The 43,190-nt window shown below is 66.9% G+C and carries 40 protein-coding genes; 20 read left to right on the forward strand and 20 right to left on the reverse strand.

What is annotated here, in order from left to right; all coding sequences use genetic code 11:
* Positions 1 to 747: 747 nt before the first annotated feature.
* On the reverse strand, positions 748 to 1,839 hold the full coding sequence (ychF, locus tag AB4Z48_RS35220; protein ID WP_441622652.1) for a redox-regulated ATPase YchF: 1,092 nt from the start codon (positions 1,837 to 1,839) through the stop codon (positions 748 to 750).
* 161 nt (positions 1,840 to 2,000) lie between these two features.
* On the opposite strand from ychF, the gene AB4Z48_RS35225 reads away from it, so the two are divergent.
* The 5 genes from AB4Z48_RS35225 to AB4Z48_RS35245 all read left to right on the forward strand — a co-directional run bounded on the left by AB4Z48_RS35225 (position 2,001) and on the right by AB4Z48_RS35245 (position 9,489).
* On the forward strand, positions 2,001 to 3,257 hold the full coding sequence (locus AB4Z48_RS35225) for a UbiH/UbiF family hydroxylase (protein ID WP_441622654.1): 1,257 nt from the start codon (positions 2,001 to 2,003) through the stop codon (positions 3,255 to 3,257).
* A gap of 44 nt (positions 3,258 to 3,301) precedes the next feature.
* Positions 3,302 to 4,060, forward strand: a complete 759-nt coding sequence (locus AB4Z48_RS35230) for a DsbC family protein (protein WP_441622656.1) — start codon at positions 3,302 to 3,304, stop codon at positions 4,058 to 4,060.
* 97 nt (positions 4,061 to 4,157) lie between these two features.
* Complete coding sequence (gene acuI, locus AB4Z48_RS35235) at positions 4,158 to 5,147, forward strand: acrylyl-CoA reductase (NADPH) (RefSeq protein ID WP_441622658.1); 990 nt, start codon at positions 4,158 to 4,160, stop codon at positions 5,145 to 5,147.
* Between the two features lie 75 nt (positions 5,148 to 5,222).
* On the forward strand, positions 5,223 to 7,028 hold the full coding sequence (locus tag AB4Z48_RS35240) for a M61 family metallopeptidase (protein WP_441622660.1): 1,806 nt from the start codon (positions 5,223 to 5,225) through the stop codon (positions 7,026 to 7,028).
* A 49-nt stretch (positions 7,029 to 7,077) separates the two neighbouring features.
* Positions 7,078 to 9,489, forward strand: a complete 2,412-nt coding sequence (locus AB4Z48_RS35245) for an FUSC family protein (RefSeq protein WP_441622662.1) — start codon at positions 7,078 to 7,080, stop codon at positions 9,487 to 9,489.
* A gap of 16 nt (positions 9,490 to 9,505) precedes the next feature.
* Here AB4Z48_RS35245 and AB4Z48_RS35250 read toward each other — a convergent pair whose 3' ends face one another.
* Complete coding sequence (locus AB4Z48_RS35250) at positions 9,506 to 10,864, reverse strand: ABC transporter ATP-binding protein (RefSeq protein ID WP_441622664.1); 1,359 nt, start codon at positions 10,862 to 10,864, stop codon at positions 9,506 to 9,508.
* 28 nt (positions 10,865 to 10,892) lie between these two features.
* Entirely contained in the window at positions 10,893 to 12,647 is a 1,755-nt protein-coding gene (locus AB4Z48_RS35255; RefSeq protein WP_441622666.1) for an ABC transporter permease, read from the reverse strand.
* A gap of 276 nt (positions 12,648 to 12,923) precedes the next feature.
* On the opposite strand from AB4Z48_RS35255, the gene AB4Z48_RS35260 reads away from it, so the two are divergent.
* Positions 12,924 to 13,232, forward strand: a complete 309-nt coding sequence (locus AB4Z48_RS35260; RefSeq protein ID WP_441622722.1) for an acylphosphatase — start codon at positions 12,924 to 12,926, stop codon at positions 13,230 to 13,232.
* Positions 13,233 to 13,257: 25 nt separating this feature from the next.
* On the opposite strand, the gene AB4Z48_RS35265 is transcribed toward AB4Z48_RS35260, so the two are convergent.
* From AB4Z48_RS35265 to AB4Z48_RS35285, 5 genes are all read right to left on the reverse strand, one after another.
* Complete coding sequence (locus AB4Z48_RS35265; RefSeq protein ID WP_441622668.1) at positions 13,258 to 14,037, reverse strand: uracil-DNA glycosylase; 780 nt, start codon at positions 14,035 to 14,037, stop codon at positions 13,258 to 13,260.
* A 69-nt stretch (positions 14,038 to 14,106) separates the two neighbouring features.
* Complete coding sequence (locus tag AB4Z48_RS35270; protein ID WP_441622670.1) at positions 14,107 to 14,745, reverse strand: CYTH domain-containing protein; 639 nt, start codon at positions 14,743 to 14,745, stop codon at positions 14,107 to 14,109.
* Positions 14,746 to 14,822: 77 nt separating this feature from the next.
* Entirely contained in the window at positions 14,823 to 15,626 is an 804-nt protein-coding gene (gene trpC / locus AB4Z48_RS35275; protein ID WP_441622672.1) for an indole-3-glycerol phosphate synthase TrpC, read from the reverse strand.
* Positions 15,627 to 15,669: 43 nt separating this feature from the next.
* Positions 15,670 to 16,698, reverse strand: a complete 1,029-nt coding sequence (trpD, locus tag AB4Z48_RS35280) for an anthranilate phosphoribosyltransferase (RefSeq protein WP_441622724.1) — start codon at positions 16,696 to 16,698, stop codon at positions 15,670 to 15,672.
* Positions 16,699 to 16,790: 92 nt separating this feature from the next.
* Entirely contained in the window at positions 16,791 to 17,360 is a 570-nt protein-coding gene (locus AB4Z48_RS35285) for an aminodeoxychorismate/anthranilate synthase component II (protein ID WP_441622674.1), read from the reverse strand.
* A 970-nt stretch (positions 17,361 to 18,330) separates the two neighbouring features.
* On the opposite strand from AB4Z48_RS35285, the gene AB4Z48_RS35290 reads away from it, so the two are divergent.
* Positions 18,331 to 19,176 (forward strand): urea carboxylase-associated family protein, encoded by an 846-nt coding sequence (locus AB4Z48_RS35290; RefSeq protein WP_441622676.1) that lies wholly within the window; start codon positions 18,331 to 18,333, stop codon positions 19,174 to 19,176.
* A 19-nt stretch (positions 19,177 to 19,195) separates the two neighbouring features.
* Entirely contained in the window at positions 19,196 to 19,873 is a 678-nt protein-coding gene (locus AB4Z48_RS35295) for a GntR family transcriptional regulator (RefSeq protein ID WP_441622678.1), read from the forward strand.
* Between the two features lie 134 nt (positions 19,874 to 20,007).
* Here AB4Z48_RS35295 and AB4Z48_RS35300 read toward each other — a convergent pair whose 3' ends face one another.
* The 4 genes from AB4Z48_RS35300 to AB4Z48_RS35315 are packed head-to-tail and all read right to left on the reverse strand — an operon-like array spanning position 20,008 to position 24,159.
* Entirely contained in the window at positions 20,008 to 20,409 is a 402-nt protein-coding gene (locus AB4Z48_RS35300) for an ectoine synthase (protein WP_441622680.1), read from the reverse strand.
* A gap of 34 nt (positions 20,410 to 20,443) precedes the next feature.
* Complete coding sequence (locus tag AB4Z48_RS35305) at positions 20,444 to 21,787, reverse strand: amidase (RefSeq protein ID WP_441622682.1); 1,344 nt, start codon at positions 21,785 to 21,787, stop codon at positions 20,444 to 20,446.
* Positions 21,771 to 23,279, reverse strand: coding sequence for an amino acid ABC transporter permease/ATP-binding protein (locus AB4Z48_RS35310; RefSeq protein WP_441622725.1), 1,509 nt, complete (start codon positions 23,277 to 23,279; stop codon positions 21,771 to 21,773). The genes AB4Z48_RS35305 and AB4Z48_RS35310 overlap by 17 nt, the downstream gene beginning before the upstream one ends.
* 28 nt (positions 23,280 to 23,307) lie before the next feature.
* The gene (locus AB4Z48_RS35315) at positions 23,308 to 24,159 is read right to left on the reverse strand and encodes an ABC transporter substrate-binding protein (protein WP_441622684.1); all 852 of its coding nucleotides are present in this window, start codon (positions 24,157 to 24,159) and stop codon (positions 23,308 to 23,310) included.
* 620 nt (positions 24,160 to 24,779) lie between these two features.
* Here AB4Z48_RS35315 and AB4Z48_RS35320 point away from each other — a divergent pair.
* From AB4Z48_RS35320 to dhaK, 9 genes are all read left to right on the forward strand, one after another.
* Positions 24,780 to 25,799 (forward strand): LacI family DNA-binding transcriptional regulator, encoded by a 1,020-nt coding sequence (locus AB4Z48_RS35320; RefSeq protein ID WP_441622686.1) that lies wholly within the window; start codon positions 24,780 to 24,782, stop codon positions 25,797 to 25,799.
* 117 nt (positions 25,800 to 25,916) lie between these two features.
* A complete protein-coding gene (locus AB4Z48_RS35325; protein ID WP_441622688.1) occupies positions 25,917 to 27,239 on the forward strand; it encodes an ABC transporter substrate-binding protein in 1,323 nt (440 codons plus the stop codon).
* 76 nt (positions 27,240 to 27,315) lie between these two features.
* A complete protein-coding gene (locus AB4Z48_RS35330; RefSeq protein WP_441622690.1) occupies positions 27,316 to 28,272 on the forward strand; it encodes a carbohydrate ABC transporter permease in 957 nt (318 codons plus the stop codon).
* On the forward strand, positions 28,269 to 29,231 hold the full coding sequence (locus AB4Z48_RS35335; RefSeq protein WP_441622692.1) for a carbohydrate ABC transporter permease: 963 nt from the start codon (positions 28,269 to 28,271) through the stop codon (positions 29,229 to 29,231). Before AB4Z48_RS35330 ends, AB4Z48_RS35335 begins: the two co-directional genes overlap by 4 nt.
* Positions 29,228 to 29,422: a hypothetical protein gene (locus AB4Z48_RS35340; protein ID WP_441622694.1), complete on the forward strand. Its 195-nt coding sequence runs from the start codon at positions 29,228 to 29,230 to the stop codon at positions 29,420 to 29,422. The genes AB4Z48_RS35335 and AB4Z48_RS35340 overlap by 4 nt, the downstream gene beginning before the upstream one ends.
* Positions 29,423 to 29,425: 3 nt before the next feature.
* Positions 29,426 to 30,517 carry an ABC transporter ATP-binding protein gene (locus AB4Z48_RS35345; RefSeq protein WP_441622696.1) on the forward strand — a complete coding sequence of 364 codons (1,092 nt, stop codon included), beginning with the start codon at positions 29,426 to 29,428 and terminating at the stop codon, positions 30,515 to 30,517.
* The gene (locus tag AB4Z48_RS35350; protein WP_441622698.1) at positions 30,510 to 31,529 is read left to right on the forward strand and encodes an ABC transporter ATP-binding protein; all 1,020 of its coding nucleotides are present in this window, start codon (positions 30,510 to 30,512) and stop codon (positions 31,527 to 31,529) included. The genes AB4Z48_RS35345 and AB4Z48_RS35350 overlap by 8 nt, the downstream gene beginning before the upstream one ends.
* Entirely contained in the window at positions 31,526 to 32,167 is a 642-nt protein-coding gene (dhaL, locus tag AB4Z48_RS35355) for a dihydroxyacetone kinase subunit DhaL (protein WP_441622700.1), read from the forward strand. Before AB4Z48_RS35350 ends, dhaL begins: the two co-directional genes overlap by 4 nt.
* Positions 32,168 to 32,172: 5 nt before the next feature.
* Entirely contained in the window at positions 32,173 to 33,162 is a 990-nt protein-coding gene (dhaK, locus tag AB4Z48_RS35360) for a dihydroxyacetone kinase subunit DhaK (RefSeq protein ID WP_441622702.1), read from the forward strand.
* An 83-nt stretch (positions 33,163 to 33,245) separates the two neighbouring features.
* On the opposite strand, the gene trpE is transcribed toward dhaK, so the two are convergent.
* The 3 genes from trpE to rpe form a co-directional block, all read right to left on the reverse strand.
* The gene (gene trpE / locus AB4Z48_RS35365; RefSeq protein WP_441622704.1) at positions 33,246 to 34,763 is read right to left on the reverse strand and encodes an anthranilate synthase component I; all 1,518 of its coding nucleotides are present in this window, start codon (positions 34,761 to 34,763) and stop codon (positions 33,246 to 33,248) included.
* A 467-nt stretch (positions 34,764 to 35,230) separates the two neighbouring features.
* On the reverse strand, positions 35,231 to 35,962 hold the full coding sequence (gene gph / locus AB4Z48_RS35370) for a phosphoglycolate phosphatase (protein ID WP_441622706.1): 732 nt from the start codon (positions 35,960 to 35,962) through the stop codon (positions 35,231 to 35,233).
* Complete coding sequence (gene rpe / locus AB4Z48_RS35375) at positions 35,959 to 36,669, reverse strand: ribulose-phosphate 3-epimerase (protein WP_441622708.1); 711 nt, start codon at positions 36,667 to 36,669, stop codon at positions 35,959 to 35,961. Before rpe ends, gph begins: the two co-directional genes overlap by 4 nt.
* A gap of 186 nt (positions 36,670 to 36,855) precedes the next feature.
* Between rpe and apaG the strand changes: the two genes are divergently transcribed.
* Positions 36,856 to 37,230: a Co2+/Mg2+ efflux protein ApaG gene (apaG, locus tag AB4Z48_RS35380; RefSeq protein WP_020201965.1), complete on the forward strand. Its 375-nt coding sequence runs from the start codon at positions 36,856 to 36,858 to the stop codon at positions 37,228 to 37,230.
* 30 nt (positions 37,231 to 37,260) lie between these two features.
* On the opposite strand, the gene AB4Z48_RS35385 is transcribed toward apaG, so the two are convergent.
* Positions 37,261 to 37,482, reverse strand: coding sequence for a hypothetical protein (locus tag AB4Z48_RS35385; protein ID WP_441622710.1), 222 nt, complete (start codon positions 37,480 to 37,482; stop codon positions 37,261 to 37,263).
* Positions 37,483 to 37,570: 88 nt separating this feature from the next.
* On the opposite strand from AB4Z48_RS35385, the gene mltA reads away from it, so the two are divergent.
* The gene (mltA, locus tag AB4Z48_RS35390; RefSeq protein ID WP_441622712.1) at positions 37,571 to 38,728 is read left to right on the forward strand and encodes a murein transglycosylase A; all 1,158 of its coding nucleotides are present in this window, start codon (positions 37,571 to 37,573) and stop codon (positions 38,726 to 38,728) included.
* Positions 38,729 to 38,767: 39 nt separating this feature from the next.
* On the opposite strand, the gene paaK is transcribed toward mltA, so the two are convergent.
* The 3 genes from paaK to paaG form a co-directional block, all read right to left on the reverse strand.
* Positions 38,768 to 40,072, reverse strand: a complete 1,305-nt coding sequence (paaK, locus tag AB4Z48_RS35395) for a phenylacetate--CoA ligase PaaK (protein WP_441622714.1) — start codon at positions 40,070 to 40,072, stop codon at positions 38,768 to 38,770.
* Positions 40,073 to 40,153: 81 nt separating this feature from the next.
* Positions 40,154 to 40,555 (reverse strand): hydroxyphenylacetyl-CoA thioesterase PaaI, encoded by a 402-nt coding sequence (gene paaI, locus AB4Z48_RS35400; RefSeq protein ID WP_441622727.1) that lies wholly within the window; start codon positions 40,553 to 40,555, stop codon positions 40,154 to 40,156.
* Positions 40,556 to 40,648: 93 nt separating this feature from the next.
* Complete coding sequence (paaG, locus tag AB4Z48_RS35405; protein WP_441622716.1) at positions 40,649 to 41,461, reverse strand: 2-(1,2-epoxy-1,2-dihydrophenyl)acetyl-CoA isomerase PaaG; 813 nt, start codon at positions 41,459 to 41,461, stop codon at positions 40,649 to 40,651.
* Between the two features lie 539 nt (positions 41,462 to 42,000).
* Between paaG and AB4Z48_RS35410 the strand changes: the two genes are divergently transcribed.
* Complete coding sequence (locus AB4Z48_RS35410; RefSeq protein ID WP_441622718.1) at positions 42,001 to 42,777, forward strand: enoyl-CoA hydratase; 777 nt, start codon at positions 42,001 to 42,003, stop codon at positions 42,775 to 42,777.
* A 118-nt stretch (positions 42,778 to 42,895) separates the two neighbouring features.
* On the opposite strand, the gene AB4Z48_RS35415 is transcribed toward AB4Z48_RS35410, so the two are convergent.
* Positions 42,896 to 43,190, reverse strand: a 295-nt coding sequence (locus tag AB4Z48_RS35415; protein WP_441622720.1) for a hypothetical protein, incomplete at its 5' end; no start/stop codon positions are given.

Raw genomic sequence — 43,190 nt, forward strand, 5'->3', positions numbered from 1 at the left:
AGCGTGTTGGCCATCGCCTGGACGTAGTGAATGCCGCAATGCACGCCGGAGGGGCCCAGCGGATAGAAGCCGTTGTCGGCCAGGCTGAGCGCCGTGTAGTAGAGCGCGGCGTCGCGCACCTCCTTGCCGGCCTTGTCTTTGAAGGGGAATTTGAACGAGGGCATGGTCACTCCGTGCGCTTGCGAATCGCCCGAGACGGGAAGAAGAAGTCGCCGGCCGTGTGCTGCAAGGAGAATCTCAGGTCGGACTGACCTGGCATCGTTGACCCCCTTTTTTGGGGACGCCGGGCAATGCCGCTGCATCACGCCGCGTTCGACGGGTCGAAGCCAAGCAGCCTGCCCCATGGGATCGGAGCGCCCGCACGCGAACGCTCAGGCATGCCGACACAAAGAGCCGGACTTCCTTTGAACAAAGCTTATTTGGAATGTTGGTCCAGCCAACTCAGCCTGGATGTAGGAAAAGGCTGGTTTTTACGGTGAAACGTCTGCCATGCGACCGAATACTTCTGCCATGGCAGCACGCGCCAAACGCAGTCAGGAGCGCGCTGCTCGGCAGATGAGCCGATGTCATTTACACCGATTGCGCGTGGTCGCAGGCGTATGGTTTTACCCCTTGGCCCATGTATCGGCGTCGACCGCTGTTGAATAGGGTCGTCACATGGCAAAAACCCCCGTCGCCTCAACGGCCGACGGGGGTTTTCAGGTGGTCTGGAACGACGGGAGCGGGTCGATTCAGCTCAAACGTTGATCAGACGTTAAACAAGAAATTCATCACATCCCCATCCTTCACCACATACTCCTTCCCTTCCGCCCGCATCTTCCCGGCTTCCTTGGCGCCTTGCTCACCCTTGAAGGCAATGAAGTCCTCATAGGCGATGGTCTGCGCGCGGATGAAGCCGCGTTCGAAGTCGGTGTGGATCACGCCGGCGGCCTGCGGGGCGGTGTCGCCCACGTGGATGGTCCAGGCGCGCACTTCCTTCACGCCGGCGGTGAAGTAGGTCTGCAGGCCGAGCAGGGTGAAGCCGGCGCGGATCACGCGGTCCAGGCCCGGTTCTTCCATGCCGAGGTCGGCCAGGAACACGGCCTTGTCCTCGTCTTCCAGGTCGGCGATCTCGGCTTCGATGGCGGCGCACACGGCGACCACCGGCGACTTGGTCTTGGCGGCGTGGGCGCGCACGGCGTCCAGGTGCGGGTTGTTCTCGAAGCCGTCTTCGCGCACGTTGGCCACGTACATGGTCGGCTTGGCGGTGATCAGGCAGAGCGGCTTGATGGCGGCCCATTCCTCGTCGGAGAGGTCGAGCGTGCGCACGGCCTTGGCTTCGTTGAGCACGGCCTGGGCCTTCTCCAGCACGGCCACCAGGCGCAGCGCTTCCTTGTCGCCGGCGCGCGCGGGCTTGATGTAGCGGGCGTGGGCCTTTTCGACGGTGGAGAGGTCGGCCAGCGCAAGCTCGGTATTGATCACTTCGATGTCCGACAGCGGATCGACCTTGCCGGCCACATGGATCACGTTCTCGTCTTCGAAGCAGCGCACCACGTGGGTGATGGCGTCGGTTTCGCGGATATTGGCCAGGAACTGGTTGCCCAGGCCTTCGCCCTTGGAGGCGCCCGCCACCAGGCCGGCGATGTCGACGAATTCGACCACGGCCGGCAGGATGCGCTCGGGCTTGACGATCTCAGCCAGCTTGGCAAGCCTCGAATCCGGCACTTCCACCACGCCCACATTGGGCTCGATGGTGCAGAACGGATAGTTTTCGGCGGCGATGCCGGCCTTGGTCAGGGCATTGAACAGCGTGGACTTGCCGACGTTGGGCAGGCCGACGATGCCGCATTTGAGGCTCATGGTAGAAGGCTTGAAATAGCAAAACCCCTATTCTAGCGGATGGGCGTCGCCGGGCCGTGCCTGAGGCGCCGTCAACCGGGGTGCTACGCCGCTTGCCCCGCGGCGTTGGCCGCCGCACGTGGCGCTCAGAGCCAAAGTGCCGGGGTGGCTATAATCTCCCCATGACTCGTCCATCCCCCTCCCGTTTCCAGGTTGCCGTGGTCGGCGGCGGCATCGTCGGCAAGGCTTGTGCGTTGTTGCTGGCCCAGCAGGGCATGCAGGTGGCGCTGATCGCGCCGCGTCCGCAGGCCCCCGCGCCGGAGGCGGACCAGTGGGACAGCCGCATCTACGCATTCTCTTCGAGCTCGCAGGCCTTGCTGGCGCAGTTGCGCGTCTGGGAGGCGCTGAACCCGGCGCGCGTGCAGCCGGTCTGCGACATGCGGGTGTTCGGCGATGCCAGCGCGGCGCGCGAGGATGCTGCCGCTGCCGGAGACCTGCATTTCTCGGCCTACGCGGCCACGGTGCCGCAGCTGGCCTGGATCATCGAGTCGGGCCATGTGGAGCGGGTGCTCGATACTGCCTTGCGCTTCCAGCACCAGGTGCACTGGTTCGACGATACCGCCGCGGCCTTCCTGCGCGATCACGATGGCGCCACGCTGACGCTGGGCGGTGGCGACAAGGTGCGCGCGGCGCTGGTGGTGGGCGCGGACGGCGCGCGCTCGTGGTTGCGCGACCAGTGCCATATCCCGGTTTCCAAGCGTCGCTACCGCCAGCTTGGCGTGGTGGCCAATTTCGAATGCGAGCATCCGCACCAGGACACGGCCTGGCAGTGGTTCCTGGGCGTGCCGCCCAAGCTGATGGCCGACGAGGAGCCGGCCAACGGCGAGATCCTGGCGCTGCTGCCCTTGCCGGGGCGGCGCGTGTCGATGGTGTGGTCTGCCGACGAGGGCCATGCCGCCGAGTTGCTGGCCCTGTCGCCTGAGGCGCTGGCCGACACCGTAATGCAGGCAGCCAGCGGCGCCGTGGGCCGCCAGTTCGGCACGCTGCGCTGCGTGACGCCGGCGCAGGGTTTCCCGCTGGTGCTGCAGCGGGCCGAGCAGTTCGTGCAGCCGCACGTGGCGCTGGTGGGCGACGCCGCCCACGTGGTGCATCCGCTGGCCGGCCAGGGCATGAACCTGGGCTTGCGCGACGTGGCGGAACTTGGCCGCGTGATGGCTGCCAGGGAATCGTTCCGCGGCGAGGGCGACCTGCGCCTGCTGCGCCGCTACGAGCGCGCGCGCGCCACGGACCTGTTGTCGCTGACGGCTGCCACCGATGGCCTGCACCGGCTGTTTTCGCTGCCCGGCGGCATTGCGCACACGGTACGCAATGCCGGCATGCGGGCGGTGGGCGGGCAACCGCTGCTCAAACGCTTTCTTATCGGCCGTGCGCTGGGCTGAGCCCTGAACACTGCGCGCCGAATCACCGAATTTCTGGAGTCATCATGTTGCAATTCCTGCGCCGCCGCCCCGCACTGTCGGCCACCGTCGCCACCATCGCTGGCGGCCTGGCTGCGGCCGGCTTCGCGCTGCACGCCATGGCGGCGGGCGAGCCCGGCACCGATCGCATCAAGGAGTCGATCCAGAAGATGCTGGGCGGGCGCGCCGAGGTCAAGAGCGTGTCCAAGACGCCGGTGCCGGGCCTGTTCGAGGTCAATATCGGCGGGCAGGTGGTCTATACGGACGCCACCGGGCGCTATGTCATCAACGGCGAGATGGTCGACACCAAGACCGGCACCAACCTGACCGAAGAGCGCGTGGCCGACCTGAACCGCATCAAGTGGTCGGACCTGCCGCTGGCGCGCGCCATCAAGTGGAGCAAGGGCGACGGCAGCCGCCAGGTGGCGGTGTTCTCGGACCCGAACTGCGGCTATTGCAAGCGCATCGAGCAGACCTTCCAGCAGATGGACAACATCACGGTCTACACCTTCCTCTACCCGGTGCTGTCGCCGGATTCGGAGGTGAAGGCCAAGCAGGTCTGGTGCGCCACCGACCGCACCAAGGCCTGGCGCGACTGGATGCTCAACCGCGTCGCGCTGACCGGCAACGGCAGCTGCAAGACCCCCGTGGACGAGAACCTGAGCCTGGGCCAGAGCCTCAATATCACTGGCACCCCGGCCGTGTTCTTCATGGACGGCACCCGCATCCCCGGCGCCGCCGACGCCGCCACGCTCGAGCGCAAGCTCGCCAGCCTCAAGAAGTAAGCTCCGCGCCGGCGGCCTTTCCGGCGCCGTGCGTGCCGGACCGGCCGGCGCCTCGTTCATCAGACTTTCGACATCCGCATATCCGGAGGGAGACATCATGACGTTCCAGGCATTGCTGCTGACCCAGGCCGACGGCGCCACCCAGGCCGCCGTTACCGCGCTCGAAGAATCCGCACTGCCGGCCGACGGCGACGTGCTGGTCGCGGTCGACTATTCCACCATCAACTACAAGGATGGCCTGGCCATCACGGGCCGCGCGCCGGTGGTGCGCAAATGGCCGATGGTGGCGGGCATCGACGGGGCCGGCACGGTGCTGGAGTCCGCGCATCCGCGCTGGAAGGCCGGCGACCGCGTGGTGCTCAACGGCTTTGGCGTGGGCGAGACGCACTGGGGTTGCCTGGCGCAGCGCGCACGGCTCAAGGGCGACTGGCTGGTCAGGCTGCCCGACGCGTTCAACGCGCAGCAGGCCATGGCGATCGGCACGGCCGGCTACACCGCCATGCTGTCGGTGCTGGCGCTGGAGCGCGCCGGCGTGAAGCCGGGCGACGGCGAGGTGCTGGTGACCGGCGCCTCGGGCGGCGTGGGCACGGTGGCGATCGCGCTGCTGTCCAGGCTGGGCTACCGCGTGGCGGCGTCCACCGGCAAGACCGCCGAGGCCGATTTCCTCAAGGCGCTGGGTGCGTCGGAGGTGATCGACCGGACCGAACTGGGCAAGCCGAACAAGCCGATGCAGAAGGAACGCTGGGCCGCGGTGGTGGACTCGGTAGGTTCGCACACGCTGGTCAATGCCTGCGCGCAGGTGCGCTACGGCGGCGCGGTGACATGCTGCGGGCTGGCACAGGGGCTGGATTTCCCGGCCTCGGTGGCACCCTTCATCCTGCGCGGCATCACGCTGTACGGGATCGACAGCGTGATGGCGCCGATGGCCCGGCGCGAGGAGGCCTGGCAACGGCTGGCGACCGACCTGGCGCCGGACCGCCTGCGCGCCATCACGACCGAGATCGGCTTGTCCGGGGCCATCGAAGCCGGGCGCAAGATCGTCGAGGGCGGCATGCGCGGGCGCGTGGTGGTCAACGTGAACGCCTGAACATCAGCGTCCGGAGCCGCGCCGGGCACGGGCGGCTCCGGAGGATCGCGCGGGCATGGCGCTACAATCACGCTCATGAAGCCGATCCACTACGCCATCGCCCCGCTTCAACCCGAAGCGCACCTGTTCGCCGTCACCGTCACGGTGGACGCCCCCGATCCCGCCGGCCAGCAGTTCTACCTGCCTGCGTGGATTCCCGGCAGCTACATGATCCGCGACTTCGCCCGCAATATCGTGCGCATCCGCGCCGATGCCGCCGGCAAGCAGGTCGCGCTGACCAAGCTGGACAAGCAGAGCTGGCAGGCGGCGCCCGCAAGCGGGCCGCTGACGCTGAGCTACGAGGTCTATGCCTGGGACTTGTCGGTGCGCGCCGCGCACCTGGACGCCACGCACGGCTTCTTCAACGGCAGCTCGGTCTTCCTCTGCGCCGAAGGGCAGGAACATCAGCCCTGCACGGTGGACATCCTGCCGCCCGCGGGCGAGGCGTATGCCGGCTGGCGCGTTGCCACCGCCATGCGCGAGGCCCCGGGCCGCGGCGGCGCCAGGCGCTACGGCTTCGGCCGCTACCAGGTGGCCGACTACGACGAGCTGGTCGACCACCCGGTCGAGATGGGCACCTTCACGCTGGGCAGCTTCCGCGCCTGTGGCGCCCAGCACGACGTGGTCTTCACCGGCCGCGTGCCGCAGCTGGACCTGGAGCGCGTGTGCCGCGACCTCAAGCGGATCTGCGAAGCGCAGATCCGCCTGTTCGAGCCCAAGACCGAGCGCGCGCCGTTCCTCGACAGCAACCGCCGCTACGTCTTCATGACGATGGTCACCACGGATGGCTACGGTGGCCTGGAGCACCGCGCCAGCACCGCACTGATGTGCGCGCGCGCCGACCTGCCGGCAATCGGCAAGGCAGAGGCCACCGAGGGCTATCGCACCTTCCTCGGCCTGTGCAGCCACGAGTATTTCCATACCTGGAACGTCAAGCGCATCAAGCCGGCGGCCTTCGTGCCGTACCGGCTGCGCGAGGAAACGCACACGCCGCTGCTGTGGCTGTTCGAGGGCTTCACCAGCTACTACGACGACCTGATGCTGGTGCGCAGCGGCGCCATCACCGAGGCGCAGTACGTCGAGCTGCTGGCCAAGACCTGGAACGGCGTGTTGCGCGGCAACGGCCGCACCAAGCAGAGCGTGGCCGACAGCTCCTTCGACGCCTGGACCAAGTACTACCGCCAGGACGAGAACGCGCCAAACGCCATCGTCAGTTACTACACCAAGGGTTCCCTGGTGGCGCTGGCCCTCGATCTCACCATCCGCGCCAAGACCCGCAACCGCCGCTCGCTCGACGACATCATGCGTGCGCTGTGGCAGCGCTACGGCAGCGGCTTCTATGCGCCGGGCGCGCAGCAGCGCGGCGTGACCGAGGCCGAAGTTCATGCCCTGGTCGACGAGGTCAGCGGCCTGCGCCTGGGCTCGTTGCTGCGCGCGCTGACCGAAGGCACGGGCGAGCTGCAGCTGGCGGCGCTGTTCAAGCCGTTCGGCATCAAGGCGGTGCCCACCAAGCCGGAGCGCAATGCCGCGCTCGGCATCAAGACCAAGAGCGAGGACGGCTGGGTGCGTATCACGCAGGTGCTCGACGGCGGCGCCGGCCAGGCGGCCGGGCTGTCGGCGGGCGACCTGCTGGCCGCGGTGGACGGCCTGCGCGCGGCGCCCGGGCAGCTGGACAAGTTGCTGGCGCGCTACCGCGCCGGCGACAGCGCCGAATGTCATGTATTCCGCCGCGACGAGCTGCATGTGCTGCCGGTGACCTTCGCGCGCGAGCCGGCGCTGCAGTACACCGTGACGGCCGAGGGTGGCCGCCAGGCCATGCGGGCGCGCTGGCTCGGCCAGTAGGCCGGCAGGCAGACATTCCGCCGACAAGGCCCAGCCCCCGAGCCGCCACATGCAATACGCGCACGACGCCCGCACCTTTATCTACTCGCACTATGTGTACCGTGGCCTGCGCTCGGCCACGGGGGTGATCGGCGCCACGCTGATCGCCATGCAGTTCGCGGACCTGCCCACTGCCATGGTGGTGTCGATGGGCGCGCTGTGCACCAGCCTGATGGACCTGCCCAGCCCGTTCAACCACAAGTTCAACGAGATGCTGGCCAGCGTGCTGCTGTGCACGGCAGTCACGCTGGCGGTGGCCATGGCCACGCCGTTCCCGCGCGTGATGCCGGTGGTGCTGGTGCTGGTGACGTTCATGGCCGGCATGATGACGGTGTACGGCAACAAGACCTTGCCGCTGCAGTTCTCGGCCTTGTTCGTCATGACGCTCACCATCAACGAGGACTTCGTGGTGCGGCGCGCGCTGGAGCATGCGCTGCTGTTCGGCGTGGGCGCGGTGGCCTACATGGCCTACGCCATGGTGGTGAGCTGGGCCACGCAGCGGCGTACCAAGCAGCAGATCCTGGCCGAAGCGCTGTACGAGATGGCGGGCTACCTCGACATCAAGGCCGGCTTCTACGACGCCGGCAACGACTACGAAGCGCAGTTCAACCAGCTGGTGCGCCAGCAGATCGTGGTGGCCGAGCGCCAGCAGGCCGCGCGCGACCTCGTGCTGCGCGGCAACCGCACCACGCATGACGGGCTGCTGGTGCAGGTCCACATGCGCATGCTGGACCTCTACGAGTACATCCTCTCCACCAACAACGACTACCCGCTGCTGCGCCAGACCTTTGCCGCCACGCCGGTGCTGGACCACCTGCGCCGGCTGGTGCAGCTGATGTGCGAGGACGTGGAGTCGATCGCCTACGACATCACGCGCGGGCGCTACTCCTATGCCGAGGTGGATTACCGGCAGGAGCTGCGCGCGGTCCAGGACGAGATCGCGCAGCTGCGCCATCACCACATCAATCCCGCGGCGATGACAGCGGTGGTCGAGACGCTGGACATGATCAAGGGCGCCATCGCGCTGGTGGGGCAGCTGCACGAGGCGTCACGCACGCCGGTGGAGCCTTCCAAGGTGCTGCCGGGCCCGGACATGACGCCGTTCCTCACGCGCCAGCGCTATGAGCTGAAGGTGCTGCGCGACAACCTCAACTGGAAGTCCCCGGCCTTCCGCTTTGCGCTGCGCATCACGATGGCGGTGTGGGCAGGGCTGTGGATCGCCGACCACCTGCCTTATGTCTCGCACAGCTACTGGATCCTGCTGACCATCATCGTCATCCTGAAGCCCAACTTCAGCATGACCAAGCAACGCTACAACGACCGCCTGATCGGCACGCTGATCGGCTGCGTGATCTCGGTGGCCGTGCTGCGGGTGGTGCACCAGCCGCTGGTGCTGCTGGGCGTGCTGTTCCTGGCGCTGGTGGCGAGCACGGCGTTCTCCACCATCAAGTACCGCTACACGGCCATCGCCGCCTGCGTGCAGGTGCTCATCCAGATCAACCTGCTGATGCCGGGCAGCGCCACGGTGGCGGGGGAGCGGCTGATCGACACGGTGATCGGCGGGGTGATCGCCTCGGTGTTCAGCTTCGTGCTGCCGAGCTGGGAGTACCGCGCGCTGCCCGCGCTGGTAGAGAACGTGCTGCAGTCCAACCGCCGCTATATCGCCGCCACGCGCGACCTGCTGCTGCGCGTGGCCAAGGACGACTTTGCCTACCGCGTGCAGCGCAAGCAGTTCATGGACAGCCTGTCGGCACTGATCGGCTCGTTCCAGCGCATGCTGGACGAGCCCAAGAGCCGGCACCGCGCGGTGGACAACCTGAACCGCTTTATCGTGCAGAACTACCTGGTGGCCGCGCATGTGGCGGCGATGCGTATCCAGGTGCGGGAGCACTACGGCGAGCTTGACCTGCCGGCCGCCGAAGGCGCCATCCGCCAGGCGACCGACGCCGCCACCAACAGCCTGGCGCTGGCAAGCGAGCGGCTGGTGGAAGATGACCGCGCGGGCGGCCGGGGGGCGGGGTTCGTGCGGGCGGCGGGGGAGCCGGCAACCGCCGTGGCGCATGCCGCGCCGCAATCCGGTGTCGAGGCCGGGCCTGCCCGCGCGGCCCCGCTGGCGGCGGCCGCGCTCAATGCTGCGCTCGAGGCCACCTCCACCGCAGACGAGGCCAGCGAGCGCCGGGCCCGCCTGGCCGATTCCGCCGATCGCCGCCGCGCCGACGTGCTGGCGCAGGCCGCCGCCTCGGGCGAGCTGTCCCGCGCCAGCAGCGCCACCCGCGAGCCGGGCGGCACCGCCAGCACGGCCAGTTCCACGGGCCGCGCAGCCAACGCCATCCTGGAGCGCCGCCTGCGCGCGCTGCGCGAGGACGCCGCCAAGATCGCGCTGCGCACCGGCGCCATCGGGCGCGCCATGCGCCAGCGCTAGCGTCGCGTGCGGCCGCTCAGGGCTGGGTACTTGTGCCGCCGGCCGGATGCTCCTCGCGCGGCAGCGTCAGCATGCCGCTGTTGTAGCTGTACTCGTACACCTCGCCATAGCGGCCCCATTCGATGGCGGCGGTCAGCACGCGCTCGGCTTCTTCCGGCTTGAGGAAGTCCTCGAGCTCGCGCAGCACATGTTCCTCGCGGATCTCGCCGTCCTCCGATTGCTCGAGCTCGCGGCGGATATGCGCGGCCAGGGCCACGTGCAGCAGCAACTGCTTGCCGAACAGCACCTTGCGCTCGGGCGGCTCGGTCTCGTAATAGACGCGGCCCAGGCCGGTGGCGCTGATGTCGCCGCGCTCGATGGTGGCCAGCTGCAGCAGATGCAGCGCCTCGCAGGCGGGCAGCAGGTCGTCGTCGGTGAGGCCGGCTTCCTCGGCCAGGTGCGGCAGGTCGGCGCGGCCGTGGAAGGGCGCCTCGCACAGCAGGTCGAGGATGGCTTCCATCTGGCTGATGTCGGCGTCCGGCAGGCGGTAGCCGATATTGCTGGCGGCCGCCAGCGCGGTGACGCGCGGCCCCAGCGCGGCGGGCGAGGTCATCAGCGTATAGACCTCGTCGATCAGCCCGCGCACTTGCGCCGAATCGCGGTTGCGCGGACGCGGGAAGGGTATTTTCACCTCGGCGCGGATACGGCCCGGGTCGCTCGACAGGATCACGATGCGGTCGGCCATCATGACTGCCTCCTCGATATTGTGCGAGACGATCAGGATGCACTTGATATTGGTGCGGCCGTCTTCCCACAGGTCGAGCATTTCGTCGCGCAGCGTCTCGCCGGTGAGCACGTCGAGCGCGGAAAAAGCCTCGTCCATCAGCAGCAGGTCGGGCTCGGTCACCAGCGCGCGCGCAATGCCCACGCGCTGGCGCATGCCGCCGGAGAGCTCGCGCGGCAGCGCGCTGTTGAAGCCGGACAGGCCGATCATGTCGATCGCCGCCTCGGCGCGCCGTGCGCGCGCTTCCTTCTGCACGCCCTGCGCTTCGAGCCCGAGCTCCACGTTCTGCTGCACGGTCAGCCACGGGAACAGCGCGAACGACTGGAACACCATGGCGATGCCCTCGGCGGTGCCGCGCAGCGGCTGGCCGCGGAACTGCACCTCGCCGTGGTCGGCGCGCACCAGCCCGGCCATGATGCGCAGCAGGGTGGACTTGCCCGAACCGGACTTGCCCAGCATGGCGACGATCTCGCCGCGCTTCAGGGTGAGGTCCACGCCTTCAAGCACGGCGCGGTCGGTGCGGTCCGCGGTGCGGAACATCTTGGAGACGCCGCGCAGTTCGACCACGGGTTCGGCTACGGTTGCGGCTGTGGTTGCGGGAGAGCTTGCCATGATGGAATTCCGGTACGGATGCTGAAAATCAGAGACGGGTGCGTTCCTGCGCTAGCAGGTAGAGGCGGTTCCACAGCAGGCGGTTGAAGCCCACCACGAACACCGCCATCACGCCGATGCCCAGCGCGATGCGGGGGAAGTCGCCCTTGGCGGTCATCTCCGCGATATAGCTGCCCAGGCCCGTGGCGACCAGCGTGCGGTCGCCCCAGGTCACGTATTCGGACACGATGCTGGCGTTCCACGAGCCACCGGCCGCGGTCACCAGGCCGGTCAGCAGGCTGGGGAACACCGCCGGCACCAGGAAGCGCTTCCACATCAGCCAGCCGCGCAGGCCGAAGTTGCGCGCGGCCAGCTTCAGTTCGGTGGGGATGCCGGAGGCGCCGGCGATCACATTGAACAGGATGTACCACTGCGTGCCGAAGATCATCAGCGGGCTGAGCCAGATTTCCGGGTTCAGGCCGAAGCGCACGATCAGCATCACCACCAGCGGGAACATCAGGTTGGCCGGGAAGGCCGCCAGGAACTGCGCCACCGGCTGGGCGATGCGCGCCACTTTCGGGTTCAGGCCGATGCGGATGCCGATCGGCACCCAGATCACCGCCGCCAGCGAGATCAGCACGATCACCCGCACCATGGTCAGCGTGCCCAGCCACAGCACGTGGCCGACCTCGCTCCAGCCCACCTCGGTGCGCACGAAGTGCATCACGCGGTACAGCGCCGCCACCGCGATCAGCGTAATGACGATGGTGCTGGCGCGCTCGAACCACAGCGTGCGCCGGCTGTCGCCGTTCTGCGATGCGGTTGCCTTGCGCGCGGAACCCCAGGCCAGCGTGCGCTCGGCCAGCGCGGCGGTGCGGCCCAGCAGCAGGCTGACCCATTCCGAGCGGCGCAGCAGGTTGAGCAGCCACGATTGCGGCTCGTTTTCCTGCGCCATGGTCTCGAAGCGGAAGCGGTCGGCCCAGGCGATGAGCGGGCGGAACAGCAACTGGTCGTACAGGACGATGCCGACCAGCATCGCCAGGATGGCCCAGCCGATGGCCGCCAGGTTCTGCTGCTGGATGGCCAGCGAGATATAGGAGCCGATGCCTGGCAGCTTGATATCGTTGCCAGACACCGAGATGGCTTCGGAGGCCACCACGAAGAACCAGCCGCCGGACATCGACATCATCATGTTCCACAGCAGCCCCGGCATGGCGAACGGCACTTCGAGGCGCCAGAATTTCTGCCATGCGGAAAGCCGGAACATGGCCGCGGCCTCGACCAGGTCGCTGGGGATGGTGCGGATCGACTGGTACAGGCTGAATGCCATGTTCCACGCCTGCGAGGTGAAGATGGCGAAGATCGCCGCGCATTCCACCCCGACCAGGCTGCCCGGGAACAGCGCGATAAAGCCTGTCACGGTGATCGACAGGAAGCCCAGCACCGGGATCGACTGCAGGATGTCCAGCGCCGGCACCATGACCTTCTCGGCGGTGCGGTTCTTGGAAGCCAGCGCCGCGAAGGCGAACGAGAACAGCAGCGAGGCGGCCAGCGCCAGCAGCATGCGGATGCTGGTGCGCAGCAGGTAGTACGGCAGGTAGGCGATGTCCAGGTGCACTTCCAGCGGCTCGCCGGGGCGGTAGGGCACGTCCATCCCCCGCGCGGCGAAGGCCACCAGCACGATCACCGCCAGGATGATGGGCAGCAGCGCCAGGTCGAAGCGGTTCGGTGGCGCGGTCAGCAACTGGCTGACGTAGCCAGGAGAGTTGATCGAGCTGGCCTGGTCGTGTTCGGCTTGCTGCATCTTGTTGGCTGAAGTTCGGTGGCCGCGGTTGCCGGCGGGATCGGATGGCCCGGCTGGCCCGGAAAGACCGGCGCGCGGGGCGTGCGGCGCTGCGTGGCCGCGGGCGGGTTGTGCACGGAACCCGGAGGCCCCGGCAGGGCGCCGGCGCGGCGCTGTCGGCGTTACCCCGGGTGGCATGCCCATACTGGTAACGCTCGGGGTGGCCGCCTAGTTTACCTGTATTGTGTTTTGCAGCCGTTTCAAGCAACGGCGAGGAGGGACCAGATGGATCGCCAGATGGAACAGCACACGGGACCCCAGTGGGCGCATCGGCCGGTAGCCTGGCGCATCGTTGTCACGGGGAGGGTGCAGGGCGTGGGTTACCGCGCCGCCTGCGAGGACCAGGCCCGCGCGCTGGGCCTGGGCGGATGGGTGCGCAACCGGCACGACGGTTCGGTGGAGGTGATGGCCTACGGCCCGCCCGAACAGCTGGCGGCGCTGCGCGAATGGATGCGGCGCGGGCCGCCCGCCGCGCAGGTCAGCGGGCTGGAGGTACAGGCCGGGGAGGGCGAGTTCGACAGTTTCGACTTCCGTCCGACGGCCTAGGGTCCAGGGGCCGGGGCCTGGCGGCTCAGCTCGCGCGCCAGTCCACCGGCGCCACGCCGTGCTTCTCCAGCCATGCATTGGCCAGCTTGAAATGGCCGCAGCCAAGGAAGCCGCGGTGGGCGGACAGCGGCGACGGGTGCGGCGCTTCCAGCACGCAATGCGCGCCGGCCAGCAGCGGCTTCTTGGCCTGCGCGTGGCTGCCCCACAACAGGAACACCAGGTTCGGGCGGGCGGCGGACAGTGCCTGGATCAGGCAGTCGGTCACGGCTTCCCAGCCGCGCTTGGCGTGGCTGGCGGCCTGGCCCTGTTCCACCGTCAGCACCGTGTTGAGCAGCAGCACGCCCTGGCGCGCCCAGCCTTCGAGGTTGCCGGAGGCGGGCGCGGGTACGCCGTCGCCGTATTCGGCGGCGATCTCCTTGAAGATATTGCGCAGGCTCGGCGGCACGCGCACCCCGTCCGGCACCGAGAAGGCCAGGCCGTGCGCCTGCGGGATCTCGCTGCCGCCGACGGTGCCGGTGCCGTGATACGGGTCCTGGCCCAGGATCACCACCTTGACCGTCCCGGGCGGGGTGAGATGCAGGGCGTGGAAAACGTCGTGCGGGAAGACCGGCTTGCCGGCATCGCGCTCGCCGTCGACAAAGGCGGCGAGTTCCTGCCAGCCGGCGCCGTGCATGCACGGCGCCAGCAGTTCACGCCAGGCGGAGGGCAGCGCCGCCGCCTGGGCGGCCAGGCTGGCCGGGGCCGATGGCGCCCTGGCGGCGGCCGGGGCGAACAGGTCGGCCTGTGCGCTCATTGGTTTGCTCATGCGGGTGCTTTGCGGAGGATAGGGGTTGGTGGGGCGCAGGGTGCACCCCGGGTGCGGCACGCCGGCGCGTCAGGCTCCGGCGACACCGGCAAGCCGGTAGCCACGCGCGGCCTTGCTCTGGTCGGATGCCGTGAGCGGCGCCACGTTCTGCAGGCGCCTCGCCAGCGCGCGCAGCGCGGCTTCGGCCACGGCCTGCGTGGGCGACTGGTCTGCCTCGCCTGGCAGCCATTCCAGCTCGAGTTCGTGGATGGTGTCGCGCGCAGTCGTGCCCGGCGCCGTGATCTCGCCCACGTCCAGCGCGGCTTCGATGCGCGCGCCGTCCTGCTCGACCAGCCAGGTACGCCGCGTGAAATCGGTGCGGAACACCGGGCCCAGCGTGGCTGCCAGCGGCGCCAGCAACGCGCGGGCCTCGGGCGGGAAGGCGTCGAGTTCGATGGCCTCGGCGGCGACCTTGGTTTCCCATTCATGACGGGCGGCCAGGCCGGCCTCGCTCTTGCCCGCCGTCTTCAGGGTTTGCAGCCATTGCTCGCCGCGGCGCCGCAGCCGCAGCGCGGCACGGGCGCGGGCCAGGTCGCGCGCGGGGGTGTCGAGGTAGACGTTGAGCAGCGTGTGCTCGCCGCGGGCCTCGCCGTGCGCGTCCAGCCATGCCGCCAGCGCGGGCATGGCGCCGTCCGGCACTGCCAGCTTGAGTTCGATTTCCTGGGCCATCTTGATCGAGGATTCCGGTGGGAGCCGCGGACGGGCGCGGGTCGGGCGAATGCCCGGGCGAACGTTCAGGCGAACATTCAGGCGAACAGGCGTGCCAGCTCGACGCCCGGATCGGGCGCGCGCATGAACGCTTCGCCGACCAGGAAGGCGTGCACATTGGCATCGCGCATGCGCTGCACGTCGGCCGGGCCGAGGATGCCGGATTCGGTCACCACCAGCCGGTCGGACGGGATGCGCGGCAGCAGTTCCAGCGTGTTGTCGAGCGAGACCTCGAAGGTGCGCAGGTTGCGGTTGTTCACGCCCAGCAGCGGCGTCTTCAGGCGCAGCGCGGCATCGAGCTCTTCGCCGCCGTGCACTTCCACCAGCACGTCCATGCCGAGTTCGTGGGCGCAGGCTTCGAGCTCGGCCATCAGGCCGGGGTCGAGCGCGGAGACGATCAGCAGGATGGCGTCGGCGCCCCAGGTGCGCGCTTCATAGACCTGGTACAGGTCGACCATGAAGTCCTTGCGCAGGGCGGGCAGCGGGCAGGCGCCGCGCGCGCGCTTGAGGAAATCGGCGTGGCCCTGGAAGAAATTCACGTCGGTCAGCACGGACAGGCAGGCCGCGCCGTGGCTGGCGTAGCTTTCCGCGATCGCCTCGGGCACGAACTGCTCGCGCAGCACGCCCTTGGACGGCGAGGCTTTCTTCACTTCGGCGATCACGCCGGCGTGGCCGGCGGCGATCTTCTCGCGCAGCGCGCGCTCGAAGCCGCGCGGCGCCAGGCCGGGCTCGGCGCGCAGGCTCTCGGCTTCGGCGCGCAGGCTGGGCAGGTCGCGCTTCTTGCGCGCGGCGCTGACTTCATCGGCCTTGACGGCCAGGATCTTCTGCAGGATATCGGACATGCGTGTTTCTCTTGCGGTGTGTCGGCGCGGCTCGCGGCCCGGCTTACTTGAACTGCTGGGTGGCGCGCACGAACTGGTCGAGCTTCTCGCGCGCGGCGCCGCTGGCGATGGCTTCGCGTGCGCGGCGGATGCCGTCCTCGATCGAGCTGGCCACGTTGGCGGCGTACAGCGCGGCGCCGGCGTTGAGCGAGACGATCTCGCGCGGGGTGCCAGGCACATCGGTCAGCGCCTCGAGCAGCATTTCCTTGGACTCGGTGGCGTCGGCCACCTTGAGGCCCCGGTTGGAGATCATCGACAGGCCGAAGTCCTCGGGGTGGATCTCGTATTCGCGCACCTCGCCGTCCTTGAGCTCGCCGACCAGCGTGGCGGCGCCGAGCGAGACCTCGTCCATGCCGTCCTTGCCGTAGACCACCAGCGCGTGCTTGGCGCCCAGGCGCTGCATCACGCGCACCTGGATACCGACCAGGTCGGGATGGAACACGCCCATCAGGATATTGGGCGCGTCGGCCGGGTTGGTCAGCGGGCCCAGGATATTGAAGATGGTGCGCACGCCCATTTCCTTGCGGATCGGCGCCACGTTCTTCATGGCCGGGTGGTGGGTGGGCGCGAACATGAAGCCGATGCTGGTCTGCTCGATGCAGTGGCCGACCTGCTCGGGCGTGAGCATGATGTTGACGCCCAGCGCTTCCAGCACGTCCGCGCTGCCCGACTTGGAGCTCACGCCGCGGTTGCCGTGCTTGGCGATGCGCGCGCCGGCCGCGGCCGCGACGAACATCGAGGCGGTGCTGATATTGAAGGTATGCGAGCCGTCGCCGCCGGTGCCGACGATGTCGACGAAGTTCTCGCGGTCTTGCACCGGCACCTTGTTGGCGAATTCGCGCATGACCTGCGCGGCCGCGGAGATCTCGCCGATGGTTTCCTTCTTCACGCGCAGCCCGGTCAGGATGGCCGCGGCCATCACCGGGGACATCTGCCCCTGCATGATCTGCCGCATCAGGTGCAGCATTTCGTCATGGAAGATCTCGCGGTGTTCGATGCAGCGGGTGAGGGCTTCCTGGGGCGTGATGGACATGGCGGTCTCGGTCTGGTGTTGTTCTTCGGCGTTCGCGTGAAGTCTCGGGTGGCCGCTGGCCGGCGTGGGCGCGCTGGGCGTGTCGGTGCGCCTCATCGGCGCGCCTTGACGAAGTTGGCCAGCAGCGCGTGGCCGTGCTCGGACAGGATCGACTCGGGGTGGAACTGCACGCCTTCGATGTCGAACTCCTTGTGGCGCACGCCCATGATCTCGCCGTCCGGCGTCCAGGCCGTCACTTCCAGGCAATCCGGCAGCGTCTCGCGCTCGATCGCCAGCGAATGATAGCGCGTCACGTCGAAATGCCTGGGCAGCCCGGCGAACACGCCTTCCTGCGTGGTCTCGATGCGGCTGACCTTGCCGTGCATCACCTGCTTGGCGCGGATCACCTTGCCGCCGAAGGCTTCGCCGATGGCCTGGTGGCCAAGGCACACGCCCAGCAGGGGCACGCGGCCGGCGAAGTGCTGCAGCACTGCCACCGAGATGCCGGCTTCCCTGGGGCTGCACGGTCCGGGCGAGACGCAGATATGGTCGGGCGCCAGCGCCTCGATTTCCTCGAGGGTGATTTCGTCGTTGCGATAGGTGCGCACGTCGGCACCGAGCTCGCCGAAATACTGGACGATGTTGTAGGTAAACGAATCGTAGTTGTCGATCATCAGCAGCATATCACACCTAATTACTTGATTTTAAAGGGGAAAATTCTAGCAACTACTGTTTGATATGCGCCTTGATATACACAGCGGTAGCAAAAGGGCGACCGAAGGCATCCGCGGGTGCTGATCTCAGCGTGTCGGAGAGCCCACGGCAATCCATGGCCGTTGCAGGCAATGCCGGAGCGGCATGCCAGGCGCTGGAAGTGGGCCATGCCATGCCTGCCGCTGCGGCACGCCAAGCCCGGCCACGGAACGCGCGCAACGGGCGTCCTGGAGCAGGTTTGCAGTACAGGGAAGACTTGCTTGGCATGGGGCGATCTCCTAGAGATTGGAGCCGCCACATCGGTGAGCTATCGGGGTCCTGGAAACCTGCTTGCCGATGATGGCGGCAGGGTTCGGTTTCAAACCGCAACGACGTGCCGCTTCCTATTGGAAGCGCCACCACTGAGCGAAACGGTTCGTTGCGATGCAGGTCATGCTACCTAGCCATAGAGGGGAAAACGGGACATGGTCGACGGCCATGCCTGATCAAACACACGCGTGATTGTAGCGTCGATTTTGTCGTCTCGTCGATTCCTATTTTTCGCCATTGTGGCGGGGTCGGCGCCCGTCTCCATGGCGGCCCCGTCTGCACTTGTGCGTTCGCCCAGGTGTGGAGACGGCAAATCGGTAACGCCGTTCTTCCACGCCAGGCAAAGGATGCCTCCGGGGCAGAAACGAGGAACTACAAAACGAACAGCAAACTATTTGCTGCCGGTGCGCCGGAGGACTTGGCAGATGTGCCGCATCCTTTCGTTGTTGGTATGTCCCGCGCGGGCTGGTCAGCGATCCGCCCGCCGCTGACCGCACCAGGCGACACTCGGCCGACGCCACGGCAGCCCTCAGAAAGAGCGCCCGCAACGCACGACTCCTGCCCTATACTGGCGATTGATTGTTCAACAATCATTGCCAGCAAAGCCAAGATGATTTCAGGAGGCAGACCATGTCGAATTACCCTGCGGCGTACCAGGTAAGCAAGGGCTCGGTATTGCATGTGGACCGGGACTTCTACCGTGCCATCGCCACCGATGCGTCCCAGCGCAAGCTGATCGCTTCCCACGTTGTCCCCATCCGCAGCGGCTTTGCCTGGAAGGTCCCCGCGGGCCACGTCTTTCGCATCGTGACCCTGGAAGGCCCCCAGGTCGCGGACTTCAATATGTGGAATCTGCACAATCCGCGCGAGCGCATGTGGGCCTCCCGTACCCGGCAGCTACAGCAGGCGCATGTCAGTACGTATGACCGACTCTGGTCCACGCTGCCGTACCTGCGTCCCATGGTCACCATCACCGATGACACGCTGGCCGACTACGGCAAGGATGGCGATGGCGGCCGCGTGCATGACCTGCTGGGCACCCGCTGCGACCCCTACGTCAACAAGCTGCTGACGGGCGAGGACTTCCACTTCCACTGCCACTCCAACCTGACACGCGCGGTGGCACCGCATGGCCTGACGGAGTTCGATGTACATGACGTGCTCAACGTATTCCAGGTAACGGGCCTGAACGACGACGACAAGTACTTCATGAAGGCGTGCCCCGCCAAGCCAGGCGACTACCTGGAGTGCTTCGCGGAAATGGACCTGCTGTGTGCGTTGTCCACCTGCCCGGGCGGCGATCTCTCCGTGCCGATGTGGGGACCGGATGCGCGCGATCCCATCGACGTGTGCCGGCCGTTGGGCGTCGAGGTCTATGAGCTGGATCCCGCCTTGCTTCAAGGTTGGGCCTCACCCGAAGTCTCCCCGTATAAGGGCGTCCACGGACTGCACCCCGAAAAGATCGAGTGGAAATAACAACCGGAGCCACACCTTCATGCCTGCAGAACGCGAGAACGGGATCTCAATCGCCGAGCGCATCAGTCATCAACTGCGCGACGACATCATGGGAGGGAAGCTCCCTCCGGGCACGCAACTGGTCGAGGTGGACCTGGCGGCCCTCTACGGGGCCTCGCGCAACACCGTCCGCGAAGTTCTGCACCAACTGGGACGGGAGGGCCTGGCCACGTTTATCCGCCACAAAGGCGTTGTCGTGCGGCGCATGGAACGCAAGGACTTGCGCGAAATCTATGCCGCGCGCCGCGCACTGGAGCTGCAAGCCATCAACGGCGATCTACCCTTGCAGCCCGCCCTGCTCGACAAGATGCTCACCGCCATCCATGCCGCCGAACGCGCGCTGGCCAAGAAGAACTGGCGCCATGTCGGCACGCTGAGCCTGCAAGTTCACCAGCACATCGTGGCGCAGTTGGGCAGCCGATTGCTGGACGAATTCTTTCGCACACTGTGCGCGCAGCTACGCCTGGTGTTTGCCTCGGAGGCCGATGAAAGTCGCATCCAGACACCCGACTGGATCGAGCGTGAACACCGGATTCATGACCTGCTGGTGCGCGACCAACGCGGAGAAGCGGCACAAGCCCTGTCAGCCTACCTCGACGATTCCGAGCGCACCCTGATGGCCGTGCTTACACGCCTGAAAAACCAGCCAGCCAAGTAGGGCAGAGGTAGGGTGCGGAGGCTTGGCGGCATGCCACCGGAGATCAAGCGCGCGTCACCCATCACGCGGTGCCGGATGCCAGGGCAATCCGGCCACCACACCCTGTCCGCTTGATGGGTTGCACACGACCGGCTTCACGTCGGCGTTGCATCCTCCGGCTCCGCGTAGCTGCCGTCTTCGCGATGTGTCTCGCACCCGCTCAAGGGCGGGTTGAATATGCACACCAACCGCAGGTCGCCCTTGGTCGCCCGCAACACATGCTTGTCGTTCTTGTCCAGCGCATACAGCGTGCCCGGCCTGATGGCATGCACGGCGCCGCTGGCCACGTCCAGCACCTCGCCTTCGCCGGCCATGCAGTAGTTCGCCTCGTAGTGGTGCTTGTAATGCAGGTGCAGTTCCGCGCCTTCAAAGACTCGGGTTTCATGTACCGAATAGCCGATGCCATCACGCTTGACGACGATGCGCCTGCTTTCCCAACCGGGCCCCCGGGCATGGCGTTCGGTATCGGTCAGGTCTTCGCTGTGAATGACGATCATGGAGACGCTCCAGAGGAAAAGTAGTGACGATGACTCAATGCCGCGACATGGGCTGCGTCCCGGGACGCAGCACGCACTCGATCGCGCGCGCCATCTGAAGCAGCCCACGGTCGCGCCTGGTGCGGCCCGTCACGAGTAGCCCCACTGCCTGCCTGGCATTCAGGTCGCCCGGCAGGGAAATGCTGGGCAGATCCAGGCGGTTCGCAAATTCGGTCAGGCTGAACGCCCTGGCGTTCTTGCTCAGGTACGTGCTGTCGTCACGCAGTTCGGCCAGCGACGGCGGTAGCATCGGCACGGTGGGTGTCAGCACGGCATCGGCGCCGCCCAGTTCGTCTTCGTACTGCCTGCCCAGGGCAAGCAGCCGTTGTTGGGCAAGCGCATAGGCGTGGGCCGGCACCTGCGCGCCCAGCAGCATGCGCGGCCCCACGCGAGGGTCATAGGCCGACGCCTTGGCAGCCAGCCGGCCGGCATGCAGGGCGTAGGCTTCCGCCGCGATGATGCCTCCCTCCCGCGCCACCTTGCCGGCCAACGGCAGGCTGGGCATGGGCGCGCGGCGCAACACGGCGCCCGCCGCGCCCAGGCGCTCCATCCATGTTGCGAACACGTGCCGTACCCCAGGCTCCAGTTCATCATCCAGGTGGTCCGGTATCACGAACGATGTTCGCGCCAGCGATGTGCCGGCAGTCGGCGCCGAGCGGTCCCACGGCGCCAGGGCCTGATCCACCCGCAAGCATTGCGCGACGTCCGCGGCGATCACCCCGGGAACGTCAAAGCTGGGAGACAGATGCATCATGCCCGCATCGTCGTAACGGCCCCGCGAAGGCTTGAAACCCGCGACGCCGCAGAACGCGGCCGGAATCCGGACGGAGCCGCTGGTGTCCGAACCGAGCGCAAGGCTCACCATGCCCAGCGCCACCGCCACTGCGCCGCCACTACTTGAACCGCCGGCCACGCGAGGCACGTCGCTGGGCAACGGCGATACCGGCGTACCGAACCAGGGGTTCAAGCCCAGCGCGCCATAGGCGAACTCGGTCATGTTGTTCTGCGCCAGCAGCACCGCGCCCGCCTGCCGCAACGCGCGCACCAGCGCCGCGTCCTCGCTTGCGGCAGGAGCGTCCGCCAGCACCTGCGATCCCGCGTGGGTGACCCATCCGCGCACGTCAAAGCAGGCCTTCACGCCCAGCACCACGCCCGCCAGCGGCGCATCATGTCCAGACAGCCGTGCCATCGCATCGCGCGCATGGGCTTCACGCCGCGCGTCGTCGTCGCGGCGGGCCAGCAAAGCGCTCGACGCGCTAGTGGGATAGGCCTCGATATTCCGCAGGCATTGCGTCAACGCGCCGGCATGCGTGCCCGTGCGTTCAGGACACATGGACATGGCTCAGAAAGTCCTTGATACGCGCATCCTGGCTTGCCTGCACGGCGGCGGGCGGGGAATCCAGAAGGATGCGACCGTTTTCCATGAAGACCACTCGGTCGGACACCTTGACGGCAAAGGCCATCTCGTGCGTCACGATCAGCATCGTCATCCCTTCGCGCGCCAGCGTTTCCACCACCTTGAGCACTTCCGCGACCAACTCGGGGTCGAGCGCCGACGTGGGTTCGTCAAACAACATGATGGATGGCCGCATGGCCAGGGCCCGGGCAATCGCCACACGCTGCTGCTGGCCGCCGGAGAGTTGGTGCGGGTATTTATGGGCGTGGTCGAGCATGCCCACCTTGTTGAGCAGTACCAGCGCCTCGCGCCGCAATGAGGCCGGCTTGCCCCGACGGTGGTAGGCGGGCGCCAGCATCACGTTCTGCAGCACGGTTTTGTGCGGGAACAGGTTGAAGCTCTGGAACACCATGCCGATGTCCAGGATGCGGTCCCCCTGTGCGGCCGTGGTGCCGGTCTCGGGCGACCCCAGGAATGGCTTGCCGTGTAGCAGCACCTGACCGCCATCCAACGTCTCCAGGCCGTTGAGTGTACGTATCAGCGAGGTCTTGCCCGAACCGGACGGACCGATGATGCTGATGACTTCGCCGGCCCTGACCCGCAAGTCGATGCCCTTGAGCACCTCGTGGTCGCCAAAGCGCTTGCGCGCCTGCCGCACCTCCAGTGCCGCCGCGTTGCCGCTGGCGGTCAGCGTGGGCTGGGCCATCCCCTCCTGCACCTGACGCCGGGTTTCCGCATCCAATGCCAGGGGCTTGGGCGCGCGGCGCAGGATGTTCATGTGCGACTCCAGCCAACCCAACAGCTTGTCGAACAGGGTGACGATCAGCACGTAGTAAAGCGCGACCGCCAGCATGGTCTCGAACACCAGAAAGTTCTGTGTGTACAAACGCTGCCCCACCAGCAGGATCTCGGCCAGAGAAATCACCGACACCAGCGATGTCAGCTTGGCGATGGTAATGAACTCGTTGCTCAGCGCCGGCAGGGCAATGCGCAACGCCTGTGGAATGACCACCATGCGTTGTATGCCGGTGTAGCGAATGCCCAGCGCGCGGCCCGCTTCGATCTGCCCGCGCGGTACGCCGAGAATGCCGCCGCGGTGTATCTCCGCAATGAACGCGGTCTCGCTCGCCACCAGCGCGGCCAGGCCCGCGTAGAACGGGTCGCCCAGCACGGCGCCAGTCGCGGGGAAGACCTGGGGCAGGTTGTAGATGAACACCAGCAGCACCAGCAAAGGCAGGCTGCGGAAGAACCAGATATACAAGCCTGCCAGACGCCTGAGCACAGGGTTCTTCGCCTGTTTGCCCAGCGCCAGCAGAAAGCCCGCCGCGACCCCGACGAACCAGGTGGCCGTGCTCAGTTTCACCACTACCCAGCATGCATGCCAGAAATCGGCATCCCAGAACAAGCTGACGGTATAGTCCCAATCAAAACGCATTTGTCCTGCCTCCCCTTCCGCTGCGGCGTTACTGGCTCGTGCCGATGAGCGCGCTCTGGACTTCTGCGGCGGTAGGCGCTTCAAGCCCGTAGCGGGTGAGCAAGGCCTGGTATTCGCCGCTATCGTGGGCGCGCTGCAAAGCCATCTTTAGCTCGCCCTGCAATTGCTGGGCCTCCTTGTGGAGACCCAGCCCTATCACGATGGGGTAAAGCAGCGAGGTGGAGGTGACTTTCAAGCTGTTCTGCGACTGCGCAAGCATGCCGTGGACCACGGCCGCATCCTCGATCATGACGTCCGCTGCCTGCGAACGCAGCGCCATCATGGCCTCGGGCGAAGTAGGAAACTCCAGCACCTTGATCTCGTCCTCGCCCTTCGGCCGGCAAGTCTCGCGCGACACCTTGCGCAGCTTGGGCGTCCAGGAGGCGCCCTTGATCGATGCCACACGCTTGCCACAAAGCGCCTCGGGCGACGGCGGCGCATACGGGCTTGCCGCCAGCACCACCAGAGACGCGCCCGTCTTCAGGTAGGGAATGAAATCGATCAGCTTCGAGCGCTCCGACGTCACGTAGAGCGCCGAAGCAATCGCATCGAAACGGCGCGCACGCATCCCCAGGATCAGGTCAGGAAAGCGGGTATCCACGAATACGGGTTTGAGCGACAGCTTGGCCGCCAGCAAACGGGAGAAGTCGGCATCGAAGCCAACAGGCTTGCCAGCCTCCATGTAGGCATAGGGGGGATAGGTAAGGTCCGAGCCGATCGTCAGACTGTCGGCCTTGATGGTGGAGGCGGCAAGCGCCCATGTGGAGGCCGCGCACAAGATCAGCGCGGCCACGGCGGCCGTGCGTCGGCGCCGCGACGACGCCAAGGTCGAAGTGGACATGATTACTCCTGCTGAACGCACTGGAACCCGCAAAAAACTCGGTCTTCCTTGCACCGAGAGGCATTTTGCTGCCGAGGATTGTTGAACAATTTCGATGATTCTGGGACAGTGGATAAGCAGGAGAAATGGGTATTTTCCCTAGCGCATCGACAGACGGCGGCACAAGCCCGTGGGGGGACTCCTTTCACCAAGGCCTTTCGGAGCAGGGCGGGAAGATAAGCGCCGAACGCGATCACGTACCCCACACCATGCCAACCGGCATCACCTGGCCGATCACGCCGGGCCCGGGGCATCAAACTGCGCTCGCGGGTCCCGGATATGGCGTTGGTGGTGCCGGTGCCCGCACCGGCTAGCCAATACGATGCGGCCGGCCATTACTGTCGCCGGACGCGCTTTGAAAACCTTCGCTTCTTCACGGCACGCGCGGCCCGAAGGTTGTGCATTTTTCATCACGAGCCTCGACCGATGTCCGTTGCTGCCGGCTGCATCCCGCCCCCGGATTGCAGCGGAAATGACGTCAGCAAATGACGCATTTATCCTCGCGAAAATGCTTGCATTTGGCGTCCGGAAAACTACCTTAGACATACAAAGTGAACCGTATCTCGGCACTGGAGGAGACCATGCCGGCGACACGTATGATGATTGCGCGCCGGGCTGGCGTCAGCGTCGCCACGGTCGATCGTGTGCTGCGCGACGATGCCTCCGTGCGTGCCGAGACGGCTGCCCGCGTCCACCAGGCCCTCGCGGACCTGCGTGACGAACGGGCCAGCCGCGGGCGCCCGCCGAAGGCGGCTGCGTTTCGCATTGCATTCGTCCTCCCGCAGATCAATTCCCGCTTCCTCGACCAGGTCGAGCGCGACATCGCGCTGTCTGCCAGTTTCTTTCGCGAGCACCGCGTCATCCCTTCGTTCTACCGCTGCGACTTCGCCAGCCAGCGCGACACGTCGCGCTTTGCCGAGCAGGCGGCGGGGTACGACGCGCTGGTCCTGGTGCCGCTCGACTACCCGTGGGTCGGCCGCCTGATCGAGGAACTGAGCGACGCGAGCGTGCCGGTCGTCACGGCGTTCTCCGATCTGCCGGGCAGCCGCCGCGCCGCCTACATCGGCGTGGACAACCGCATTGCGGGGCGCACGGCCGGGCTGCTGATGGGCGGCTTTCTCGGCTCGCGGATCGGCTCGGTCGCCGTGCTGTCGGGGTCGTCGCGCCTGCATGACCAGGTGGAGCGGCGCACCGGCTTTTCGCAGGTGCTGGAGGAGGATTTCCGCAATCTGCGCGGCATCGCCGAGCCGGACTTCACCGAGGACGACGACGGCGCCGACCTGGCCGTGCAGGGCTTGCTGGCGCGTCACGCCGACCTGGTCGGCATCTACGTCACCGGCGGCGGCATCCGCGGCATTGCCTCGGCCTTGCAGGATTCCGGCGACAAGGCCCGCATCTTCCTGATCGGCCACGAGCGCACGGCGGACACGCGCGAGCAACTGTCCGGGCGCGCGATCGATGTGATCCTGGACCAGGACGTGCGCGGCATCGTGCATCGCGCGGGTCTTGCCGCGGTGGACTTCCTGAACGATGTGCGCGGGGCGCTTGCGATCCCCACGCCGGAAACCCGAATCTATCTTCGTGAGAATGCGCATGCCTGATGCTCGCGACACCCGGACTGACGCTTGAATTTGCCAGAGCCGAAATACAGCGCCCGGCGCATGGACGTTGCTTGTCAGCAGGAATGGAGACAACTGGGAAGTAAAAGGAGAAGACAAATGTTACGTCTATTAGCAAGGGTGATGGCGGCGGCCGCCTTGTCACTGGGACTGGCAACCGGCGCGCACGCGCAGGCGAAGCAATTGACGCTATGTTGGGCGGCGTGGGATCCGGCCAACGCGCTGGTCGAGCTGTCGAAGGACTTTACGGCCAAGTCCGGCATACAGATGAAATTCGAGTTCGTGCCCTGGACCAGCTATGCGGACCGGTTTCTCAACGAACTCAATTCCCACGGCAAGTTGTGCGACCTGATCATCGGCGACAGCCAGTGGATCGGCGGCGCGGCGGTGAACGGCCACTACGTCAAGCTCAACGATTTCTTCGCGAAGAACAATATCTCGATGAACGACTTCGTGCCGGCCACCGTGGTGGGGTATGCCGAATGGCCGAAGAACACGCCCAACTACTGGGCCCTGCCCGCGATGGCGGACGCGGTGGGCTGGACCTATCGCAAGGACTGGTTCGCGCGGCCGGAGCTGCGCGCGGAGTTCAAGCAGAAGTACAAGAGGGAACTGGAGCCGCCCACCACGATGGATGAGCTCAAGCAGACCGCCGAGTTCTTCCAGGGGCGCAAGATCGACGGCAAGACCGTGTACGGCGCGTATATCTTCACCGAACGCGGCTCCGAGGGCATCACGATGGGCGTGACCAACGTGCTCTATAACTTCGGCTTCCAGTACCAGGACCCGAAGAAGCCCTATCGCCTCGAGGGCTTCGTCAACTCGCCGGGTGCGGTCAAGGGCCTGGAGTTCTACAAGGCGCTGTACAAGTGCTGCACCGCGCCGGGCATGACCAACGCGTACATGCAGGAAGGGCTCGACGCGTTCAAGTCCGGGCAGGTGGCGATGCAGATGAACTGGTTCGCGTTCTTCCCCGGCCTCTACAAGGACCCGAACGTGGGGGGCGACAAGATCGGCTTCTTCGTCAATCCGAAAGAGGTGCAGCAGTTCACGCAGCTTGGCGGGCAGGGCATCTCGGTGGTCTCCTATTCGGATCACAAGGCCGATGCGCTCGAGTACATCAAGTGGTTTGCCCAGCCCGCGGTGCAGAAGAAGTGGTGGGAGCTGGGCGGCTACTCGGCGGCCAAGTCGGTGGTCGATGCGCCTGACTTTCCCAAGAGCCAGCCCTTCGCGCCGGCGTTCCTGAAGTCGATGGCAATCGTCAAGGACTTCTGGGCCGAGCCTGCCTATGCCGAACTCCTGCTCGACATGCAGAAGCGCGTGCATGACTACGTCGTCGCCGACAAGGGTACGGCGAAGGAGGCGCTCGACCTGCTGGTGAAGGACTGGAACAAGGTGTTCAAGGCGGAAGGAAAGAACTGAAACCGAGACGAGCGGGCATTGCGGCGACATGCATCGGGCTTGCCGGCCGCCGCCGGCCCGCGACAAGGAGTCAGCCATGCTGGCAGACAAGCCTTTTCCCGCGCAGAACCTGGCAGCCGCTGCGCCGGTGCACGGTGCCGCGCGCCTGCGCGGCCTGTCGGACCGCACGATCGCATGGCTGTTCATTCTCCCCACGATCCTGCTGCTGCTCGCGGTCAACATCTTTCCGCTGATCTGGGCGCTGCGGCTGTCGTTCACGAACTTCAAGTCGAACATGCCGAGCATCCCGGCGCGCTTCGTCGGCATCGACAACTACGTCGACATCCTGACGGACGAGGACATCTGGTACGCCATGCAGGTCACCGCGCGCTTCGTGTTCTGGTCGGTCGGGCTGGAGGTGCTGCTGGGCTTCGGCCTGGCCTTGCTGATCAACCGGCGTTTTCGCACGCACAGTTTCTGGACCACCCTGATCCTGCTGCCGATGATGCTGTCGCCGGCCGTGGTCGGCAATTTCTGGACCTTCCTGCTGCAGCCGCAGACAGGCCTGTTCAACGATATCGTGAGCTTCTTCACGGGCGTTGCGCCAGGCTCGTTCCAGATGATCGGGGACGTCTCGCTTGCGCCATGGACCATCGTGATGGTCGACACCTGGATGTGGACGCCCTACGTCATGCTGATCTGCCTGGCCGGGCTGCGCTCGATCCCGGAATACATCTACGAAGCCGCGGAAGTGGATCGCGCCACGCCGTGGCGGCAGTTCTGGTCGATCACGCTGCCGATGACGCTGCCGTTCCTGATGCTGGCCGTGCTGTTCCGCGCCATCGAGAACTTCAAGATGTTCGACCTGGTGAACCTGCTGACCTCGGGCGGCCCGGGCTCGGTCACGGAAACGGTGTCGATCACGCTCAAGCGCGCCGCGTTCGAGAAGTGGCAGACCGGCTACTCGTCGGCGCTGGCGATCATCCTGTTCGTCACGGTGTTCGGCGCGGCGAACATCTACATCAAGGCACTCAACCGGGTGAAACAGCGATGAGCAAGACAGCACAGCCCGCCGGCGCGCATTCGGTGGTGGCCGCGTCGACGCGCGGCAAGACCTTCGCGGCGATCGTGGTCATCGCCTATGCGCTGATCGCGACCTTGCCGATGGTCTGGATCATCATGACGAGCTTCAAGACGCAGGAAGACGCCATCGCCTATCCGCCCGTCGTTTCGTTCCAGCCGTCGCTCGAAGGCTATGTCAACCTGTTCACGATCCGCTCGCGGCAGACGCCCGAGTTCATCGCGAGCCTGCCGCCCGCGCAGACCTGGTACGAGCGCGACGTGCGCAAGCGCGGCATGGTGATCGCCGGGCCGTCCAAGGTCCTGCCGCGCTTCGTCAACTCGCTGGTGATCGGTTTCGGCTCGACCTTTCTCGCGGTCTTCCTCGGCACGCTGGCGGCGTACGCGTTCTCGCGCTTCAAGGTGCCGTGGGCGGATGACCTGCTGTTCTTCATCCTGTCGACGCGGATGATGCCGCCCATCGCGGTGGCGATCCCGATCTACCTGATGTACCGCGCGCTGGGGCTGAGCGACAGCTATCTCGGCATGATCGTGCTGTACACGGCCGTCAACGTTTCGCTGGCGGTGTGGCTGCTCAAGGGCTTCATGGACGAGATCCCGCGCGAGTACGAAGAGGCGGCGCTGGTCGACGGATACACGCGGCTGCAGGCCTTCGTGAAGGTGGTGCTGCCGCAGGCGATCACCGGCATCGCGGCGACCGCGATCTTCTGCCTGATCTTCGCCTGGAACGAATACGCGTTCGCGCTGCTGCTGACCAGCGGCGATGCGCAGACCATGCCGCCGTTCATTCCCTTCATCATCGGCGAGGGCGGGCAGGACTGGCCGGCGGTGGCGGCGGCCACCACGCTGTTCGTCCTGCCGATCCTGTTCTTCACCGTCGTGCTGCGCAAGCACCTGCTGCGGGGCATTACCTTCGGAGCGGTCCGCAAATGAAAAACCCGACAGTTGCGCGCCGGCCCCGCATGCTGCGCCGGCGCTTCGGCGAAGGTGCGGCGACGGCAGTGATCGGCACTGGTATCGCGATGCTTGTGCAGCCGTTTTCGCTGGCGCTGTTCACGTGGTCGTTCCCGGTGATCCTCGTGGGCGCGGCCGCGTTCGTCGTCACCAGCCATTTCCCGGACTGAACCATGGCCACCATCGCGCTGGCGAACCTGCACAAGCGCTTCGGCGATTTCGTCGCGGTGCGCAACACCAACCTCACTGTCGGCGCCGGGCGCTTCGTGGTCCTGCTCGGCCCTTCGGGCTGCGGCAAAACCACCACGCTGCGCATGATTGCCGGGCTGGAGCTGCCGAGCGCCGGTCAGATCCTGATCGACGGCGAGGACGTGACCGCCTTGCGCGCTCGCCAGCGCGACATCGCCTTCGTGTTCCAGATGTTCGCGCTCTACCCGCACATGACGGTGCGCGACAACATCTCCTTTCCGCTGCGCAACGAGCATTTGCCTCGCCATGAGATCGCCGCGCGCGTCGGCGCGGCGGCGCGCATGCTTCGCATCGAAGCCATCCTGGACCGCAAGACCGGCGGCTTGTCCGGTGGCGACCGCCAGCGCGTGGCGCTCGGCCGCGCCATCGTGCGGCAACCGAAGGCATTCCTGATGGACGAGCCGCTGGGCACGCTGGACGCCGATTTCCGCGAGCTGATGTGCCTGGAGCTGCGCAAGCTGCACAACGCGCTCGCCGCCACCACGGTGTACGTCACGCACGACCAGAGCGAGGCGATGGCCATGGCGGACGACATCGTGGTGATGAACGAGGGCGAGGTGCTGCAGGCTGCCGCGCCGCACGAGATCTATCATTTTCCGGCGACGGTGTTCGTGGGCAACTTCATCGGCAGCCCGCCGATGAACTTCCTGGCGGTCGACGGCGCCGTCGCCGCCGGCCAGGAACAGGTCTTCCTGCGCGGCGCGCCGGTGCCGGTCCCGCGCTGCGCAATGGCGGCCGAGCGCGCGCTGCTGGGCATCCGCCCGGAGCATATCGTCATCGACGAGCGCAGCCCCTTGCGCGGGCGCGTGATCGCGGACGAGTACCTCGGCTCGCACCAGGTGCTGATGATCGAGACGGCGCTGGGCGTGGTGCGCGCGCGGGTCGGCAAGGACGAAGGCCTGGCGGCGGGCGCGCCGGTCGGCCTGTCGTTCCGCAAGGAGCGCACGCTGCTTTACGACGAGGCGTCGGGGCGCCTGCTGCCCGGCGCGACGCAGGCGGGAGACCGGCATGGCTGAAATCCAGTTGCGCAATGTGTCGAAGCACTTTGGCGACGTGAGCGCGGTCGACGATCTTTCGATCGACGTGAAGGACGGCGAGTTCGTCGTGCTGCTGGGGCCGAGCGGTGCCGGCAAGACCACCACGCTGCGCCTGATCGCGGGGCTGGAGCGGCCCGATGCCGGCGATGTGCTGATCGACGGCGAGGTGGCCACCGGCGTGCACCCGTCCGATCGCGATGTGGCGTTCATTTTCCAGCAATACTCGCTGTATCCGCACCTGACGGTGTTCGGCAACCTGGCTTTCCCGCTGCGCGCGCCGCGCCGGCGCACCGGCGAGGCGCAGATCCGCGCGCGCGTGCAGGCGGTGGCGGAGATGCTGCATATCGGCTCCAAGCTCGACAATATGGCAACGCACCTGTCGGGCGGCGAGATGCAGCGCGTGGCCATCGGGCGCGCGCTGGTGCGCGAACCCCGCGTGTTCCTGATGGACGAGCCGCTGTCTTCGCTCGATGCGAAGCTGCGCGAGGAACTGCGTATCGAGCTCAAGCGCCTGCACCGCACCATCGGCGCGACCATCCTCTACGTCACGCACGACCAGGTCGAGGCCACCACGCTGGCCGACCGCATCGGCATCCTGGAGCACGGCCGCCTGGTGCAGATCGGCACGCCGCGCGAGGTCTACGGCAACCCGGCGTCGCTGAGCGCGGCCCAGCGGCTCGGCTCGCCCCCCATCAACCTGCTGCCGCCGGCCTTGTTCGACTCGGTGGCGGTGCCGGCGGAGACGGCCACGGTGGCCATCCGCCCGGAAGACATCGTGGTGCACGAGGCGCAGGAGAGCCACGTGCTCGATTTGAAGGTGCTCGAGTACTCGCCGTTGCGGCACCTGTTGATCCTGGATCACCAAGGCACGACCGTGGTCGCGACCAGCGTGGGCGAGCGCAATTTCAGCCTCGGGCAATCCGTTGGCGTTTCGCTGCCAGCACGCAGCCTCTTATATTTCCGCTCCGACGGCAGGAGGATCCCGACATGAACGGCAAGACGGTCATGGCATGCATCGACGCAGCGCATGCGGCGTTGCGAGAGAACATGGACGAGATCGCGTTGCTCGACCAGCAGATCGGCGACGGCGACCATATCTTCAACCTGCTGCGCGGCATGGAGGCGCTGCGCTCGCTGCGCGCGGAGATCGAGGCGGCGGCACCCGGGGCGGCGCTGGAACTCGCCGCGGCCAAGGTGTTGTCCACGGTCGGCGGATCGGCCGGTCCGCTGTTCTATTCGCTGCTCAGCGGCATGGCGAAGGCGGTGCCCGCGCAGGCCATGGATGTCGCGGGGTTCGCGCGCATCTACGCCGCCGGTGTCGACGCGGTCGGCCTGCGCGGGAAGACCGGCGTGGGCAGCAAGACCATGATGGATGTGCTGATTCCCGTGGCGATGCGCGGCGAGGAGCTCGCCGCGGCGGGCGCGTCCGCCCGCACCGTGCTCGACGAACTGCCGCGCGTGGCGGAGCAGGGCATGCTGGCCACCCGCGACATGGTCGCCACCAAGGGCCGCGCATCGTTCCTCGGCGAGCGCTCGCGCGGCCACCTGGACCCCGGCGCGCGCTCCAGCCAGCTCATGATCAAGGCGGTGTGCGAACGACTGGCTCAATCGATCGACGGCAAGGAGTAGAGACCATGAAAAAATTCATCAATCACGTCGACGATTTTCTGACCGAGAGCCTGGCCGGGTTCGCCGCCGCGCACGGCGAGCTGGTCGCGCTCAATACCGAACCGGTGTTCGTGCGGCGCCAGGCCCTGAAGCCAGGGAAGGTCGCGCTGGTGTCCGGCGGCGGCGCGGGGCACGAGCCGCTGCACAGCGGCTTCGTCGGCTACGGCATGCTGGACGCCGCCTGCCCCGGGCAGATTTTCACTTCGCCCACGCCGGACCAGATGATGGCCGCGGCCAAGGCGGTCGATACCGGCGCCGGGGTCCTGTTCATCGTGAAGAATTATTCCGGCGACGTGATGAACTTCGAGATGGCCGCGGAGATGTCGGAAGTGCCCAACGAGATGGTGCTGATCAACGACGACGTCGCGGTCGAGAACTCGAGCTACACGACCGGGCGGCGCGGCGTGGCGGGCACGGTGATCGTCGAGAAGATGGTCGGCAGCATGGCCGAAGGCGGCGCCAGCCTCGAGCAATGCAAGGCGTTCGGCGACCGCATCAACAAGCGCACGGCGACCATGGGCGTGGCGTTCACGAGCTGCACCGTGCCGGCGGCGGGTACGCCCACGTTCAAGATCGGCGAGGACGAGATCGAGGTCGGCGTCGGCATTCACGGCGAGCCGGGCAGGCGCCGCGCCAGGTTCGCATCGGCCGATACCATTGCGGGCGAGTTGCTCACGGCGATCGTCGACGACCTCCGGCCGCCGGCTGGCACCGAGTTGCTGGTGCTCGTAAACGGCCTGGGTGGTACGCCGCTGAGCGAGCTATACCTGCTCTTCAACTCGACGCGCCTGTGGCTGCAGCAGCGGGACCTGCGGGTCGGGCGGGCGCTGGTCGGCGCCCTGACGACTTCGCTCGAGATGGCGGGCGCGTCTGTCACGCTATGCGTGCCTGACGACGAGATGCTGCACCACTGGGACAGCCCGGTGCATACGCCGGCGCTGCGCTGGGGGATGTAGCGCGGCAGGGGCAGGACGCCGGTGCCGGGGTCCTGCCCTCTGCGGCCTCTGCGGGCCCGCCGCGGCCCGCCGTGTCGAAACCGTCAGATATCCGAGTCCAGTCCGTCCTGGACCTGCTCGGCGGCGCGGATCACGGCGCGCGCCTTGGCTTCGGTTTCCCTCCATTCGGCTTCGGGGTCGGAGTCGGCGACGATGCCGGCGGCGGCCTGCACATACAGGTTGCCGTCCTTGACGATGCCGGTGCGGATAGCGATGGCCAGGTCCATCTCGCCGCCGAAGGACAGGTAGCCCACCGCGCCGCCGTAGATGCCGCGCTTGCGCGGCTCCAGCTCGTCGATGATTTCCATCGCGTGCACCTTGGGCGCGCCGGAGAGCGTGCCGGCCGGGAAGGTGGCGCGCAGCACGTCGAGGTTGCTCATGCCGGGCTTGAGCGTGCCTTCCACCGAACTGACGATGTGTTGCACGTGCGAGTATTTCTCGATCACCATCTGGTCGGTGACCTTGACCGAGCCGATCTCGGCGATGCGGCCGATATCGTTGCGCGCCAGGTCGATCAGCATCACGTGCTCGGCGATTTCCTTGGGATCGTTCAGCAGTTCGGTGGCCAGCTGCGCGTCCTTCTCCGGCGTGTTGCCGCGCGGGCGGGTGCCGGCCAGCGGGCGAATGGTGACGATATGGTCTTCGCGCTGCTCGCCGTTGGTACCGGTGCGGCGGCTTTCCTGGCGCACCAGGATCTCGGGCGACGCGCCCACGATCTGGAAGTCGCCGAAGTTGTAGAAATACATGTACGGCGACGGGTTCAGCGAGCGCAGCGCGCGGTACAGCGTCAGCGGCGAGTCGCGGTACGGCTTGACCAGGCGCTGGCCGATCTGCACCTGCATCATGTCGCCGGCCATGATGTACTCCTTGGCCTTGTGCACGGCGGTGAGGTAGTCGGCCTTGTCGAATTCGCGGTAGACGTCGGTCTGCACCGAGGGGCTGGTGATCGGCACATCCACCGGCTGGCGCAGCTTCATGCGCAGCTCGCGCAGGCGCTGGCGGGCGCGGGCATAGGCCTCGGGCGTGGTCGGGTCGGCGTAGACGATCAGGTAGAGCTTGCCCGAGAGGTTGTCGATCACGGCCAGCTCTTCGCACAGCAGCAGCTGGATGTCGGGCAGGTTGAGGTCGTCCGGCTTTTGTGTGCTGGCCAGCTTCTTCTCGATGTAGCGCACCGCGTCGTAGCCGAAGTAGCCGGCCAGGCCGCCGCAGAAACGCGGCAGCCCCGGGCGCAACGCCACCTTGAAACGCTTCTCGAAATCGGCGATGAAGTCGAGCGGGTTGCCCTCGTGGGTTTCCACCACGCGGCCGTCGGTGACCACCTCGGTGCGCATGCCGGAGGCGCGCAGCAGCGTGCGGGCGTGCAGGCCGATGAAGGAGTAGCGGCCGAAGCGCTCGCCGCCCACCACCGATTCGAGCAGGAAGGTGTTGACCCCGCGCGTTTGCGACTGCGCCAGCTTGAGATACAGCGACAGCGGCGTTTCCAGGTCGGCGAAGGCTTCCGCGATCAGGGGGATGCGGTTGTAGCCCTGCTCGGCCAGCGATTTGAATTCCAGTTCGGTCATGTCGATCCTCTTGTGCGGCGGCGCGGGTGCCCTGGGCTGTGCGCTCGGCCGCGGTGTCGGCAGTTTGGGGCTGGAAGGTCGTCAGACCCGCCCCGGGGAAGGACCTGGCACGGACAGCAGTCCGCGCACGGCCGGGGTGGGCGTGCAGCGCGTTCGGGTGACAGCAGGCGCAATGCCTGGGATGTCGGGCGGCTGGAAATTCTGTGAAGGTCCGGCAACCTGCCGGCCTGGCCGGCCCCGTTCCATCTTAGTGCATCGGCCGGTACCGCGGCGATGCAGGAAAACGGGGGCGGTCAGGAGACTCGCGAACGCACTTTACGCCTGTTGGGAGGCGCGCCAGCGACGCCAGGGCCAGGCCTGCCGATCACTGCCAGAAGAGATGCGTTTGCGGTTCAGAAACATGAAATCGTGTTCAGCGATTTACGGTTTGGATGCGGCGGTTCGGGTGGTGCCTCGGGCCGCGGGGATCATGCCCGGTGTGCTGCAAACACCTCTGCAGCCTGGGCAATGGAATCGACTATACCATCGGCGTCGACGCCTTGTACAGGATTGCCATGGTTGTAGCCATAGGGCACCAGCAGCACACCCATGCCGGCCGCGCGTGCCGCCTGGGCATCATTCTCCGAGTCGCCGATGGCGGCAATCTCGGCCGGCTCGAGCCGGAATGCATCGGCCACCTTGAGCAGCGGCAGCGGGTCGGGCTTGCGCAGGGCGAAGGCGTCGCCGCCGTAGACCAGTTCGAAAAAGCGCGCCAGGCCGGTCTTGGCCAGCAGCGGCTCGGTGAAGTTGTGTGGCTTGTTGGTCACGCAGGCCAGGCGCAGGCCGGCCGCCTTCAGCGCTGCCAGCCCCTCGCCCACGCCGGCGTAGACCTGCGAGAACTGGCCGTTGATGCGCAGGTACTCGCGGTCGTACAGGGCCAGCGCATCGGCGAACATGCCATTGGCGTGGGCCGGCGGGAAGCGCGCGTCGAGCACGCGCCGGATCAGGTTTTCCGAGCCCTTGCCGACGAAGCTGACGATTTCTTCCCGGCCCAGCGGCGCCGCGGGGCGGAGCTGCGGGTGCAGGCGCACCAGCGCGCTCAGCATCGCATTGACCGCGGCATGGAAGTCGCCCGCGGTGTCGACCATGGTGCCGTCCAGGTCGACGATGACGGCGCGGATGCCGTGCCAGTCGGTGCGCTTGAGCCGGGCCGCGCTCATTGGCCTGCCTTGCCGGCCTTGGCCAGTTCGGCGCGCAGGGCGCCCAGCACGCCCTTGTAGCCGCCGTCGGCGTCCGGCTTGCCGAACACGGCCGAGCCGGCCACGAAGGTATCGGCCCCGGCCGCGGCGATCTCGGCGATGTTGTCCACCTTCACGCCGCCGTCCACTTCCAGCAGGATGCGCCGTCCGCTGCGCTCCGCGTATTCGTCGATGCGCCGGCGCACCGCGCGCAGCTTGTTGAGCGTCTCGGGGATGAAGGACTGGCCGCCAAAGCCGGGATTGACCGACATCAGCAGGATCACGTCGAGGCGGTCCATGACGTGGTCCAGGTAGTTCAGCGGCGTGCCCGGGTTGAATACCAGGCCGGCCTGGCAGCCGTGGTCGCGGATCAGCGCCAGGGTGCGGTCGACGTGCTCGCTGGCTTCCGGGTGGAAGGTGATGATGTTGGCGCCGGCCTTGGCGAAATCCGGGACGATGCGGTCCACCGGGCGCACCATCAGGTGCACGTCGATGGGCGCCGTCACGTGCGGACGGATTGCCTCGCACACCAGCGGGCCAATGGTCAGGTTCGGCACGTAATGGTTGTCCATCACGTCGAAGTGGATCCAGTCGGCGCCGTCCGCGGTCACGCGTTTGACTTCTTCGCCCAGGCGGGCGAAATCGGCGGACAGGATGGACGGGGCGATGCGGTAGTCGGGGGTGCTCATGGCGGCGGGCTCGTGGGGTGCGTTCAGCGCAATTCCAGCGCGAAGTCCGCTATTTTACCCTTCCCGGGCGGGGTTTCGCTGCCGGGCGGCCCCGCCGCCGGCCCTCCTGCCGGCGGGGCCCGGCTTGCCGCCCCCCCGGCCTTGCCGCACAATGCGCCTACCTTAGCCCGCCGTGATGTGCCGACAATGAGCGAATACGCGTTTTCCGTGGCCGTGCGTACCCAGTACCTGGCCGATCAGTCCGACCCCGAGCGCGGGCGCCACGCCTTCGCCTATACCATCACCATCCACAACACCGGCGAGGTGGCCGCGCAGCTGATCTCTCGCCACTGGGTGATCACCGATAGCGACAACGGCACGCAGGAAGTGGCGGGCCTCGGCGTGGTGGGCCACCAGCCGCTGCTCAAGCCGGGCGAGCATTTCGAGTACACCAGCTGGGCCACGATCTCGACGCCGATCGGCTCGATGAAGGGCGAGTATTTCTGCGTGGCCGAGGATGGCCATCGCTTCGAGGTGCCGATCCCGGAGTTCGCGCTGGTACTGCCGCGCATGCTCCACTGAGAGCGGCCTTCCGCCCGCGCGGTGCGAAACCTAGCGGCCTGGCGTGCTGTCCTGATCCTGTCGGGCGTGGGCGCCGGACTGGCTGTCGCCCTGGCCGGCGCGCGAAGGGTGATCGTCCGGCGCGCGGGTGGGGCGGGGGTTCTTCTTCGCCGTGCCCATGGTCCAGACCACGATGAAGATCAGCAAGAAGAGCGCCACTCCGGCCTCGAGGGCGAACAGCAGCATGGGATGGGCTTCGAAAAACTTGCTCATGACAGGACCACGTGGAGGCGACGCTGGGCATTGTAGGGCATCCGCAGATGCGACCGGCCGCCTGTCTCCGCGTACTCACCCAATCAAGATGGCATACCTGGATTCCTTTTTCCGCTTACCCATTCCTCCCGCGCGCGCTTCGCGCGGCGCCGCAGGGGCCCGCCGGCTCGGCTGGCTCGGGCTGTCCGCCGCGGCTGCGCTGCTGGCCGGTTGCATGAGCGGCCCGCCGCCGCGCATCGAAGGCCCTGGCACGCAGCCCGTGACGCCGCCGGCCGCCTCCGCGCAGAAGGGGCAACTGCAGGCGGCCAGCTGGGCCGAAATCGGCGGCTGGGGCCAGGACGACGTGCGCGCCGCGTGGCCGGCGCTGCAGGCCAGCTGCCAGGCACTGAAGAAGCGCGCCGAGTGGAACCGCGTCTGCGCGATCGGCCTGATGGTCGACGCCGGCGACCTGGGCGCCATGCGCGCCTACTTCGAGTCCAACTTCCAGCCGTTCCGCGTGGTCAACGGCGACGGCACCGACAGCGGCCTGATCACCGGCTACTACGAACCCATCCTGCACGGTTCGCGCACGCGCCAGGGCCAGTACCAGGTCCCGCTCTACCGCAAGCCGCCGCAATGGGGCAACCGGCCGCTGCCGGCGCGCGGCGAACTGCTGCAGAACCCGGCGCTGCGCGGGCAGGAACTGGCGTGGGTGGACGACGCCGTGGAGGCCGCCTTCCTGCAGATCCAGGGCTCGGGCCGCATCCGCCTGGCAGATGGCACCGTGATGCGCGTGGGCTTCGGCGGCACCAACGACCAGCCGTTCCGCTCCTTCGGCAAGTGGCTGCTGGATCGCGGCGAGATCACGCCCGCGCAGGCCACCATGCAGGGCATCAAGGGCTGGGCGCGCGCCAATCCGGGCCGCGTCGAGGAAATGCTCAACGTCAATCCGCGCTTCGTGTTCTTCCGTGAGCTGCCGCCGACCAATGAAGGCCCGGTCGGCGCGCTGGGGGTGCCGCTGACGGCCGAGCGCTCGATCGCGGTCGACCCGGCCACGATCCCGCTGGGGGTGCCGGTCTTCCTCTCCACCACCAGGCCGCTGTCGGCCGAACCGATCCAGCGCCTGATGTTCGCGCAGGATACGGGATCGGCCATCAAGGGCGGAGTGCGCGCGGACTTTTTCTGGGGCGCCGGCGATGCGGCGGGCGAAGCGGCCGGCCGCATGAAGCAGGGCGGGCGCATGTGGGTGCTGATGCCGCGCAGCTGACGCGAGTACGCCCGGCCCGCCGCGGGCCGGGCTGCCTCGTCAGCGCGGGCGCTGGTCGACGATGCGGCGCGCCTTGCCCACCGAGCGTTCCACGCCGCCCGCGGGCAGGATCTCGATGCCCACGGTCACCCCGATATATGCCTTGATGTCGTAGGTCAGCTGCGCACTGGCCTGCTGCGTGGCGCCAGGCTCCACGCCGTGTGCGCATTCCACGCGCACGGTCAGCACGTCGAGATGGCCGTCCCTGGTCAGCACGCACTGGTAATGCGGCGCCAGCTCAGGGTGCTTGAGGATCATCTCCTCGATCTGGGAGGGAAACACATTGACGCCGCGGATGATCATCATGTCGTCCGAGCGGCCGGTGACCTTCTCCATGCGGCGGAAGGCGGCGCGGGCGGTGCCGGGCAGCAGCCGGGTCAGGTCGCGGGTACGGTAGCGCACGATCGGCAGCGCTTCCTTGCTCAGCGTGGTGAAGACCAGTTCGCCGAATTCGCCGTCGGGCAACACTGCGCCGGTGTCCGGGTCGATCACCTCGGGATAGAAATGGTCTTCCCAGATGGTCGGGCCGTCCTTGGTCTCGGCGCATTCGCTGGCCACGCCCGGGCCCATCACTTCGGACAGCCCGTAGATATCCACAGCCGAGATGCCCATGCGCTTCTCGATGGCCAGGCGCATTTCCGGCGTCCACGGCTCGGCGCCGAAAATGCCCACGCGCAGCGAGGTGGAGGCCGGATCGATGCCCTGGCGCTCGAACTCGTCGGCGATGGCCAGCATATAGCTGGGCGTGACCATGATCACCTCGGGCTTGAAATCCTGGATCAGCTGCACCTGGCGCTCGGTCTGGCCGCCGCCGAAGGGAATCGCGGTGAGCCCGGCCTTCTCCACGCCGTAATGCGCGCCGAGCCCGCCGGTAAACAGGCCATAGCCGTAGCTGATGTGCACCTTGTCGCCGCGCCGCGCGCCGGCCGCGCGGATCGAGCGCGCCACCACCGTGGCCCAGGTCTCGATGTCGCGGAGCGTGTAGCCCACCACGGTCGGCTTGCCGGTGGTGCCCGACGAGGCATGGATGCGCGCGATGCGGTCCTGCGGCACGGCGAACATGCCGAACGGATAGTTGTCGCGCAGGTCTTGCTTGGAGGTGAACGGAAAGCGGGCAAGGTCGGCCAGCGTGCGCAACTGGTCCGGATGCACGCCGGCCTCGTCGAACTTGCGCCGGTAGACCGGCGAATTCCCGTAGGCGTGGTTGAGCGACCATTTCAGCCGTTCAAGCTGCAAGGCCTGCAATGCGTCGCGGCTGGCGGTCTCGATCGGCTCTAGCGGCAGATCTGTGAGGCGCGTGCTCATATTGTCTCCTGCGCGGGGCTTATGTTTCTGGCTTGCGTTCGACTGGTATGCGTTCGATTGGTATGCGTACGGATAGGGAGCTTACCGCGCGGGCCCGGGCGGGGCGACCACGTGCCCCTTGATCTGGGCGGATTTGCCGCGGAACATCGCCACCGTCTCGCCGGCGCGGTTGGTGACGCGGATATCGTAGATGCCATGCCGCCCGGACAGGACCTGCTCGGTAGCCTCGGCCGTCAGCAGGTCGCCGCCCTGCACGGGTTTGAGGAACTCGATGCTGCAGCCGGCCGCGACCGTATTGATATTGTGGCTGTTGCAGGCGAAGGCGAAGGTCGAGTCGGCCAGCGTGAACATCAGGCCGCCGTGGCAGATGCCATGGCCGTTGAGGAACTCCTGCCGCACCGGCATGGACAGGCGCGCATAGCCGGGGCGCACGGCTTCGAGGGTGATGCCGAGCCAGCGGCTGCAGGCATCGGCTTCGTACATGCTGGCGGCGGCCGCTTCGGCGAGGGCCTGGGGAGTCTGGGGAAGCTGGGTCAAGCTGGTCTCCTGGTGGGGCGGGGGACGAAAGCCGTGGTGCTAGCGCCCGCTGAAGCGGGGCGCGCGCTTTTCCAGGAAGGCGTTCACGCCTTCCGCGTAGTCGTGCGAGGCGCCGAGCTCGCGCTGCAGGTCGCGCTCGAGGTCCAGCTGGGCATCGAGCCCCTGCGTCGCCCCGGCGTGCATGGCCTGCTTGATGGCCGCCAGCGCGCGCGTGGGTTGCGCCGCCAGGTGGGTGGCCAGCGCCAGCGCCTGCTCGGGCAGCAAGGGATCGTCCATGACCTCCCAGATCAAGCCCCATTTTTCGGCCTCGTCGGCGCTGAGCTTGTCGCCGGTCATGGCCAGGCCCATGGCGCGCGCCATGCCGATGCGCTTGGGCAGCAGCCAGGTGCCGCCGGAATCCGGCACCAGGCCGATCTTGACGAAGGCCTGGATAAAACTGGCCGAGCGCGCCGCCAGCACCATGTCGCAGGCCAGCGCCAGGTTGGCGCCGGCGCCGGCGGCGGTACCGTTGACGGCGGCAATCACCGGCAAGGGCAGCTTATGCAGGCGGCGGATCAGCCGGTTGAACCAGACATCGATCAACTCGCCCAGGTCAGTCATGGCGCCCGGGGTGAAGTCCAGGTCGGCCAGGTCCTGCCCGGCGCAGAAGCCGCGGCCGGACCCCGTCAGCAGGAGGGCGCGGGCACCGCCGGCCTCGACATGGTCGAGCGCCTGCTGGAGCACGCCATGCATCTCGCGCGTGAAGGCATTGAGCTTGTCGGGACGATTGAGGGTGATCACTGCGACCTGGCCATGCCAGGCTAGCAATACCGGGCCGGAAGTCAGGCTGGCCTGAGGGGGCGTATCTGGCATCTTTGTCTCCTGCCTTGATGGTGGCTGGTAGTCCTGGCCGCGGTGCGATCGCGGATCGGGGCCGATGGCGCGGATCCCGGTACCCGGCACGCGGCCGCGGTTCCTCTTCTATATAGAGGGATCTGCCGCACATTAAAAATTAACCGACCAGTCGGTCGGGCAATGGTAGCATTATTTCGGCCGGGTGAGGGATGGTGTGGCACGGATGAAAACCCAGGGCCGCCAGGTATGGCGCGAGGCGGACTTCGGCGCACCGCACGGCCCGGATGAGCACGACGAGGCAAGCGCCGAGCGCCCCCGGCAAACCGACCAGTAGCGTAATACTGCCGGGCGCCACGCTGAGGCGGCGGCGCCACGATCTGGGGCAAACGGGTTGGCCATTTCCGGCTCCGCTCGAAGCGATCGGGCGAGCGTGCCTCAGCGGCCGGCAGGTGCCAGCATGGCCCGCGCGCCGTATAGCCAGCGATTCCCGGAGCGAGTATCGTCTCGCGGACGACTGATATATCCCCATCCCGATCCATATCCAAAGAGGAGAACACATGCCGTACGAGAACATTCTGGTGGAGACGCGCGGACGCGTGGGCTTGGTGACCCTGAACCGGCCGAAGGCGCTCAACGCGCTCAACGATGCCCTGATGGACGAAGTGGGTGCCGCCCTGCTGGCGTTCGACGCCGATGACGCCATCGGCAGCATCGTCATCACCGGCAGCGAGCGAGCCTTCGCCGCCGGTGCCGATATCGGCATGATGGCCAAGTACTCCTATATGGATGTGTACAAGGGCGACTACATCACGCGCAACTGGGAAACCATCCGCCGCATCCGCAAGCCGGTGATTGCCGCGGTGGCCGGCTACGCGCTGGGCGGCGGCTGCGAGCTGGCAATGATGTGCGACATCATCATCGCGGCGGACAGCGCCCGCTTCGGCCAGCCGGAAGTCAAGCTGGGCACCATGCCGGGCGCCGGAGGCACGCAGCGCCTGCCGCGCGCCGTCTCCAAGGCCAAGGCCATGGACCTGTGCCTGACCTCGCGCATGATGGATGCGGCCGAAGCCGAGCGCGCAGGCCTGGTGTCGCGCGTGGTTGCTGCCGACAAGCTGCTGGATGAAGCCGTGAGCGCGGCGGAGACGATTGCCGGCTTTTCCCTGCCTGTCGTCATGATGATCAAGGAGTCGATCAACGCCGCCTACGAAACCAGCCTGAGCGAAGGCGTGCATCTGGAACGGCGCCTGTTCCATTCGACCTTTGCGACGGACGACCAGAAGGAGGGAATGGCGGCGTTTGTGGAGAAACGAGCACCCGAGTTCCGCCATCGCTAAAAACTTGATAGGGAAATACCCGAGTAACTCAATTGGGTATTCCTTTCTCCGCGACTTTCTGAAAAGCCATATTTCCTTTGAATATCAAAGGCTTGCTTCCCGCGATCGCGGATGCCACTCATGATTCTGTGACAAAACGGTTGCCAAGGCGGAGTCGGGACCTTAATATTCGCTCCCTCGCAACACGAAGCGCGGCTGCAAAGCAGACGGGACAAGGGTTGCGGGGTGAACGGGTGAGGTTGGCGGTGCGGATAGCGCGGCGAACCGGAGCAAAAAAAGATTGCGAAACCTGTTGACGAAACGTAGAAAGTTCTTCATAATCTCGTTTCTCTGCTGCTGACAACAAAGCAGCGACGCGGTAAGCAAAGCGAACCGCGGCAAGTTCTTTAACAAACAAACAACCGATAAGTGTG

Source organism: Cupriavidus sp. 2TAF22 (assembly GCF_052115045.1).
Taxonomy (GTDB): domain Bacteria; phylum Pseudomonadota; class Gammaproteobacteria; order Burkholderiales; family Burkholderiaceae; genus Cupriavidus.

Coding starts and splice junctions, on each gene's coding strand:
- ychF (WP_441622652.1), bottom strand. CDS start 1,839: ATGAGCCTCAAATGCGGCATCGTCGGCCTGCCCAACGTCGGCAAGTCC.
- AB4Z48_RS35225 (WP_441622654.1), top strand. CDS start 2,001: ATGACTCGTCCATCCCCCTCCCGTTTCCAGGTTGCCGTGGTCGGCGGC.
- AB4Z48_RS35230 (WP_441622656.1), top strand. CDS start 3,302: ATGTTGCAATTCCTGCGCCGCCGCCCCGCACTGTCGGCCACCGTCGCC.
- acuI (WP_441622658.1), top strand. CDS start 4,158: ATGACGTTCCAGGCATTGCTGCTGACCCAGGCCGACGGCGCCACCCAG.
- AB4Z48_RS35240 (WP_441622660.1), top strand. CDS start 5,223: ATGAAGCCGATCCACTACGCCATCGCCCCGCTTCAACCCGAAGCGCAC.
- AB4Z48_RS35245 (WP_441622662.1), top strand. CDS start 7,078: ATGCAATACGCGCACGACGCCCGCACCTTTATCTACTCGCACTATGTG.
- AB4Z48_RS35250 (WP_441622664.1), bottom strand. CDS start 10,864: ATGGCAAGCTCTCCCGCAACCACAGCCGCAACCGTAGCCGAACCCGTG.
- AB4Z48_RS35255 (WP_441622666.1), bottom strand. CDS start 12,647: ATGCAGCAAGCCGAACACGACCAGGCCAGCTCGATCAACTCTCCTGGC.
- AB4Z48_RS35260 (WP_441622722.1), top strand. CDS start 12,924: ATGGAACAGCACACGGGACCCCAGTGGGCGCATCGGCCGGTAGCCTGG.
- AB4Z48_RS35265 (WP_441622668.1), bottom strand. CDS start 14,037: ATGAGCAAACCAATGAGCGCACAGGCCGACCTGTTCGCCCCGGCCGCC.
- AB4Z48_RS35270 (WP_441622670.1), bottom strand. CDS start 14,745: ATGGCCCAGGAAATCGAACTCAAGCTGGCAGTGCCGGACGGCGCCATG.
- trpC (WP_441622672.1), bottom strand. CDS start 15,626: ATGTCCGATATCCTGCAGAAGATCCTGGCCGTCAAGGCCGATGAAGTC.
- trpD (WP_441622724.1), bottom strand. CDS start 16,698: ATGTCCATCACGCCCCAGGAAGCCCTCACCCGCTGCATCGAACACCGC.
- AB4Z48_RS35285 (WP_441622674.1), bottom strand. CDS start 17,360: ATGCTGCTGATGATCGACAACTACGATTCGTTTACCTACAACATCGTC.
- AB4Z48_RS35290 (WP_441622676.1), top strand. CDS start 18,331: ATGTCGAATTACCCTGCGGCGTACCAGGTAAGCAAGGGCTCGGTATTG.
- AB4Z48_RS35295 (WP_441622678.1), top strand. CDS start 19,196: ATGCCTGCAGAACGCGAGAACGGGATCTCAATCGCCGAGCGCATCAGT.
- AB4Z48_RS35300 (WP_441622680.1), bottom strand. CDS start 20,409: ATGATCGTCATTCACAGCGAAGACCTGACCGATACCGAACGCCATGCC.
- AB4Z48_RS35305 (WP_441622682.1), bottom strand. CDS start 21,787: ATGTCCATGTGTCCTGAACGCACGGGCACGCATGCCGGCGCGTTGACG.
- AB4Z48_RS35310 (WP_441622725.1), bottom strand. CDS start 23,279: ATGCGTTTTGATTGGGACTATACCGTCAGCTTGTTCTGGGATGCCGAT.
- AB4Z48_RS35315 (WP_441622684.1), bottom strand. CDS start 24,159: ATGTCCACTTCGACCTTGGCGTCGTCGCGGCGCCGACGCACGGCCGCC.
- AB4Z48_RS35320 (WP_441622686.1), top strand. CDS start 24,780: ATGCCGGCGACACGTATGATGATTGCGCGCCGGGCTGGCGTCAGCGTC.
- AB4Z48_RS35325 (WP_441622688.1), top strand. CDS start 25,917: ATGTTACGTCTATTAGCAAGGGTGATGGCGGCGGCCGCCTTGTCACTG.
- AB4Z48_RS35330 (WP_441622690.1), top strand. CDS start 27,316: ATGCTGGCAGACAAGCCTTTTCCCGCGCAGAACCTGGCAGCCGCTGCG.
- AB4Z48_RS35335 (WP_441622692.1), top strand. CDS start 28,269: ATGAGCAAGACAGCACAGCCCGCCGGCGCGCATTCGGTGGTGGCCGCG.
- AB4Z48_RS35340 (WP_441622694.1), top strand. CDS start 29,228: ATGAAAAACCCGACAGTTGCGCGCCGGCCCCGCATGCTGCGCCGGCGC.
- AB4Z48_RS35345 (WP_441622696.1), top strand. CDS start 29,426: ATGGCCACCATCGCGCTGGCGAACCTGCACAAGCGCTTCGGCGATTTC.
- AB4Z48_RS35350 (WP_441622698.1), top strand. CDS start 30,510: ATGGCTGAAATCCAGTTGCGCAATGTGTCGAAGCACTTTGGCGACGTG.
- dhaL (WP_441622700.1), top strand. CDS start 31,526: ATGAACGGCAAGACGGTCATGGCATGCATCGACGCAGCGCATGCGGCG.
- dhaK (WP_441622702.1), top strand. CDS start 32,173: ATGAAAAAATTCATCAATCACGTCGACGATTTTCTGACCGAGAGCCTG.
- trpE (WP_441622704.1), bottom strand. CDS start 34,763: ATGACCGAACTGGAATTCAAATCGCTGGCCGAGCAGGGCTACAACCGC.
- gph (WP_441622706.1), bottom strand. CDS start 35,962: ATGAGCGCGGCCCGGCTCAAGCGCACCGACTGGCACGGCATCCGCGCC.
- rpe (WP_441622708.1), bottom strand. CDS start 36,669: ATGAGCACCCCCGACTACCGCATCGCCCCGTCCATCCTGTCCGCCGAT.
- apaG (WP_020201965.1), top strand. CDS start 36,856: ATGAGCGAATACGCGTTTTCCGTGGCCGTGCGTACCCAGTACCTGGCC.
- AB4Z48_RS35385 (WP_441622710.1), bottom strand. CDS start 37,482: ATGAGCAAGTTTTTCGAAGCCCATCCCATGCTGCTGTTCGCCCTCGAG.
- mltA (WP_441622712.1), top strand. CDS start 37,571: ATGGCATACCTGGATTCCTTTTTCCGCTTACCCATTCCTCCCGCGCGC.
- paaK (WP_441622714.1), bottom strand. CDS start 40,072: ATGAGCACGCGCCTCACAGATCTGCCGCTAGAGCCGATCGAGACCGCC.
- paaI (WP_441622727.1), bottom strand. CDS start 40,555: ATGTACGAAGCCGATGCCTGCAGCCGCTGGCTCGGCATCACCCTCGAA.
- paaG (WP_441622716.1), bottom strand. CDS start 41,461: ATGCCAGATACGCCCCCTCAGGCCAGCCTGACTTCCGGCCCGGTATTG.
- AB4Z48_RS35410 (WP_441622718.1), top strand. CDS start 42,001: ATGCCGTACGAGAACATTCTGGTGGAGACGCGCGGACGCGTGGGCTTG.